The following is a 57,671-nucleotide window of genomic DNA, read 5'->3' on the forward strand; positions in this document are numbered from 1 at the left end:
CTTCATCAAGCGCTGCACAACCTTCTCTGAGATTGTAACGCATTGTTTGGCCAATGACGCCTGTAGTCTGCGGTAGCCATAGCATCGACGGTTGGCTTCGAAGATTTCGGTGATGTTTTGACGAATACTGAGGTACTTGTCGTTCATCCTCATGCGGGCTCGATGATAAAAATATGAGCTGCGCGCCAATCCCAACTGAGTAAGCAGATCAGGGAGTTGATAAAGGTATTTGAGGGCGTCAACCAACAGCGTTTTCTCCCGATTACTCAGAAGTTGCAGATCGACGCCCAGGTCTTTTTTTATGAGTTCGGTCGCTTTCTTCAAAAGGTCGTGCTCAAGCTGCAGTTTCTGAATATCGTGCTGCAGTGTTTCGAGCTGGCGCTCTAATTCTTCTCGCTCTGGCACAGGTGGTGAGTTGTTCTTGCGTTTCATGATTGCGGGAGCCTCCGGACCAAGTAACTGGTTTTTCCAGTTATACAGTGTCGGTCTGCATACGCCGAGCTTTTCGGCCAAAGCCTGCGCGCTTTCTTGCCGATTATAAAGTCCGACGACGCCCGCCTTCTTCAATGCGTCAGGGTATCGTGGACGTCCAGTTCTTCCTGTGACAGCTTTGCTAATTTCGGGAAACGCCTCACGAACCCACGCTGTCAACGTTGCACGACCGGGATAGCCCAAAGCGCGCATCGTTGCAGAAACACAACGACCATGCGTGCGGTAGTGCTCAACAGCCACTTCCTTCTGCGCCTGTGTGAACTTAGGCGCTCGGGGCGCAAATCCTAAACGCAGATCGAGATGGTGCTCATATTCCAGGTGCCAGCCCTTCAAAGCGTTCTTGCTTGGATAGCCCAACTGGCGAATAGTCGCTTTCGGGCGCTTGCCCAGCTTGATGTAAAGCGCAACTGCTTCCATCCGGTCTTCGTAGGAATACATGAACTACCTCCCTGATAGTCCAAGTTTTCGTCCGCACCCCCAAGCCGCCCAAAATGGACGGCGGTTAATCATCTTATATGTTGACAAAAACATGTATCACATTATGATACATCCATAAGGAGTTCAGTATGATCCGATCTTACAAAGACAGCACAACGGAGACCGTCGCGAGTGGCAAATGCCCAAAGGGTTTCCCGGCTGATTTAGTAAGAGTTGCGGTTCGTAAACTGACAATGATTGAGAGCGCCGTAACAATTGATGATCTTCGTTCGCCGCCCGGCAACCGGTTAGAGTCTTTGAAGAAGGATCGCATTGGACAGCACTCAATTCAGATAAATGACCAGTGGCGCATCTGTTTTGTTTGGACTGATGCTGGCGCTGAACAGGTCGAAATTGTAGATTACCACTGAAAGGAAAAGCCATGACAAGCATACTGCCTCCCGTGCATCCCGGCGAAATCCTTCGCGAGGAATACCTTATTCCACTCCATATGAGCGCAGGTGCACTTGCCAAGCAGTTGAATGTACCTCGTACTCGAATCGAGCGCTTAGCAAACGAACAGACAGCCGTTACACCCGATACCGCATTGCGCCTCGCAAAGTTTTTTCGCACTACGCCGGAATTCTGGATGAACATGCAAGCAAGCTTTGACCTCAAGATTGAAGCCGCTGCGATTGAGGGCGATTTGGCTGCAATTCACGAACTTGAAGCCGCATAATCAATGAGGGGCGACACCGTCTGCCCCTTATTTTTAGGGATACCGATTAGAGCCAGTCGTCATTTAAGTTCTCACCAACTTGGAGAGACAGATGAGACTGAGTTTTTTGATTACTACCTAACTGGTACTATGCGGCAGTCTGAGCAACGCGTCAGCATTCGAAGGTCGTCATTTTGATAAATCCGTCATCCTTCTGTGTGTTCGATGGTATCTGGCTTACAATCTGAGCCTGCGTAATCTGAAGGAAATGATGGCGGAACGTGGCATTGATCTCGATCATTCAACCCGTGCATCGCTGGGTCATCTGCTTCAGCCCCCAACTTGCTTGAACGTTTCAATCGGAGGAAGTGTCAGGTCACACGCAAATGGAACCTCGATGAGACTTACATCAAGGTCAAACGCCAGTGGCTGTACTGATACCGCGCCATCGATAGCAATGGTGATACGGTTGAGTTCTGTTTCAGCAAACAACGTGAACTGAGCGCTGCCAAATACTTTATCCGCAAGGCACTCGCCCGCCACGGCAGGCCAGTGTGCATTACCATTGATGGAAGCGAGACCAACAGGATTGCTATTCTACAATGCGATGCGGAGAGCCGGCTTAGCCAGGCTGACAAACCGATTGTCATTCGCTCCAGAAAACACATGAACAACAGGATTGAGCAGAATCATCGCCGTATCAAACGACGCACACGCTCCAAGCTTGGTTTCAAATCAGAAGCTACTGCCAGCATTACTCGCCGGGATTGAGCTCATTCACATGATGCGCAAACAGCAAAGCATCTTTGCAGCCGCTAATGCACTCTCAATCAAACAACAGTTCGAAGCGCTCGCAGCAAAACTGCGTCCAGAGTGAAGCCATGCTCCGTTCAAATCAAATTTATGCAACACAACTCATTTGATCAAACCCGAAAATCGAACTCACTGAATACCTGCTAATGTCTTAGGTTGCCTTAAAGCATTAACGATCACACGAAACGCGGGAAGATTTTGGCGTCAGCTCGGATAATATAAGTAATAGCCATCGAACTTTGGCGACCAGTTGTCCAATACGATTTGCAAAGTCCCATCAGAAAACTGTCTGCGAACGGTATCCTCTGACAAAAAGGCAACACCAAACCCGCTGGCGACAGCATCGATCATCGCATCGGAGTTGATAAACGCCAGTTGCCCATCAACGCGCACATGCAGGGGCTTTTCTTTCTTTGGAATTCCCATGCATACACTCCTCCCGCCGTTTTGTGTCTGATTGACACTCATATGATTCAGGAGATCATTTGGATGTTTCGGAATTCCATGCGTCTGGAGATATCCGGGCGAAGCCACTGCGATCAGTCTCCAGTCAGGCCCAATCCCGACCGCAATCATATCTTATCACTGGCTCCTTGTCATCGGGCTATGTGCCAATAACCAGTCAAGAACAAACCCGACGCTTTTGCGTCGGGTTGAGTAGCTTATCGCCATTATCCCTTTGAGGCTGCGGTCGATGGAACAGGCTGCACTTTTGAAGTGATTGCCATTACAATAATCGCTGACATCAACATGACCCCACCAACGATGAACATTGGCATTTCATAATTTCCTGTCATATCCTTCACCCATCCAGTGATGTATGGCGCGGAAAAGCCTGCGACATTGCCTATCGAATTTATGAGAGCAATCCCGGCCGCAGCGCCCGCACCAGATAGAAAGCGGGTTGGAAGAGACCAGAAAGTTGGTAGAGCCGCAAAAATCGAGATCGCTGTAATGGTCACAACTGCAATGGTTGCTTCAGGCGATGACATTAGTAGTGCAACAGGAATGCTCAATGCACCTACAAGCGCCGGTATACCGATATGCCAGGTTCGGACACCGCGACGCGTTGCATCCATGCTCCAGAGATACAGACCAATGGATGCACCAAGATATGGTATCGCAATAATCAGCCCCTTCTGCATCACGTCGAACTTCGTGGCAAACTTGGCCTCAAAGCCAGCAATAATCGTCGGCAGGAAGAAGCCAAGCGAATAAAGGCCGTACACAAGACCGAAATAGACAGCCGAAAGCAGCCAAACACGACCATTGCGAAGAGCGTCAAAAACTGCGCTTGCGCTATGGCTGTGGGACTTGGCTTTTTCTTCACGCGAAACTGCGTTCAAGAGCCATTTCTTTTCGTCACTGGTCAGCCACTTAGCATCATTTGGGCCGTCCGGAAGATAGAACCAAGTCACGACACCAACAATGATAGCAGGTATAGAAACACCCATAAACATAACGCGCCAGCCCTCAAGACCGAACAGGCCATGCGCATCAATAAGCCAGGATGCAAAAGGCGCACCGACAACGGTTGAAAACGGTTGTGCAACATAGAAGAGTGCTAAGATTTTTGCACGATGCGTTGCTGGAACCCAAGTGCTCAGGTAGAGAATTGCACCTGGGAAAAAGCCCGCTTCTGCTACACCAAGTAAGAAGCGCAACCAATACAACCCTTCAACAGAGCTGACCCATGTAAACAAAAGCGAGACAATACCCCAAGTAACCATGATACGCGCCAGCCAACGACGAGCACCAACACGTTGTAGCGCCAGATTGCTTGGAATTTCTAAGATAATATAACCGACGAAGAAAATACCGGCTGCAAAACCAAATTGAGCTGCCGTAAGCCCCAGGTCATCTGTCATGCCATTTGGACCAGCAAAGGAAATTGCTGTACGATCAAGAAAGTTAATTAACGACATAAGCGCAAGGAACGGTACCAGCCGCCAGCAAATTTTTCGAATTGCGCTTCTTTCAATATCTGTCGTAACGACAGACCTATCTAACTGTTCCTGCACTTTAGTTCCTCCCAAAAGTGAATAGATGTCATTTCTCATCTCGATCCGGAACATGCGTATCCACGCCTTTGTTTTGACAAAGCGCAGCAGCTTCGGCCAAAGGTGTCTTACCGTTTTTCCGAATAATGATTTCCAGATTTTCGCCGTACCAGCCGGGTTTTAGAGCCCAAAAGACCCGACCCGACCCGGCAGTTCATATTATTCAGCGAGTTTTGCCGCTTAAAATAACGATCAACGCACCGTTTCTGTTGCAGCAGAAACATTCTCGAACAGCTTCGGGGTCTCTGACAGAAAATCGCTACCAAACCCAGCATCGAGCAACGTCTGAAGGGCAGTTGTCACACCGTTTGCAGTGCTACGCTCCGCTGAAACATCCTCTGCCATTTGCATGTAATAACTGAGATCCTTGTGCGCATTTGAAACAAAGAACTTCATTTTCGAATTGTCACCATTAAGGACAAATGGGCTGACGCGATCAAAAGCGGCTCCATAACCGCCACCTTTCGCCAAAACTTCCGTAAAGATTTCAGGAGAAATACCACCCAGCTTTGCACAGGCTGCGGCTTCCCCCAGCAATGTCACCATACCGAGCGACACATAATTATGAAGGAGCTTCAGCTTGTGTCCCGATCCAACCTTGCCTGCATGGAAAATGTTCTCGGCAAATGTTTCCAGCAATGGGCGGATCGTGGCAAACAGCTCGTCATCGGCTCCAACCAGAAGGTTCAACCTGCCCTGAGCTGCTTCAAGCGGCGTCCTTGTCATAGGAGAGTCGATGAAACGGCCCCCTGCTGCTTCGGCCAGTTGCGCAATTCGTGTAGTCGATGATGGAATGGCGGTGGAACAATCGATGATGATCGTACCCGGCTTAATTGCCTTCAATATTCCGGTCTCACCAAGCAGAACGTCTTCCACCTGGGGAGTTCCACTCACACACAGAATGATGATGTCACTCTGCTCTGCCAGGTCCTGTTTACTTGCAAATTTCAGGGCACCGCCTTCGAGAAGATTATCAACAGGCTGGTTTCCCGGATGATCAAGGAACCCCAAGGACCAGCCTTTTTTCACCACGTTCAGAGCAATACCGTGTCCCATCAGGCCAACGCCGATAATACCGACTTTCTTGTTGGTCATCTCTCTTCTCCTTAGGCCAATGCGCGACAGATTGCGTCTGCCATTTCGGTACATTTTGCAGTTCCGCCGAGATCCGTTGGAACAGTTTGGCCGGCAGCAAGCACACGGCCAACGGCACTTTCGATACGGTCCGCAGATTCCATAAGTCGGTGGTCGCCCTTTTTGTCACCAAGCCAGCGCAGCATCATCACTGCAGAAAGAACGGTCGCGACAGGGCTTGCTATATTTTGACCGGCAATATCGGGTGCTGATCCGTGTGCACCTTGGAAGAGTGCGTATGTGTCACCGATCTCACCCGAAGGCGAAATGCCCATTCCACCGACTGTCGCAGCACCCAGATCAGAAATGATGTCGCCGAACATATTTTCTGCGACAATCACGTCGTAAAAATCCGGCTTTTTAACCATATGGACCGTAATCGCATCGGCATAAGCATAGTCGATTTCAACGTCCCGATAGCCTGAGTGGACGTCGTCACAAACCTTCCGGAAAAATGCATAGCTTCTGAGAATATTGGCTTTATCACAGACGGTAACACGTGATTTTCCGTCACGCGGCGCACCATTGCGTTTCTTCGCGAGTTCGAAAGCAAATTTCGCCACGCGCTCTGTCCCCTTGCGGGTAATCACGAGACTGTCTGATGCAAACTCATCGCGCAGAACAACTCCTGCACCACGGCTTGCATAAAGTCCTTCGGTGTTTTCGCGAATGATCACGTAGTCAATTCCACCACCATCAAAAGCACGAAGTGGTGACAGCACCCCGGGCAAAAGCTTGACCGGTCTAACATTTGCATAGAGGTCCAGTTTGAATCGTAGTCGCAGATGCAAATCATTTCCGACCTCGGTACCATCCGGATAGACGACACCTGGCAATCCGGCTGCTCCATGCAAGATAGCATCTGCCGAACGGCAGCCCTGATAGGTATCATCCGGCAACACTTCGCCTGTTTTCAGATAGTGGTTAGAACCACCATTGAACATTTGAAAATCAAGCATGCTTTCACCAACGGCAGCCTTGAGCACTTTGATAGTCGCGTCAGTGATTTCTGGACCAATACCGTCACCGGCGATTGTCGCAATTTTATAGTTCGTCATGGTTTTTATCCTGTTTCGACAATCTTACCAATTGGTCGCGATGTACTTTGCTTCCATGAATTCCAGCATGCCGTGATGTGCACCTTCGCGCCCAAGACCGCTCTGCTTCACGCCACCGAAAGGTGCTGCTGGATCGGAGACGAGCCCGCGATTGAGAGCCAGCATACCAGCCTCAATCTTTTCGGAGACCCGCAGACCACGCGCCAGATTACGCGTATAGACATAGGCAACCAAACCATACTCGGTATTGTTAGAGCGCTGGATTGCTTCTTCTTCCGTGTCGAAAATATAGATCGGTGCAACAGGTCCAAAGATTTCTTCTGATGCCAGGTCCGCAGTATCGGGAACATCTGCAAGAACAGTCGGCAGGTAGAAGTGCCCTTCTTTCTCCAGAGCCTTTCCACCGCAGGTAATGCGTGCACCTTTGGCAACAGCATCATCCACCAGTTCCGCCACCTTCTGAACGGCGGCGGCATTCACCAATGGACCGCAATCCGTCGTCTCCTCTACCCCTGCCCCAACCTTTAATGCGGCCATGCGTTCAGTCAGTCGGGCAGTAAAAGTCTCAGCAATCCCACGCTGGACATAGATACGATTTGCTGCTGTACAAGCTTCACCACCATTGCGCATTTTAGCGATCATTGCGCCTTCGATTGCCGCATCAAGATCAGCATCATCAAAAACGACAAACGGAGCATTTCCGCCCAATTCCATTGAGGAGTGGATGACCTGGTCGGCGGCTTTACGCAGTAGCACACGTCCGACTTCGGTTGATCCCGTAAACGACAGTTTCCTCACGCGTGGATCATCAAGCATCGTATTAACAACTTGGCTTGTTGTCGAGGATGTAATGACGTTTACAACGCCAGCGGGCACTCCTGCCTCAGCAAGGATGGCAGCTACAGCATAGGCGGTCAGGGGTGTTTCAGTCGCGGGTTTGAGAACGCAAGTGCAACCCGCAGCAAGAGCTGGAGCGATTTTGCGCGTTGCCATAGCAGCAGGAAAATTCCAGGGCGTAATGAGCAATGAAACGCCAATTGGCTGATAATTCACGAGAATACGATTAGCGCCCGAAGGAGCGGTTCCCAGATCCCCATGACCACGTACGGCCTCCTCTGCAAACCACCGGAAAAATTCGGCAGCATACGCAACTTCGCCACGCGCATCCTTCAGTGCCTTACCGTTTTCAAGCGAAATAAGCCGTGCGAGCCTCTCACTGTCGCGCATCATCAGTTGAAAACAATTGCGTAAAATTTCCGAACGCTGGCGCGCAGGCGTGGCGGCCCATCCGCCCGCAGCAACTGCTGCTGCATCCACAGCACTTAAGGCGTCTTCAGGAGAAGCATCAGCGACAGCACCGAGAACGGTATTATCGGACGGATTATAAACATCGATCCGATTATCACGACTGCCAGCTTTCCATTCGCCACCAATGAACAGATCAGTCGGCCATTTTTGTTGGATGTTCATACTAAATTTCCTCAGTGAGAGCGTTTTGTTAGCTTGCCATAGCTTCAACAAGAATGGATTTAATCGCGTCTGGAGAAAGAGTACGCGGGTTGTTCTCAATCAGGCGAGCAGCGTTCATCGACAACTCAGCAATCTGGTCGAGTTTGGCGTCGGTGACGCCGATTTCATTGATAGTCGCAGGCATGCCGACACGCGCAAAAAGTGCAAATAGCGCATCAATGCAAAGCCCTGCCGCATACTCATCCGTTTGACTTTCCGTAGCCACACCTATGGCTCGCGCTATTTTCGCATAATCAGCCGCAGCCACTGGCGTATTAAAACGCATTGTATAGGGAAGGAGAATGCCAACACCCAGACCATGTGCGGTATGTGTTTCAGCTCCAATCGGATATTGGATCGCATGGGCTGCTGCCGTTCCGGCACTACCAAATGCCAGTCCCGCAAAGGTCGAACCCAGCATCACCGCAGAACGTGCTTCAATGTCATCGCCGTTATCAACGGCAGTTTGCAGATGCGCAAAAATGAGCTTGATCGCTTCCAGGGCATAAAAATCAGATAGTGAATTTTTTCCGACAAAAACACGACTGCATGCCAAGTCACTGTTTGGTTCACGCCGAACAGCTGCAAAGGCTTCAATAGCATGCGCGAGAGCGTCAGCACCTGAAATAGCGGTCAAACCTTTCGGGCATGTCAGCGTAAGTTCAGGGTCACAGATTGACGTATGTGGAATGAGATATGGGCTGGAAATGCCAACTTTCATCACTCTCTGCGGATCTGCAAGCACGGCGACAGGTGTAGCTTCTGATCCTGTGCCCGCAGTCGTTGGCACTGCAATCACAGGACAAATAGGACCCGGCACTTTGAATTCACCATAATAATCCGATAGTGACCCCGGATGCGTGAGGATCAGGCTGACCAGCTTTGCAAGATCAAGGCAGCTTCCGCCACCCAAACCAATCACCATATCTGGCTTGAAATCCCGATAGCGTTGCGCACAATTTGTAACGCCCTCCAAAGGCAGTTCTGGTTCAGTCTCGGCAAAGACCTTTACATCGATGCCGTGGGCCTTCAGATCCTCTATCACCTCCTGAAGAAGTGGAAGCGCGCCAATTCGGGCATCTGTACACAATAGAGCCCGCTGACCAATATCTGCTGCCAACCGTCCAAGTGCGCGCCGCTGACCTGCACCAAAAACCAAACGCTGCGGCGCACGTGTGACGCCATACTCAAACTGCATGAAACTTATCTCCTTAATTGGCTGGCATCCGATCAGTCTGAGCAAGGTGCTGGATACGCTCCCACACTTCTGGTGCGATGTTCAGCCCTTCCTTCTCAGCAAAGATGCGGGATTTTACAGAGCGGTCACCAGGAACACGAACCGGGTTTTCTGGGTCAGTTGGAGGCGTGTCGCGCAGTGCATTCAAGTAATCTGAGATGACGCTTGTCATGCCCGATGCCGGCTCCATGACGATAAATAGATCACCCTTGTTGCAAGGATGGGTAGAATCGAGAGTCCCACGAACGGCAGTGCCAAGCGATGAGCCAGTCAGAGCCGCAACCAGCACCTCAAAGGCCAATCCGAGGCCATATCCTTTTGCACCGCCAAAGGGTGCTATGGACCCCGCCTTTGCCTTTTCAGCATCGGTAGTAGGCAACCCTTCCGCATCCAACGCCCAACCGGCTGGGATCGGAGCGGCACGATTGGCGTGGTCATGGATCTTGCCCATTGACACCAAACTGGTTGCCATATCGAAAACAAATGGTTCAGGTTCGGCGGGCACCCCGATTGTCAATGGATTGGTGCCAATCATGGCACGCCGTCCTCCCCAGGGATGCACCAAAGCTTCGCTGATTGTCATTCCGAGCATGATCTTGCCCTGACGAGCAAGGCTTTCAGCGTACCATGCAAGCATCCCCAAGTGATCACAGTTCCTGATAGCAACCACACACGAACCTGCTGACTTCAGACGCTGGCTTGCTGCGTCGAGCGCAGACATAGCCACAACAGGACCTAAACCATGCTGGCCGTCCACCTCGAGAAACGCTTCACCACGCCAGTTATGAATACCTTTGGCGAGAGGATCGGTCACACCATTCAACACGCGCTCAACAACGCGCGGCAGCCGGAGAAGGCCGTGGGATGGCACTCCCCTCATCTCGGCGTCCAGGAGCAAAGACGTCTGAATTTCTGCATGATTGCGCGGTATTCCAGCTTTTTGAAGAGCCGCAAGCGCAGCTTGCTCAACCTTGGCAACAGTTTGCATATGTTGTCCTAAAACTTTTTTTTCCGGGAATGGAGAGAGTTTCAGAGGCGAAGGAAAATCTCATAATGGGCTGCTCAACCCCGCAGACTGCAATCCGACATATAAAAGTCGGCGATCGTGTATTGGCGAGCATATGCGTTGCAGCACTTATTCTCGCTTGCTGATCGTATCCGTTTTATGAATGCGTGCGTTTCAGATTGCACCGGTAAGCAGAGGAAAGCTCAGCTGCAAAAGCACCCGAGCATTTTTTCCTGCCAATAATCAGACATGAGTCCTCCTTTCTGTTATCCCTCACACCCCTCCTCGGGTGCTCAACACTTGCTGAGGCGATAAATCATATCGGATATGATAGAGGTATTAACGCGCAGGTCAAGCCAGTTTTTATAACTATCCTGCAAATTTCCCAATCACCAATTTTCCATAACTCGATCTTTCTGAATTATCGCTATTAGTATAATATATTGTTTTATAAACATAATTTACCGAACAAACTGCTATTTATTCAACGTTCAAATATGGAAGATGAAGTTTCTACCGTACGAAAAAACCTCTCCAAGGAATTCATTTCTCGGTTATAATGAATCAAATAAATACGGTTTACACCAATAATCCGATACGATACTGTACTTCAAAATCTGACCTCACGATCGCGCGGAGGGATGAGAGCCATGTCAGGGAGGACACATAATGGCGAAGGAAGAGGTGCTCAGCACGGTTGACCCTGCCATTATGTCAGGCGATCGAGAACTTACAAAGCATCCGATTGGCGACACCATTTACAATGCGTTGTTTGCTGACCTGATTGCGCTGCGTATACCACCGGGAGAGCGACTTTCTGTCGATGCTTTAGCGCGACAGTTTGGCGTTTCCCAAACCCCAATCCGCGCGGCGCTGATCAGACTGGAATCAGAAGGTCTTGTTGCCCAGAAATTCAATTCTGGTTTTAGTGCTGCTGCGTTGCCGGAGGGCAAGCATTTTCGGGACGTTTATCAGACACGCGACCTCCTCGAACCCGAAATGGCCGCTTTAGCAGCGATAAAAGCGACACCAGACGACATTGTTTCGATTGAAAAACTCTGCAACGAAATGGCAGAGCTTGCTGAGACGAATAATCAGGAAAACTTCGGGCGCTTTGCCGAACGTGACAATGCGTTTCACACCTGTATCCTTCAAATCGCAGGCAACCAGGTTGTCGCCGAAGCAATGACGCGTCTTTATATTCACGCCAATCTGTTTCGGATTCGATATCACACAAAAATTACCACCGATGCAGTAGCCGAACATAAGGCCATCCTTGAGGCGCTTCGCATGAAAGATGCTTTTGCGGCACGCAACGCGATGAGAGCCCATATCTACAATTCGCGTCTGAGGGTGGAACCATTCTTTATTGAAGATTAGCGCATTCATGTCCGGCGTCATCTGGCGACGGGATTTTATCTGGAGGAAAATATGGCACTGGATCAACTGATGTGGATCGATTCCACCAAGGTCTTTATCAACGGAGAATGGGTGACCCCCGCCGGCGGAGAGACCATTGCGGTTGAAAACCCATCGACGGGTGAAGCTATTGGGAAAATTGCCCGCGGTACACCTGCGGAAGTGGATGCAGCCGTTTCTGCTGCAAATGCGGCGTTGAGCGGTGAATGGGGTCGCATGACCGCGACGCAACGCGGACGCATCCTCATGAAAATGTCCGAATTGGTGCTCAAGCGAGCTGAAGAACTCGCAATGATTGAGACACTGGATGTTGGCAAGCCGCTGAACCAATCCCGAAACGACTCGATTGCGCTCGCACGCTATCTCGAATTCTACGCAGGTGCCGCGGACAAGCTGATGGGTACGACCATTCCTTACCAGGAAGGCTTCACCGTCTATACCTTGCGCGAGCCACATGGGGTTTGTGGGATAATCATCCCGTGGAATTACCCAATGCAGATTTTGGGGCGCGGCGTCGGCGCAGCACTTGCGGCTGGCAACACCTGCGTTCTTAAACCCGCAGAAGATGCCTCTTTGTCATCATTGGCTTTTGCGGCAATCGCACACGAAGCTGGTTTGCCGGCCGGTGTTCTTAATGTTGTAACGGGTTATGGCGCAGATGTAGGCGCAACTCTTTCAAGCCATTCCGGTATCCAGCATATCTCCTTCACTGGTTCCGTCGGAACCGGCGTTGCCATTCAGACTGCAGCAGCGAAAAATGTCGTGCCAGTAACGTTGGAACTTGGCGGAAAGTCGCCACACATCGTTTTTGACGATGTTGACCTGGAAAAGGCCATGCCAGTGCTGGTGGGTGCCTGCATGCAAAATGCCGGCCAGACCTGTTCAGCAGCATCACGCGTTCTCGTCCAGCGTGGCATTTACGAAGATGTGAAGCGACGCATGATCGAAATTTACGAAGGTCTCGTGGTTGGACCTGCCGTTGAATCGCACAATCTTGGACCTGTCGTTTCCAAGAAGCAGAAGAAGATCGTATCCGATTTCATCGAGCGCGGAAAAGCAGAGCTCAACATCGCCGCACAGGGCAAACTACATGCCGACGCCCCGGCGGCTGGAAACTACGTCCTTCCAACACTCTTTTCGGAAGTAGAGCCGGATCATGCACTTGCGCAGCAGGAAATTTTTGGTCCAGTTCAGGTGCTCATTCCCTTCGATAGCGAAGAAGACGCTTTAAGGATCGCCAATGGCACCGAATACGGTCTGGTTGCGGGCGTTTGGACTCGTGACGGTGGTCGCCAATTGCGCATGGCGCGCAAGCTTCATTCCGGACAAGTCTTCATTAACAACTACGGTGCTGGGGGTGGTATTGAGCTACCTTTTGGCGGCGTTGGTAAATCCGGGCATGGGCGTGAAAAAGGATTTGAAGCGCTATACGGCTTCACGCACGTCAAAACTGTGACCATTTCGCACGGCTAAGCTGCCGGCTAAAGCCCTGGTGAACACCACACGGTAACATGTGTGAACCATAGACCTCAGGACAACCAGGGGCGGGGTATTACCCTACCCTTGGTGCATATGATTGAATTGCCTGATCAACAGTACAAATTACATGCCAGTCAAAAAAATACGGACGGCTTGAACCGTCCGTATTTTATATGCATTGGCGTCCTAAGAGCCTATTAGAACTTGCCAATAAAGTTCACGAACATTCCCCGATCATCCATGCTGAGATCTCTTAGATCATCCGAGAAGCGACCGAAATTATAGCCTGCACCCACTTTGAAGTTCTCGCCGACGTGACGGTAGATCGCAGCAAGAGCACCCAGGTCTGTTGTCTTCGCCTCGCTCATATGCATCACGCGGCCTTCAAGCAACAGATCCCATTTCTTGACGACATGCAGGTCTGCACGAATAATGCCCAAATGCGCTGATGAACGCTGCCACTCTTTGTCAAATTGATAGTCGTTTTCGGCTGGCCGGTATTTCACTTCACCGATACGGAAACCATATTTACCACCGACAGATAACCACGGCACCAGATCATAGGTGAAGTCTGCCGAGAGGATATGGCTCAGCTGTGCAGGTGCATAACGATAATTAGAAACACCGCTGCCAAGCTGACCATTGCCCGGCATATCATACAGATAGCTATACTTGAACAAAGCGTTCAGGCGGTCATTTTCCACCGGACGATAAGCATAACCAAACGACGCTTCGACGTAATCAGTATTCTGGAATGACGTTACATTCGATTTTGCATCGGAAAGAACTGCATCCACACTGACCAGGGCCCGCCAATCCGGATTGGTTTTCCATGAATAGGCGCCAGCCAGCAGATAGGTGTTCTGATCTCGGGTATGATCATCGGAACGCTCGACGCGGACTTCACCACGCAAGCGAGCAGTAATGCCACGCTCTTCATCCTTATAACCGATTGCCAGCGACGGCGCGTAACGGTCAAAGTCAGAATATTCAACACCGGCAGAATTGGTGGTGTTGTCACGCACGCGCCCACCTTCAAAGCCACCGTCAATGGTCCAGATATTATCCGGTGTATAAACAACACCATAAGTGTGTGTCAGCGCACGGCGAACACCGAACAGATCATAGTTGTTTTCCGAATAGGTCGAAAGCGTATCATTGATACGGCGTTTCATACCGCCAACAATGGCACCCTTATCACGCCCGATCAGATCATAACTGCGGTTGAGGTCGAAAGCACGATCAGGATCAAGACGATAACCAATATAATAATGATCATCCGCATTCGGATCATAGGTCAGCGCGGCCAGACCGCCCCATCCTGTCGTGCCGTATGAAACCTCAGCCTGCGTTCCGATTGTGTCAGTCAGCTTCAGCTCGGTACCAATACCAAGACGATCATTTCTTTTGATATCACCAGAACGACCCGCTGTGACCTGTCCAAAGACATAATAAAGATGATCATCATCCTGACGGTAGTCAATGCGTACACCTGTATCAACACGCGAACCGTCATAACCGGATTTGCCTGAGCGAATGGCATTTGGTGACATCAATTCGGTATAGGTCACACCGAACGATACTTTCCAATATTCATCAATCTCATGGCTGATGGCGCTTTTACCTTCACGCTTGATCTGACCATTGGCATCCCAAAAATCATCATAGATGAGTTTCAGACGGGTTTTGTCTGTTAAATCCAGATCAGCATGTGCGCCCCAAAGGCGTTTATCGACGCTTGTATTATCAAAGAGACTGGAGAAGCCGGCCTGCTTTTCTTCATAATACCCGCCCACTTTGCCCTTAACACCATCTTCATCAAGATCGGCGAGATCAACCTGACCTTTCAGGCGCCAAGCAAGAGCCGTGCTGCCTTTTCTGCCCGCTGCAAGTGTATTGCTGTTGGTCAGGCCTCCATCCGTGGAACGGGTAAAGCCGAAGCCCTGCCCGTCAGATGCCGCTACCTCACCATCAAGATAAGTCGTTTCAGAATGGCGCACGCGAATATCAACACCGCCTGCTTTCTGATTGGCCGTACCGGTTGTTTCCTGATAGCCGGTCACGCCTACACGCACTTTATCGTTCAGCCATTGCTGGCCACGACCACCAAGGCTGTAGCCATCCAGATCTGTGGCAATTGGCTCAAATTCATATTGAGCAAGTAAATAGACATTATTACCGCCCAATGCGCCCTCGCGCACCGGACCCGTAGTGCCAGTGGACGATGACAAAGGCCGATTGAGGATCACCACCCCTTGCATATAATCAAAGCGATAATCTTCACCTGCACTGAGCGTGCGGCGCTCAATCACACGGCCCGTGACGGAATCGCGAAACTCAACTGTAATGGTTTCAGAACCCTCAACAATGTTCTGGCGGCGCATAAAATAGGCTGAACCACCTGTTGCCAGATATTCATCATATTGCGGCAGCGTATCTGGCTGGGCTGCATATAAATCAACTCCAGTTTTGCGCTCGCCAAAACTTGTCGTCTCTTCCGAACGGTATACGCCCTGACCACCGTAAAGCGCACGATCAGACCGCATGAACTCGGTACCAGTAATGCGGGTTTTAAAATTCCCCCACAAAACATGGCTGTCGCCACGTTCCAGACGAACATAAAACTTACCATTGGTCGGCGCATCTTCCGTGAAAGTGGAATCGTCACCATAGACCGGATAATAATCATCCGGATCAAGCTTGCGCAGTAAATCGCGCGAGTTCTGCTTACCAAAATTGCGGAACATCTTGTCGAGTTCGTCATCGGTGGTGTCAGCCGCAGCTGTCAGCAAATATTCGCCCTTTATTTTACCTTTCAGATAAAAAGCCAGACGACCATTGGTCGTGGTGCTGTCATATTCGCCCGGACGCACAGCTTCAATACCGCTATCGCCAGTGCGCTTACGCAATGTGATATCAGCCAAACCGACATAGAACCAATCATTATTCGGAATATTGATATCACGATTGAAGGCCAGCCCGTCGCCTTTGACACCATCATTGATGCCTACATCAATATCGTGATCGCCCGGACGCAGAATGCGCTGCACAACAAATTTCTGCTGACCATCAACCGGAACAGTTTCACCGAAAGCTTTAACATTATAACCATCCGGCACATTGGTACCGTGAACAGTGACTGCACCACCATGGACGCGGATATTACGAATGGCTGTTCTGTCTTCAGCCATACCTGGTGCAACAGCTTCCGCACGTTCCCCCAAAATATCCTTCTTTTCGCTACGGCGCAAAGTCAGAGCCTCAGTTTCGTCAAAACGGCCTTTTTCATCATAAACGCGCAGCACATAAGCATAATCGCGCTGCTCTGTTTCTGAGGGCATAACCCATTGCGCTTTGGCATTGGTTTTAACCGGCACAACAGCAACCGGCTTATCAACGGCTCTGCCATCACCAATCGCAAAAATGCGGATTTCAGAACGCTCAATAAAATCAGGATAGTTCGTGGTTGCCAGAAACTCGACAGTTTCATTCGCACTGTAACTACGACGCACCGGCATAGTGGATACATTCAGGATTGATGACGCCTCCAGACCATCAAATTTGATCTGAATGTCAACGCTGCTCAAATCCACATCAGTTTTGCGCTCGCGATCAATCTGACGCGTGGGCTGGCGGACAGCCTTGGGTGCCGCCTTTGCAGAACTTGTTTCAACCGTATCGCCATCCACACTGATCATAAACGGTATATTACCTGCATCTGCAGCAATACCTTTTTCAGTATTTTCACTAATTGTCAGATGACGCAGTGAACTGTCATCTGACATTTTACCGCGTAAATCTGAGGTTTGGGCGGTTTCAGTCCTGGTTTGTGCCAAGACTGAAACGGTTGAGACATGGGCTGCCACCAATGCAGAACTGGCCAGAAGAGCAAGACGGGAGAAAGAACCGAGTTTGAACTGAGACATTTTCATAACCTTAGATTGCGTGGCGGGTTTCACGGAGCGGCTCATTTGCTCACCTCCACGCGTGTCTCGATTTCAAGCGGGTAGTTATTTCCTTTACGCTTCCACAAATCACCGATCTGCTTCCGAACGTGCTTCATGCGCTCCTTGGCCAATGACTGTTCATTGCCTGCCATTTTGTAGCTCAGACGGAGTACCGAGATTTCCTGTTTCAGGATTTCCATGAGCTGCGGCAGGTTATCAGCCCACTGCTTTTTCAACTCAGCGTGGTTTGCTTCAAACGCTGCATCCTGAAGGTCAAGACGAACAACACGGCTGATCGATGCACCAAAGTTTAGCTTGGTCATTTTACCGGCAGTCAGACGTACAACACGCGGGTTTTCAGTTGTCAGGCGGTAGCCTGTCGGCAGGGTCCGGGTATCAAGCTTCATGATGAAGTTGGACCCGATGCGCTGATCCGGCAGAGCTGCACAAGGCACATGGAAACGACCATATTCGTCAGTCGTAATCAGCCAGCCCTTGACGGTTGCAACACGTACACCGGCCAGACCCTTTTCACCCTCATCCTGATAACCATTACGGTTTTTGTCATCAAAGACAGTCCCGATGATTTCACCACAGTCAAAAACTGGCTCTGCCATGATCTCAACGATTGCATGCGCATCCGGTGCAACCGGATTACCGTCACGATCGGTGACAGTTGCAATATTGGCATGCTTGCCAGGACCTGCCGTGCTCAAGGTCAGCAATTCAAGACGGATCTCGATTGTGCTGTTTGCAGCAAGTTTCAGGTTCTTGAACTGAAGGCGACGACCGCTGATTTCCGGCTCTGATTTTTCACCATTCACGATCGCGGTTGCTTCAACATAGCGGAAGCCGGACGGCATCGTATCAATCACATGCACAGGACCTGCATTGCTTGATGAGGTGTTTTCTACCTTGATGATATAAGGCACACGGTCACCACGTCTGACCTGATGCAACAATGCCTGCTTGGTAATTTTTACCAATGACGGCTCAGTTGCAGGCAGCGTGATTTTTGCCTTGTCTTCCTCGGATTCATAAGGCTTGCCGTTGCGCTGATCACCCTTAGCAAAAGCTGTATTGGTCAGCGTTTCCGGAATACCGGCTGTCGCATCAATATCTGCCTGCGAAAGCACATATGTTGCTTTGAATGTCTGGCTTTCACCCGGATTCAGGGAAACGGGCGCCGGTGTAATAGCAGACAGCTGATTGGTACCGCGATTGCCTGCAAAAAGCGGACCCTCATCCTGCACCGTCACATTATTGAGCAGTGCATTGCCTTCATTGGTGACCTTGAAGGTAAATTCAAGAGTTTCACCCACTTCCGGATAACCATTGCCATTGGCATCGTTCCACTCACCCTGTTTGATAATTTTCAGTTCAGGCAGCGGTGGCATAACCGGCACAATAGTCGGCTCATCAGTGTCAATCGTCGGCCCTGAAGGATCTTCAATGTCCTTAGGAGATGTTGGATCACCATAGGTACCCTTCACTGTTGCCTGATTGATAACCTGTTCGGCATCAATATCGGCTTCAGTGATTGCATATGTGGCTGTGAAGCTCTGCTCTTCACCCGGCTCCATAGTGCCAATTGTGAAGCTGTTTGGTGTGATACCCTGTAAAGGATCGCTCAAAACCACATTATTCAGCACCATATTACCGGTATTATGGACAGTGAATGTATATTCAATTTCCTGCCCGACTTCTGCCGGTTCTGTCAGCTTGGATTTAGCTTCCTTGACGACAGCAATGCCGGGCTTTTGTTCCAGAGGAACAATGATTTCCTCAGAAACATCAGGTGTTACAGGTTTTGTGGTCTTATCTTTCGGATCGACGTAATCACCGGTGACAGTGGCCTGATTAACGACCTCACCTGTTTCAATGTCGACTTGTGTCACTTTATAGGTAGCAGTGAGCGTGACCGCATTTGCATCACCAGGCAACAGGGTCGCAATGGTGAAGGACATATCCGGCTCAAGACCTGCAAGCGGGTCTTCCACCACTACATTTGTTAAAGTCAGATTGCCCGTATTGGTGACGAGGAAGGAATAGGTGATAACCTCTCCCACTTTCGTCGGTGATGAGAAAGCATGGGTTTCTGATTTTACAATAGTCACAGCAGCCGATGTTTCAAGATCAACAACGGTTTCATCGTCATTGGTCAGATCCGTGCCGGAAACATCCGTTACATCATCAGGCGTACCGTTAACACTTGAACCATATACCTGTGCCGTATTGGCAAAAGTTCCGGCATCAATGTCAGATTGTTTCAATGCATAAGTTGCAATAAACGCATCTTCATTCACCTCACCCGGTTCCAAAGGACCAGTCCAACCGGATTGATTAATAACCTCATCAGCAATCGCATCAACAATGCGGATGTTTTCCAATGTCACATTGCCAGTATTGTTAATGGCGAAGTTGAACCGGATCACATCACCTGCCTTAACAGGCTGCTTTAATGAAGCGGCTTCAATGGTTTTAACCAGCTTGATGGAGGGGTTGCGATCCAGTGGTGTATCGGTCGCGCTGTCATCTGTTACCGGAGTTTTGTCACCAAAAACCGGGATACCCTGAACGTCAGCGGTATTTTCAACCTTACCGGCATTGATATCGGCAATTTTCAGCTGATAGCGCCCATAAACAACTGTCTGGGTTTCAGCTTGATTGTCTTTTGCTGCATTCACCGGCTGCAAGGTTAGTGTTTTCAGGCGTTCAACATCAGCTGCATCAATAATAACGCCATCAAGATGGTCAGTGAGTAGAAGACCGTTGAGTGCCACATTACCAGTGTTGCGGATGGTGAAACTATAGACAACTTCATCACCAATTTTTGCAGGCGTGCTCAAACCATCCAGGATAGCTGCTTTATCAAGGCTGATAGCAGGTTTATGCGCAAGCGGTGTTTCAACCTCATTGGAGTCAACCGGTGGCTTAGGTCCTGTCGGGTCTTCAAAATTCGCTGTTGCGATGTTGTCGACCTGAGCGTTGTTCAGATAGTCCTGCTGAATTGGTGCCGTAACAGTGAATGTGCCGCTTTCACCTGGCGCAAGCGAGGCAATCGATTTTGGCGTAACAACAGCACCATCAAGGGGATCATTCACGACGACATTGGTGAGCGTTACATTGCCTTCGTTGGTTGCAGTTACAGTCCATTCAAGCATATCACCAGCATAAGCAGGCTCTGGGACGGTCGAGCTTAAAGCCTTAACAAGCTTCAGTTTTGGATCACGATAGGTCGGCACCTCCACATCTGATGGCGGCGTGGTGATTTTCTCGTTTGTAGGTCCGTGAGTGCCTGACGCTAACGCATTATTGATGACTTTACCGGAATTAATATCTTCCAGCTTCAGCAGATAATAAGCTTCGACAGTCTTTGTTTCTTGTGGTGCCAGTGTGCCGATATTGAATGCACCGCTATCCACCACACCAGTCAACTCATCTGTAATCACAACATTTTTCAATGTAGTATTACCGGTGTTGGTCACTATGAATTCATAGGTGATCTTATCGCCAACGACCGACGGGTTTTTAACGTCAGACTGTTTCAGCTTTTTCTCAAAAATCAGACCTGGTTCGCTCAATGGCAGGTCAAAATCGTCTGTCGTTGAAACCTTTTGCGGTGTTCCGCCAAAGTCTCCCCATGTACCTTCAGCTTTGGCAGTATTTTCAAGCGTTCCGTTATCAATGTCGGCCTGCTTGATCACATAAGTTGCTTTGAAAGCGGTATCATTGCTTGTCCCAACAGGGAGTTCTGCAATCGTGGTATTGGTAGTCCACTTCAAGTCCGCCATCGGATCGGTGATGGCAACATCAAACAGCGGTGTTTTACCAGTATTGGTTACCTTGAACGTATATTCAATCACGTCTCCGGCGATAATTTCACCTGTTCCGCCAACACGTGCACCGGTTTTCTCAAGCTTGATCGCAGCTTCAGGTACAATACGCACTGTTGTTGGGACATCCTGTTCCGGACGATCCTCACCACCGGCTCTGTTATCCGATTTATCAGTAATATTCGTTTTGCCGGAATATTCGCCAACAGCAGTCACTTCTGCCTGATTGGTCAGAACAAGTGGGTTTGATTTCCATGGTTTCGCCGGATTAACCAACACAACAATCGTGGCAGCCAGTGTCGCATTTGGCTCGAGTTTTCCGTTGCTGATAAGGGAGTTGTTATCAGCACCATTATAGCCCGAATTCGTGCTTACCGATTGTACCTTATAGGAGCCAGGCAGCGGTTTGGCATCCGCGGACAGCTGGCCGAAATTCTGTGATGCACCATTCAAAGCATCAGTCAGAGCGATGTCTTGTAAAGGTTCCTGACTGAGATTTTTGATGGTGAATTTATACTCAATTGTATAGGTCCCATCACCCACGGAAACCGGTGCAGAGGCAACCTTACTTAAACCCACTGAAGGCAGTGGAATGAGGGTAAAGTTATTATTGATGCTGGTTGAATCTTCTTCGATGACAATCGAACCAAGGCCTGTATTGCCCTGAGACGAAGACTTGCTGCCATCGTGACTATTGATTCCAGGAACCGAAACACCGGTATCAAACTTGATGCTGCCCGGCACTTTGCTATAGCTCACCTGATATTCACCGGCAGGAACACCTGTGAAATCATACTTACCATCCGCATCCGTTGTAAAAGTCCGAGTAATTGTCTCGCCATCATGCTTGGCTTTACCCGTAAGGGTGACGGTTACACCTGCAATACCGGCATCGCCCGTATCCTGGGTGGCATCTTCATTAAAATCTTTGAAGACTTTACCGCTGACGGTGCCGCCACGAACAGTTTTTACGCTATCTGTCGAAATATTGTTGTTTGGGTTCTGGTCAAAAGACTTTGTTGTGACGCTGGCGGCATTACTCATCGATTCAGCGTTTTGATCGACAATCTTGGTGGTGAGCTCAATGACCGTTTTTGCAGTCGGCTCCATATCACCAAGTTCACAGCGGATTCCGCGTGTCCCAATAGATCCCGTACATGAACCACTGCCGCTGATGATGGCAGGCACTTCGGTCAACACCATGCCGCTTGGCAAAGTATCGGTCAAAATGACATCTTCAGCCACTTCAAGCCCAGTACCTGCCAAGCTCTCGACCGTAATAGTCCAGGTGAAACTTTCACGCAGATCAACAACGGGTTTGTTGGCTGTTTTAACAACGCTGACGTCAGATTTTACGCGAACTGTGGTGTTTTCATTATCCGTATTATTATCTGGATTACGATCATATCCCTTGATGGTTTCGTCTGAAACGATAGCAACTTTGTTTTGATAGGTTCCGCGTTTCAAAGACGTCATTTTGACTTTGAATTGCAGCTCTGAACCAGCTTTGAGTTCAGCAGCAGAGCATGTCAGTGTTCCACCAGGCTGACCGGCGGTTACACCTGTTGTTTCGCAACGAAGGGCTGCTGGCGCACCGACAACTCCAGCAAACGTGAAGCCGTCTGTCGGAAATGTATCAATAATTTTTACGTTATATGCATCTGAAGGGCCGTCATTTTTGGCTGTAATCAGATAAGTGGTATCGTTACCTTTTTCGACCGGATCATGTTGTACGCCTTCAACCGTATCGGTTTTGGTGACCAGCAGATCAAGCACAGGTGGAAGGATTTTAATCGGGAGATTTGTATCGTTATTTTCAGTATCTGTTTCCTCAGTGCTTGTAGTCACTGATGCTTCATTGACCACTGTCAGGTCAACCTGATCTGTGGTTGCCTTGACAACAACCGCCACTTGTTTCTGGGTATTGTGCTCCAGGCGACCGAGCTCACAACGAATGGTGTTGTTCGTTGATGTAATAAGATCGCCTTCTTTGAGTTGCGTTGTACAACGCCCGGCATCTGGTCTGATACTGACAAAACGCAGACCCAGCGGAAGCCGATCCTCAATGACAACATCATCGGCACCACTCAAGCCGTTATCATTGACCTTTGCAGCGATGACATAAACCAAATCCTGACCAGCGGGCGCACCCAATGCCTGTGAAGGGCTTGTTTTGACAACAGTGACATCAGTCACAGGATTAACGTTGTAATCGACAGTGGACTGATTGTTGCTTGGGTTTGCATCAGGTACTTCTGTTGAGAAAACTACGGCTGTATTTTTCTGTGCGCCTTCGCTACCTACAAAAGCGCTGATTTCGACGACCGGGCAATCCTGTCCCGGAACACAGACCGGCAGTTCCTCAATACGGCATTTCAGATTGACATCATATGCACCACTGCTAGGTGCATTGCAGACCAGTCCTGTCGAATTGCCCTGATTTACATTGAGTGTGACAGTTGCTTGGCCACCATTCGCACCGGCAACAATATTGCTGATACGATCATCCATGACAACCTCCGTTGCAACGGCGTCTCCATGGTTGATGATCTCAATTGCGAATCTGATTTCTTCGCCGGCTTTTAAGTCAGCACTACCAATGACCGACTTTCTAACTTCAAGATCAGCCAATGTTTTGTCGTCAGTTGAGCCGGCATTACCGCCGATAGAAGTGGTGTTGTTCGACAGATCAACATCGGTAACATCATCTGGCAGTGAAACTGTCATGCCATTGCTGAACGCACCGCTCTTGGTCATTTTAACCTTGAGCTTAATTGGCGCGGTCATGGCGCCTACATCCAGAGGGCTATCTTTGGTGTACTGGCTTGTTGTACAAACAACATTTGCAGCACCGGTAACAGTGCTTGGCGAACAAGACCAGCCAGCAGGTGTGATTGCCTCGCTCATCATCATGCCATCCGGCAGATGATCGGTAATGGTCAGTTCGCCGTAAAAGCCAGCATTACCAATATTGCTGGTGCTCAGTGAATATTCATATTCTTCACCAACAACGAGCAAGCCATAATCCGGGCCAGATTTGTGCGCTTTCAGATCAACAAAAGGATCAACGATGCTTGCGCCGCCGTCATTGGCTGTATTGTTGCCTGTGAGAGTCTGATCTTCATCAACCGATGCAATCGTCGCGGTATTATATACCGACGAACCAGGCGCGCTTGCCTGAACCGCCTCTGTATTGATTTTGATCGGATTTTTATAATTGCTGCCAGCAGATTTGGTATATTCACAAACCAAGAGATTGCCGTTTGCTGTACAGGACCAACCCGTGCCGACCAGTCCGCCAAAGCCAACAAATTTATAATTATCTGGCAACGTGTCAGTAATGGTCGCTTTTGACGGTTCATCACCCGCGAAACTTGGTGTCAAAGTAAACTCGACAGGCGTGCCTGTCAGAATGGCACCTTGTGGCGAGCGAACTTTGCTCAGACTCACATCTGTACCAGCAAGTACTTTCACTTCTGAAAGAGCATTATTATCTTCTTCAAAAGGATCAAGCGGTGACTGTCCAGCAACTTTGGCAGCAATCAAAATATTAGATTGGTTGCCAACAGTTACCTGTCCTGAAAAATTAAAACTAAGTTTTTCACCTGGTTCGATTTTTTGTGTAATTTCGCAGGTAACGGTATTATTTGTTAGTATACAGCCATTTGGCAAAGCCTGATCAAGCACCACACCTACCGGGACTGGAAAGGTCAGCGAGGATTTTTCTGCTGCATAAGGCCCTTTGTTTTCAACGGTTGCGGTAAAGTTGAGTTTTCCGCCGCCAATTACTTCTTTTGGAGAAGTCAGGCTCACACCCAGATCCGCACCCTTATTTACGGTAATTGTGCGGAATTGTTCCGCGCCGTTTTGGGCAATTTTACCCCCAAATTTTACGGTACCCTCTACCATGGGGCTCAAGCGAATTTTAGCTTCAACGCTTTCTTGTGGTGCGAGTGCGCGCACTTCACAAGTGATCGTGGTATCGGCAGTCAGCTCTTCGCCAATCGGTGGTGTCGGCGTACAAGCACTGAAAATCTCGTCATCTATTTCAAAATCTAAAAACTTTACTGACTTAGGCAGGACAAACGCAACGGTTGTTGGTGTGGTCGAAAAATTATCACTATTGTTAACAGTCGCAGTAAATTCAATCTTAGCACCAGCCGGTACAGAAGCAGGCCTATCCGCATTGATATTGAGAGTCCAACCTGTTGTACTCTGTGCATAAGCACCAGACAAAGAAGTGTGCATGGCAAAAAATGCCATGAGAAAAATTGCAACCAGCCGTTTCATTTCGTCCCTAACCATAGCTTGCGCGGCGCTGGGACATAGAAAAATGCTGTTCATCCGTGTCTCAGCAAAAGACACGGATGCGCAGAATCAATTACCCGCGGATTCACATCCACGGGCAATCAAACATATTCTTAAAGGCCCCCACCTTCAGTGTGGGGCGAACTAACTGATTCTATTTAGTTAACCAATAGTTAACTGAGAAATTTTCCAAAATTATCCAAAAACTAAGAGAATTTCTCTGAGAAGGTTCTATTTTTAGGTGGTTTTCTCTTGCTGGAAACTGGAAATAGGTATTGCTGATATAGGGCCCATCGCCAGACTGCATTTTCGTTTATGCACTAAGCGATTTGGGTTGGATTGCCAAGCAAGTATCAATGCATTTGCATTATATCATGACTACACCGCTGAAATGAACGCATGAGCAAAAGCTCAACGGGTTTCTGCGGCCTACATCAAACAACTTGGCAATACCCTGCAGCACAGCTCACAACCTCGCGGATCTTTTCAATGTCTTCTCTTTTCATGAATTTTCCGATCGCATGCGATCGCTCCTCATTTTGTCTCCCCGCATGATTGGCGTGACATTTCCCGGCCGCCGCGAAGAGCAGAGTGGGCAAGGGCGCGGGAAGCAAGGTGCAAATTTGCACCGGCCGCGGCGAAGCTTCCCTTGCCGCCAACAGGTCGCCAGCGTCATCCGGAACGGTAGTTGCTGGCTCAATGAGCCGGCCAGGGATTGAACTCATGCACGGTATCGCGGTCGTCGCTCGCGTCGATCTCGTCTGAGGGCAGGACGCCGTATTTGTCGTCGCTTTCGATGACGGTGACAGGGACCATAAGGTCGCGGCAAAGCTGGAAGGCGAGAGGCGGGGCGAGAACGAGATCGTGCGACATGTTGAGAGGCTCAATCGGGAGCGGGCCAATCCCGCTCGATGGCACCAGGAAGGCCGGGGGCAGTGCGCGATGGCCACGCCGGCGCAGCCAAGTGTCCGCAGCTTGCCTGGCAGACCCTTTATGGTTGATCGTGGAATATCCGGACCTGGGCCAGGACACCATCACAAAAGAGCGGAATTGGCCTGCTTCCTCTTGGTGCCGTCAGGGCATAGGTTTTGCTCGATCTTCCTCCCTTTTGGGAACCTCCTGCCAATTAACTCCCAATCCATTGAGGGCGGCTACTGACCATAATTTGTACTCAAATTTTGGATAGCTTGTGATTGACCAGAATTTGTATATAATCCTTGGACATAGGAGTGAATTATGCCTGATCCGACGTCAGATACACTTGAGCAAGTTTACGCGCGGATTGCCGCCGGAGCCCCTTCAGGCGTATGGTCTCGTGGCGACTTCCTTGATCTGGCCAGCCCGTACGCAATTGAGAAGGCGCTACAGCGACTGACTAATCGAGGTGATATACGCAGGCCGCATCGCGGCCTTTATGACAAACCCTCGATCAGCAAGCTCACAGGAAAGCTGGTTCCCCCACCCCGTGCCTCCTTCGTAGATGCGATTGCCCGCCGGGACAAACTTCGAGTCCTCGTTGATGGAATGACTGCAGCCAACGACCTTGGCCTAACGACAGCTGCTCCTGCACGATCGACCATACACGCGGACACATACCCTCGAATGATTGAGATTGATGCGACCGCAGGGGGTACCCAAGAAGGTACCCCAGTTATCTACAGGCTCGACTTCAAGAGAGCTTCGGCAAAAGCCGCGTTCTGGGCCGGCCGGCCAGCAATGCGCATCGTTCAAGCGTTGGCTTGGTTGCGCGACGATCGCAGCAGCCTTGAACCTGCGATAAATGGAATTATCCAGAAACTAAGAAATAGCCAAAGCCGGCAAGCGATCTCGGATGATCTCCGCTCGAACCTCGCTGCTATACCGGCATGGATGTATCCCGCTGCGCAAGAGATCGCTGACGCTTTGGCGCCGAACGGTAACCGTAACGGACAAGAAAAGACCACAGATGCAGACCACATTCATTGAAGTTCTTCGATCGAGCCCTGATGAACGGCGTGCGCTCTATGCGGCGGCAGCGGCCGGCCTCCAGACACGTGCAGAGAATGTCGAAAAAGATCTTTATGTCTGCTGGATACTGGATTTCTTATTCAATCAGCGAGAAGGCGACCCGGTCAACCTCTACTTAAGAGACCATTTTAAAACCATCGCCGCCATGCGGTCTTATGTGCAAGTGCCATGGTCTAACCTCAATTTGTCCGGTCGATCTTTCCGCGCTTTTCCCGCAAGTGTTTGCCGAAGCGCGTAAGAAGAATTTTCATGAATGGGCCGCTGAAATTGCCGCGCGGGGTCTGGTTCGGATCGAAATAGTAAGACCGTTCCAACACATCATAATTATATTCACTGACTGTAATCCAACCGGGTTTATAATCAGCAAGTCCTGCACGGCGAAGCTCAAGCGCCGGAATTTCGATTGCATCCTGATCGCCTTGGGGCGGTTTTGTCGAAATAGGCAGGATGATCAAATGTGTTATGCCCTGCGCTTCATCCTTTATGACCATGGAGAGACAAGCCGTACGGGACTTTTCGGCATTAACTTGTCCTTCCTTTGCGTGTCTGCTCCAAAGATATTCATAATTGACGATCTGACCGGCTTTAAACTTATCTCTCATGCCGATTCGTCCGGTGTGCTTGCCAGATAATCGTCAATTTCGCTCAAGAGCATTTCAGCCATATCGGGCGGCGTCTCGCTCGTCGTGTAAACCTTGCGGGGATCTTCTGCGTTTTTGGTCATGCGGTTATAAAATTCGGCCGGCACGACAACCACGGATGCCCTGCCGTGACGTGTCAAGGTTATAGGTTCTCGCATGGCTTCGTCATGGTATCGTCCGAAGTGGCGAACAAATTCAGCAGTTGAGACTTTTTTTTCGCTCATGGGTTTGAGCCTCGCAAATAAAAATAACAGAGTTTCTGTAAATTACAGAATTTCGACAAAAAGTCAAGTTTTTCTGTTCAGTAAGACTCGTCATGATCTTTTGAAATGATGAGTCCCGATGTTCTTTTCTGGTTTTTGCCCTGCCTCTTCCAGCATGGAAATAATAGCCCCATGTTTTAATCCGACAATTTCGCAACCTTTGTCGCGGGCTTCCTCGACAAGCGATCCAGCGTGGGAAATTCCTCAAGAAATGTTCCAAGCCAGATTTCGGGTTCTTCAAAATCGTCATCCTCGGCAATAAAGCATTGCAGGAAGAACGTGCGCAATCGCTTAGACTAATTCTTGGTTCCAGAAATGACGTCATCAACATTCTCAGCAAACATACTAATCTCAGCAAGTGTCCTCAATTGCAATTTGGGACCATCATATGCCTCGAAGAGATCATGATGCCCTTTGAAACTGGATGAAGAGGTACGGTGGCGATATTCACTTACCCACTCGATAAGGGTTCTGTTGCAAACTTTTCATGTCTGATGATCCGTGCAAGGGATTGTGTCTTTTGCAGATGGAAGCGAGGCATTGATCATGGTCGATTTCAAGGGGATGCATTTTCCTAAAAGTGTCATCCTGTATGCCATGTTCTTTTACGTTTGTTACCCAGTTTCCTATCGTGATCTTCAGGAAATAATGGCTGAACGCGGCATAGAGATTGACCATACAACATTGAACCGCTGGGTTGTTAAATACTCGCCGCAGATTGCGGCTCAGACACTCAGACGCAAACGCCCAACACTTGGCTCGTGGCGTGTGATGAGACCTATATAAAGGTTAAAGGGAAATGGACATACCTGTATCAAGCTGGCCAAACCTTGGATTTCATGCTCTCTGAGCGCAGAAACCTCGGCGCTGCACGACGTTTCTTTAGAAAAACCATCTTAAGCAATGGTATTCCGAACAAGGTTGTCGTTGATAACAGCGGAGCCAATTTGGCTGGCGCACAGGCTATAAACAGTATCCTCAAAATCACGGGTACGGGCAAGCTGATTGAAATCCTACAGGTCAAATACCTCAACAACATTCTTGAACAGGATCATCGTTTCATCAAGCGGATCACCAAACACATGTTAGGCTTCAAAGCGTTTCATTCAGCCTCAGCTACAATCGCTGGCATCGACGTCGCTCATATGATCCGCAAGAAGCAATTCGCCGACGACAATTGTTCGCCATTCGAAGTCTTTGCGAAGCTCGCTGCATAACTGTGTCCAGAGATAAGGCCGCTTATAAACACTCAAAAATTTGCAAAAGAACCAGAACACACCATAAAGGATGGCACTTTTAGGAAAATGAGCCCCTTTGAAATCAATCGCCATTCCTCTCTACCTCACGGCATCATCCATAGTGACCAGCGCTTAACGCAACAAATCGAAAAATTTTGCGACAAAGCCATTGCGCGCTCCATCCTTCTCCCTCCAGTCGTGAGCTCGCAAGGCTTTCGTCAATTTCTTCTGAACGAGCCGCTGACGCGTGCCCGCTCATAAGCGCTAAGATGCCCTATCATAACATCAACGCCAAGCTTGATGGACGATTATTCACGCTTATAACCATTCTTGCATCTAGTGCTTTTCTGATGCGCTTTAAGTGTACAAAGCCGCACACGATGTAAGATTATATCCATATCAAAGTTGCAGCTGCCAAATGGGTGTCGGGCATGTTTCAGCACACCCGCATGCCATTCGGCGCTATCCGTTCCGAAGCGCTTAATCTGATTTCTCAATTAGAGTATTTAGTTCTCGTGTGTGATTGATGATTTAAGTTATCCATAACCAGACGCCTGGCTTCATGATTAGATCGCAGTTTGTCGCAAAGATGCGTTTTGGTTCATCCCTGCAGCTTCATGAGTCGGAAGATGACCATACAAATAATTCGTCTATTCAATCCGGCAGTCGCTGTCTGCGCCAATCTGTTGCATCAACGAAGCGACCGCGGCCTCCAATTGCGGGTCTTTATGAATACCGTAGGTGTTTGGATCAAAAGGCACCACAATATCGGGTGTGATAACTTCGTTTTCGTATTTTCGCCCATCGACATGGCGGTAAGGCATGACGGGAAAATTATATTGCAGCCCTGGAAGCACTTTACTATTAACGGCAATCACTGATGTGCCAGTATTAAGCAGCACGTCACCTATAAGTTTACCTATCTTTTGATCTTGATAAGCCTGCGGGAAGATCGATCCATCCGAATAACTGAAACTGTCAACCAGCACAGCGCTCGGCCACAACCAGACATTATCTGGTCCCAAATCCCAGGCGCGGCCATCGACACCATAACTGAAGGCTGGCTTGCCATTTAAGAAAGTAATCAATTCGCGGGAAAGATTGCCACCATTATTTGAACGCACATCAATGAGCGCAGCTTTCGCAAGTCCCCGCTGTGACGTCAAATTTCCAATCAATGACAGGTAGTTATCATTATCCATGGAATATAGCGGTTGATAGACAACGCACTGTCGCGATAGTTCACTTACCATCGCACTGCGCTTATCACTCAGATTTTTACTGGCCAATATCAGCTCATCAAACCAACCTATTGGCTTCACTTCAATGAAACGCTCTTTATCTGTTGTGCCATCTGCAAGACCAACGACGACTTGTCTTCCCGCATTTATGTCCAGCAAACGTGCAATTCCACCTGCTTCCGGGATCGCCTGCCCGTTGATAGAGGTTATAATATCACCAGCACCAACATGAAGGTTCTGCTGATCCATTGGACCGCCAGGCAGGATCGCAGCAATCTTTCGCCCTGCTCCGGTATATGCATCATCCAGATAAATGCCCAATGCATCATTCTGGGTGCCCATGCCAATCAGTGCAGAATTAGGCTGGGTGATTCCAGTGAACAGATGGGAGGCGGATAATTCCCCAAACATAGACGCAATCAATCGCTCAAGATCGCGGTGACCGGCAATGGAAGGCAAATAGGCACGATATTTATCGCCTATTTTCTTCCAATCACGATTTTCGTGTGCAGCATCATAGTAACGATCATTCACATCTGCCCAGGCTTGTTCAAAGGTTGCAACAAGGGCCGCATCTTCATCACGCGTGAAGAGGATGTCGAGCGGAATTTCGAGCCGCAGCGCTGGATCGTTAATGGAGGAGCGAATGATCTGATTGGCTGTTTTCACATCAACGGCCTGTAGAGCAGCATTATACCGGATGAATTGCACTTGCTCCTGATCGGGAACTGGAATTTGAGCCACTTCTTCCAACTCACCGTTATCGAGACTAATCAATCTGACAGAAAGCTGTTGATCGTCCGTAAAAATGGCAAGCAGGTTTTTCCCGTCCGGCGACGTCGTCAACACTTCTGGGCCAGGTAAATTGCTCGTCAGCCGGCCCTCAAGCATATTGCTGCGCTGACGATCCGCTACGTAGCGCGTGATCTCCACTTCTGGCAGCTGATCTGCCTGGTCATCGGAGTTGTTTTGATCCTTGAGAGCACCGAAATAATCTTGTCGCGCCTGAGTTGACAAAAATACGCGGTACAAATCCAGATTAGAACCGTGATGATGGTTATTGGCGGTACGGTTCGTATAAAGGGTCGTATAGCCGATTAACTGTGTTCCATCAGCACTCCAGAAACCACCATAAAAATTGGGCACTTTTACCGATAGCGGCTGCATTGGCCCACTTCCATCAGCAGGTGCAATCGCGACGCGGTTCAGCACAGAACCGTCAATGCTGCGCCATTGCACCAATAAGTCTTTTGAAGTCGGTGACCAGCTAAAATCACCGCGTTTATCGAAATAATCTGAGTTATAATCTGCTGGACGGTAAAGCGTGGCAACATCGCCTGACGCCAAATCCAGAACCTTAACCTCCCGGCGATCAGACCAAAAAGCCAGCTTGCTACCATCTGGTGAAAACTTGGGGTCGAGCGCATTGCTATTATCAGAAACTACAAGAGGAACTTCCTGATGAGACAGACCGAGTTTGCCGCTCTGCTGATCCTCCGACAGATCAATGCCGTAGATGCCCCATTTGTTATTGCGCATTGCAGCATAGACCAAAATCCGGCCATCCGGAGAGAAAGCAATGTCCCGCTCCTCTCCGGGCGTATTCGTTAGCTGTCGATAGTTTCCTTTGAGGTCAATCAGAAAGACATCTGTGTTGGCAATCACTGCAAAATGTTTGCCATCCGGGGAGGACTGGAAATCCTGGCTGGTTGAAGCTTTATAATTGGGGAGACGGTGCATCCCCTGTTCCAGAGTGTTGATCTCAATTTCTTCCGGCTTTTCAGCACCTGATGCGAGTGTTTGCACCTGACCATTCAATAAAAACGCTATTGTACCGTCATCGGCGACAGACAAATCGCGGACTGGTGTGTCTTCGAAATGCGTCAGCTGGGTTTCAGCACCAGTTTTCCAATCAAGCTTCCAGACATTAAGCCAACCCGACGCTTCAGACAGGTAGTAAAGCGACTGACCATCGGCACTCCAATGCGGGTCAAACCTGTCCGTTCCGTCTACATCGAAGATACGATTGTATTTGTGGGTTGTAGGCTCATAAAACCAGAGTTGACGCGCATTCGCTGCCACACGGTGCTGGCGTTCCTGCGGGTCGTTTGAAGGATCATAACTATAAACGAGCTTTGTCCGATCCGGGCTCCAACGGGCCTGGCGGGCCAAATTCGGAAGAACAAGCCGTTCCCGGCCGCTTTGCGTATCGACGGCATAGAGCTGCGGCTTCCAGCTCTGCGCCGCCTGGACGCTGCGTTTTGCATCGCCTAACCTGACAGCTGTGAAAAGCACACTCTTGCCATCAGGTGAAAAGCTGGTCGGAACCTCTTTTGCCGACGAGTAAGTCATGCGTTGCAGTTTTCCCGAGAAGTCAGCAACATAGACATCATCATCGCCATTCACATCAGAGGCAAAGGCCAGTCGTTTGGAATCCGGAGCCCATACAACACTATGACTATATGCATCAGCAGGTGAAACCGGAAAGGCCAGTCCGCCATCATTGTCCGTCAAAAAAATCTGACCGCGATGTGTAAACGCGATCAGTTTTCCGTCTGGTGAAAGTGCCGGGTTTTGAATCCAGCGTGCTGGCTCGCCAGTAAAATCAGCTTTTCCCTGACCTGTAGCAAGGCCCATCAGTGAGAGCGATAGTGTTACAATTCCGAGCCAGCACTTCATCGCCAGATGCACTCCGTCAGAACTTCATTCTTAGATTAGCATTCACGCCATTTTGCGTGACACCCGATCCGAACTGTCCCTGATAAGAGACATTCAACAAAGCAGATTTGCTCAGTTCAAAATCGAAACCACCCGAAACCAACGCGGTATCTTTCCCAATGCTGGTTCCTCCAATGACAAAGCCATCAGATCCGGCAAAGCTTGCAAATGAGTTTGATCTGTCATCACCAAAAGCATGTCGCCATCCAAGATCTGCCCGTGCTTTGACGGGAATAACCTTCTCATTCAAAGTGGCTGTCGCACGGAAGCCAAGCGTCGAAAGCGTGGTGTTCATCGAGTTTTCGTCGACGTTCAGCCCTGCTCCCTGAGTGCTCGTTTCTGAAAATGCATCTGTTTTCAGTCGGACATAAGCAAGGTTTGCGTATGGCTCGAAGCTCGCCTTTTGAGTGACTGGAAGCTTATAGCCCAATTCCCCAAACACCTGGAAACTGCCAGCATCATAGCTTGATGACAGACGGTCATCGAAGCCAGCAAATGCAATTGCGCGCTTCATCTCAATGTTGTGCCATGTATAGGACAGGCCCGAGCGGAATGCGACAACGCCGTGTGCCACAGGTATTTCCGTACCAGCATAAGTGCCGATTGTGTAATCATCACTTGTGCCCGAAGACATCCGCTCATTGAGACGGAAGTTTGTCTGGCTGTAGCTGGCCAGCACGCCGAGACGCCAGTTGTCAAAAACCTGCGCATCTATGCCGGAGACGAAACCGCCAATGCTGGATTTCGAGCGTGCTGCATTGCCATCACCAGACAGGTTCGTCCAACCGCCAAAGCCGTGCCCCCAAATGGTTGGCAAACGCCCATTTTCTGAAGACTGGCTACCTTCAGCAGATGCCGACGCGAAAGCCTGCGACAGATTGTTATAAACCGCTGAACGCGTATAGGCACTGTTGTTGATAAATGTCGACTGGATCGACGCATAAGCTTCGCCAGAGAGTTGATCATAAGCCTGTCGGGCATCTTGCTGTGTCAAAAACAGGATATGATCGTAGAGCGTGCCGCCGCTTCCCTGACTTTCCAATGCTACAGCCGTTGAGAACTGATTTTGGCTGTTTGCAACATCGGCAAACGCAACATCTGAGCGGCTTGTATCGAGAAAGACATTGTTGGCATCATAATCAAGCGCGAAATCGATAAAGCGCGCATCCTGAACATATGAACCAGCGATCTCGCCATAACTGCCGTTTACGCCGCCCGTTGCACTGAGCAAAACAGAACGCGATGAGGCCTGTGCGCCAGAAGAAAATCCTTTGTGCACCAGTTCGAGCGAACTGCCATCCTTAAGATCAGCGGCTCCATCGACAACAATCTGATCAACACCAGCATCTGGCCCGTTTCCTGCAATGAGATCCGCCAGATAGGTTGATCCCGCTTGCTGCGTGAATGTTCCATTAACAGTGAGCGTGCCAATCGCATTTTCTGGGTTGAATGCACTGCCCGGCGCAACGTTACCACCGTCAAACAAGGTCAATTCGCCAACAGCGCCAAGTCCGGCAATCGTGCCTTCTTCAGACACATCTGTCGGTGAAGTGATGCTGCCATTCACCTCAAGAACGCCACCAACAATACTGGTTCCACCCTGATAGCTATTATTGCCATCGAGAACGAGAATACCTTCGCCACGCTTGGTCAGATCGCCACTGCCCGAGATTGAGTTTGACCAGATCGAAGAATAGCCTTGCGTATCGACATCGAAAACGCCGGTATAGCGAAATGCCATAGGGCCATCGACAGCAGCACCGAGATTCAACAACCCCTGACCGAACTTCGCTTTGTCTTCAAAACCTTCTTTGGTCGCTGTTGTGAGGATTGTTTCAATCGTCTGACGCGCGTTCAGATAAGGAAATGCTGATCGCACCACGGCTGCAGCGCCTGCAACATGCGGCGATGCCATCGAGGTACCATGCGAATATTTATATTCCTGATTGTCAATCGTCGGGTCACCTGCTGGCCAGGTTGAGTAGATGCCTTTTGGATCACCTAGTCTCGTCATCGCCCCACCGGGGGCCGCCAAACACCATTCTGCCGCCTCGCCACATTCATTGCTGTAAGGGGCCATTTTCCCGTCTGGCCCCACCGAAACAACAGCAATAAGGGACCCCTTGAGATCAGAGAAATCCATGTCGTCGAAATCGGGATCTGCCGGATCCAAAAATGTATACGTTGACGCATCATCGAAATCGAAATCAGGAGCGTCGGTGTCGATAAACCTGATGTTTCCGTCGCGGATGAAATCCGGTGTAATAAGTGGAAACATGCCATTTCCAGCAGGAATAGACGTGGCATAGCCCGGCTGATCGCGGCGGCTATTGCCCGCAGCAAAGACCATGACCACGTCATTGTCAGCCGCATATTTCAGCGCTTCATATGTTTGCTCCAAATAAACCGGATCGCTATAAACGGGTTGATAGTCGAGAACCTGATAATTTGGATTGAGCTCATCATCAACTTTTGGATATGGGCCGATATTAGGGCCATAACTGCCATTTAGAACCTGAGCACCATGGTCAGCAGCATAAACAATAGCTTCATTTTCTGGAAGGAATCCGGGGTTTCTGCCGCCGACTTCAATGGCGCTTAGCGGCATGATTGTTGCATCATAAGCAACACCTTGCATGCCAAATCCGTTTCGCCCGGCACCGATAGTCCCGGCGACATGAACGCCATGCCCGTTCAGCGAGCCATCAGGTTTACGCAGAGGAAAAACATCATCGGCCGCCGGATTGCTACCAAAATTGTACAAAAACGGTGAAACACGTCCGGCAAATTCGGGATGATTAACATCGAACCCGGAATCGACAACCGCAACGACCACACCCTTGCCCGCGAAGCCTTTCTGATAGGCCGGCAGGGCGTTGATCATATCAAGCCCCCAATTGGCGTAATATTCTGCATCAGCAAGATTTTCGGAGGCTTGCGGCACATTTTGTGCAAAAGCAAAATTTGGCGTCATAAGCGCCGTTGATAGCAGCAGAAATTTCAATCCACTCTTAAAAGAAAACATGCCCGCCCCATAAAACTCGACAAATCAAATACCCTCTGAAAAGAGGGCCCCAAAATATAATATTACTCAATAAGAATAAGTAATCCCTGAAATTGGTGATAACGGTATCAATGATTGATTGAATACATACCAGCCATGACGACCCTGGAAAACTCATCGCGTCTTTCCGTCATCCCAATGCGAGCGATCAGATCCTCAGTGGTCGGCCCTAACCACGTTGATGACTATCCGGAAGATTTCTTGAAGTTGTCCGCGGACAACCTGGTCATTTCAGACCAGATAGAAAGGATGAAACAAAGAGGAGCGGACCTTGATCTCGCCTTCCCCTTGCATCATCGTGGTATAGTTAATCATTTGTAAAATGTTTACGAATCGGGCTTACTATAAACTGCGCAGTTATTGAAAAACGCCAATCATTTGCGAAGTTGAAAGCCGAGAATGTTAACAAGTCATCACCCGCTTAGCGAACAAGAACATCTTCCAACGATGTTGTCCGCGGATTCACTTGAACTGTCACGCCAACTTCAATTGCATCAGCAAAAGATTTTCCCGCCTACAGCGCAAAAAACCATTCGCCAGTTCACCCCAGCAGAAGCTGCCAGCTTCATTGGGATAGGTGAGGGATATCTCCGGCAGGTTGCCGCCGACGGGTTTGGACCTGAGCCGCAGGCCAATGGTCGCCGCATGTATACGCCAGACGACATGGATCGCATCCGTGCCAGTCTCGATGAAAAAAATGGCGCGCCAAAATATGCGCCAGGTCGCCGTGCGGGTGAAAAACTACAAGTCATTGCTGTCATGAACTTCAAGGGTGGTTCTGCGAAAACGACGACATCCGCCCACCTCTCCCAATTCCTTGCCCTGCGTGGATATCGCGTGCTGGCGATTGATCTTGATCCTCAGGCATCGTTGTCCGCTCTCTTTGGCCACCAGCCCGAGCTGGACGTCGGAGAGGGTGATACGCTTTATGGCGCAATTCGCTATGAAGACCCGCGCCCGATCACGGAAATCGTTCGTGCGACCTACACACCGAACTTGCATGTCATTCCTGGCAATCTTGAGTTGATGGAGTTCGAACACGAAACACCAAGGGCGATCACAGCGGGTCGCGCTGAAACTATGTTCTTTGCCAGGATCGGCGAGGTAATCGCTGATGTCGAGAGCCTCTATGATATCGTCATCATTGATTGTCCACCACAGCTTGGCTTTCTGACCATGTCTGCGCTCTGCGCTGCAACCGGTGTTCTGATCACAGTACATCCGCAGATGCTTGACGTTATGTCGATGAGCCAGTTCCTTGCAATGACCAGTGAGTTGATGTCCGTGGTTGAACGGGCTGGGGGCAGAACCAGCTATGACTGGATGCGCTATCTGGTGACCCGCTACGAACCCAATGACGGACCACAAAGCCAGATGACAGGCTTCATGCGGGCTATATTCGGCAACCGCATGCTACAGAACCCGATGTTGAAATCCACCGCAATCTCCGATGCGGGGGTCACCAAGCAGACACTGTATGAAGTGGAGCGGTCTCAATTCATTCGCGGCACTTACGACCGTGCGATGGATTCTCTGAATGCTGTGAACAGCGAAGTTGAAGAGCTGCTGAGATCCACCTGGGGAAGGAAATAAGCCATGGCGAGAAAAAACCTTATAGAAGTCTCCCGGGAGAATGACGAGGCTACCAACCACGGATCAAATACAGACCTCACCCATTCCCGCCCTCTGGCAGGGTTTGTTCCCGCAGCGCGGACAACACCAGTTGGTGGAATTTCGAAGTCGCTGGGTAACATCACACACAAAGTCGAACGCGCCGATGCACTTGAGAAGCAGCTCGCCGAGGGACAGATCGTTGTCGAGCTCGATCCGTCGCTCATTGAGAACTCATTCGTATCTGACAGACTGAGCATTGACCCGGAGCAACTTTTTGAACTGGTTGCGCAGATCCGTGATAACGGCCAGCTCGTCCCAATTTTGGTGCGCCCGCATCCCGAGAAGGCTCAGCGCTTTCAGGTTGCCTTCGGTCACAGACGACTGGCGGCAGCGCGTGAACTCGGTATCAAAGTTCGGGCAGTTGTTCGATCACTGACTGACGAACAGCTCGTGGTTAATCAGGGGCAAGAGAATAACGCGCGCGCCAATTTATCGTACATCGAACGTGCAATCTTTGCAGCACGCCTGGAAGATCGTGGTTTCAGCCGCGAGGTGGCCATGGCAGCACTGGGCATTGATAAAGCAGCAATCTCAAAAATGCTTTCAGTGGTCCGGGCGACAGGTCATGAACTGATTGAAAAAATTGGCTCAGCTCCTGAAGTCGGCCGGCGGCGCTGGCTGGAACTCTCAGAAAAACTCGATAGCAGCCAGGTCGATACACTTTTGGCTGAGTTGTCCGCGGACAACCTGGCGCATTCAAGCAGTGAGGATAGATTCCAGTTTGTTACAGACTTCCTCAAGCACAACAAACCAGCATTTAAGTCCACCCCTCAGCCAGCCAACAAACAGCTGCCAAAATCCTGGAACTCTACCGATAACGCGGTTCAGTTTACAATGAGCAAAAAAGCCCGAAGGATTGCTATTGAGCTATCCAACACAAATGCTGCGGCTTTTGGTGAGTGGATATCGAACCATCTTGATCGTCTGTACGAAGAGTACCAGACATCGGAAGAAACAGAAACTGGAGATTAACCCGCAAAAGAAAAAGCCCCCACAAACGTCAGTCTGCGAAGGCCATTTCGTTTTTCTGTAGCAAGATACGAATCGCATTTCTCGGAATCAGTGTCAAGAGTCATTGGCGTCAATTTGGCGGGTAAATTTCTTTTGCCTTTCGAAAGGTAGAAGAAAATGCAAGTTCTGGAGACTTTAACGGCTGCGGTTCGCAGTCGAATGGTTTCGCGCGCGCCGTCTCAGCAGACCAGCGCGGGGATTAAGAAATGGGAATTGTATAAGAACCTGTGCGTTGCCAAGTCTGTGTATGGGCTTAATGATCGTTGTCTGACAGTGCTAAACTCACTGCTGTCATTTCTGGCTGATGAGGTTATAACCACAAGATCCAAACTCGTGGTTTTTCCTTCCAATAAGCAGATTGCCATCCGTGCGCATATGATGCCTGAATCCACGCTCAGACGGCATCTGACCTCGCTGATCGAGGCTGGCATCATTACGCGCAAAGACAGCCCCAATGGCAAGCGGTATGCGCATAAAAATGGCGCGGGGGAGATCGCACTTGCTTTCGGCTTTGACTTCACGCCCTTTTTTGCAAGAGCCTTGGAAATCAAGCAAGCCTCAGATCACATTCAGGATGACATGCGTGCGGTGAAGCGGTTACGCGATGAGGTCTCTGTCTTACGCAGGGCATTAGCCGAAACCTTTGGCGAGACGCGTGAAATGACGACCGAAGGTCTATTTACGCAATTTCGGAACGTTGTTGATAGCATTCCACGGCGGGCATCGCTTGCTGAATTGACCACAATAAAGATGGCTCTGGAAGCACTGACATCGGAATTGGCTATCACGCTGAAAAATAATGATAATGTAGAGAATGTAAGCGCCAATGATGCTCAATATGAGCGGCATCATAGAGAGTCACTTTCAGAATCCCTTTTAAAAGAAAAGATTGAATTTTCAGATTTGAAAGAGACTGCATCAAACACTTCGGATCAAAAGCCAGCTATTTCAAAAGCAGAAGCGATATCATTAGATTTGGTTCTCAGAGTCTGTCCGGATATCAGTGCTTATGCAACCTCTGGCATCAGGACCTGGCGGGATCTGGTGGATGCCAGCCGCGTTGTCTCGTCGTTCCTCGGGATTTCTCATGCCGCTTATATCGATGCAATCCGCACCTTTGGCCTTGAAACAGCATCCGCTGCGATTGCCGCTATTCTGCAGAAGGCAGGTGAGATTGCCTCTCCCGGAGGATATTTGCGGTCTCTGGTGCAGAAGGCGAAGGGAGGTGGGTTCTCAGTTGCTGAGATGATGATCAGCGGGCTTAAAGCCATGAAACCTGGATATCCATGAAGTCTGACTATTGGATAAAGTGGGTTGTAACAATGATAGTCTCTGCAAGGTGAGTATGTAGGCGCAAAACAGCTCGGAATGATGCGGAGTTCTCAACTGAGAACTTGCCTCGTCGCCCGCACCTTACTTCAGGCGTATGACAGGGCATCAATGATGCTGTTTCCGGTCTGTCGCACCAAGCTGGTGCGTTGAGGAAAAAACTTTGTGACGGCAATGCAATTGTCGATCTTGATAAAGAAACCGTTGAAGCGTTTTTTGTATCTGGACGACTTCAAGACGACATCTCAACCAGCCTTAACGCGTTATTTGAAGGTATTCGAGAAAATGGCCAAACTGTTCCTATAGTGATGCGTCCGCATTCAGACAAAACAGTCCGTTATCAGTTGGCATACGGGAACGGCGCATTGCAGTTCTCAATCAACGGGGATTAACGGTATTCATAAGACAGTCGTTCTTCAATTCAGTTTTATATTCACGTTTTTCGTTTGCGTGAGAGCATTGGGCCATATTCGAGAACATAGAGACCGAAGGCGAGCATCCATAGCAATGCTGAGCCTGCGAGGAATGTATGGAAGAAGTTCGGCATCATTTCTGCAAATGGGCGAGTAAGTCCCGCAAGAATAATGCAGAGATAGGCAATTTGTGTCGTTGGAGTTGCCGTTAATGGTCTGCCTGTATGTCCGCGTGTGGCTCGCGTCATGACGGCTAACATCATGCAACCGATAACACCCACCGTCATGATGTGAAGTGCGGAAAATGGATTGAGATGGCCAAGCGCTGAACAAGCGATCGCAATGTAACCAAGAGGTACAAAGGCATAGGCAATGTGCAAAACAAGCAAAAGCTTTTCGCGCGCCACACTCCAGCCCCGCCAACGATAGAGCCGGATTGTATGAAGAACTGCAGTGATGATAGCGAGAATAGCAGTGACTGAAGATTCAGGCATCGCCACCCAGGCAATGCAGGTCGCTGCTCCCACAATTATGCACAAGCCGTCATAGCGGTTAAACGAGGTTGGAAACTGCGTTAATCCGGCTTTGTTGAGCCAGTTGCGGGTGAAGCTTGGAATGATGCGACCACCAATCAGCATGATCAGAAGCACATAGGCACTGACCCCAATACGGTTTGCCATCGCCACATCACCACCACTGAGTGCAAGATAGTGAAAAGTGATATTAGCGAGCGTAACGACAGCTACAGCAATCAGAACTTTAAGGTTTTTCCATTGACGACCTGCAACGATTTCACGCGCGCAGATGAAAAGAAGTAAGGGCAGGAAGAGGCTCTCAATGGTAACCGCGACATAGATATTCGTTATGTCTGGATTGAGAAACACCAGCCGACCGACAAACCATGCTCCGAATAGCAGAGCGAGTGGCATGCCGGAAACGGGTAATCTGCCGGTCCAGTTGGGCACCGCAGTCAGCAAAAAGCCAGCAAGAACTGCGGAAGAAAAACCGAACACCATTTCATGAGCATGCCAGTTGAGCGCGCCATAGGCACCGCCGACCGAAAGGCCTATGGTGAGCGAGAATATCCAGAGCAGCATGGCCAGAACTGCCCAGATGGCTCCACCCAGAAAAAATGGGCGGAAGCCGTAGCTGAAAATTGCGGGTCCGGTCTTTTTAACCCCCCGCGCAATTGCGCCGCGTCGTTCGGAGGGCATCGCTGCGGGGGTGGCCAGCAGGCCTTCCTGTCTTGTCATAATATCCTCGTCACCTGACCAATATCTGCAATCTCCAACAGTCTGTTACTGTGCGCTGGCGATTGCTTTCTCGAGCCGTGCCTGCACTGGTTTTGGCTTCCTGGCTGCAACGATCTGTTCCAGGTTTGAAGGGTTGTCGCCGACAACCAGCAGAGCCACCATGCCCATGGCATAATGCGGTGTGCATTTAACGAAATAGGCGCCGGGTTCTGTGACGTTCAGTGTGTAATTTTCATTGATCTTACTTTTGAAAGCTTCAGCGCCTTCGGGGATCATTCCTTTGATCGACTCGACATTGTGGCCCTTGTCAGTGGGAATAAACGTGATCGTGTCGCCGGGATTGGCCTTAATGTAAGAAGGCTCGAAAACCATGGCGCCGTCTGCGCCTTTGTTGAGCATATGGACTTCGATATTTTCAGCCATAACGGGGGCCACCATCATCAGGCTAAGGGCCGCTGCGGCGAAGGAAATAGCACATTTACGCATTTTGTTAATCTCCAAAGCTGGCCTGGACAGTTCCATAAAGATGCCATTCACCAGTGCGAAGAAAATTTAGAATGCGTTTCGGTCGCGCTCTTTGATTGGGATCAAACAGATTTCAATAGTGGAGAGAAAAGATCAGAAATCGCTGGTCGCTATGTGTTTCAGCCGCTTGAGTTCGCGCATAAGCAGACAGCTTAGATTTTGTCGAAATCCAGAAAGTTGCCGGTCACATCATAGACTGCGTGATTGGGGCTGGATCGCTAAGCTCTGCAGTTGCTGTAGGATTGAGTAACAGCGGGTCATATTCTGCGGGAATGGTGCTTGCGGTGACATCGTTCCGAACACGTGGACATTAGCCACGCCTTCAATTGATGTTATGCTTTGTGCAGATGAGACCTTGTCCTGCCATCAGCGTGTTTTTTTGCTTGCTGCGAACAGGATCAGAAGCTCGACTTTATTGAAGAGCGAGGCAAATATTTCTCTTTGGCCGCAACGGTTACTGAGCCATCAATCTTGTGCGCGCAGTCGATAGCCGACGCCTGTTTCCGTCAGAATATAATGCGGCTGATCGGGAGATTTCTCGATTTTCTGGCGCAGCTGACGGACATAGATGCGCAAATATTGCACATCGGCCGCCGGTCCCCACACATGGCTCAAAATATATTGATGCGTCAGCACCTTGCCGGCGTGCTGAACAAGCAAACGCAGGATTTCATATTCCTTGGGCGAGAGCTTTATCTCCGCCTCATCAAGCTTCACGATGCGCCTGACGAGATCGACCGATAAACCATCGCTTTGGAAAACCGGCTTCTCGCCCTGCTGATGCAGTTTATGGCGCAGTGCCACCCGCGTTCGTGCCGCCAGCTCCTTCATGCCAAAAGGCTTGGCTACATAATCGTCCGCACCGGTTTCAAGTGCGCGCACAATGCCTGCCTCATCGGTACGGCTTGAAAGGATGAGGACTGGCAGCGTTAGTCCCCGTTTCCGCCACAGACCCAGAAGTTCGTGGCCGTCCGTATCGGGCAAGCCAAGGTCGAGCAGAACGAGATCGGGCTTTTCGCTCTCAAGCAACAGGTCTGCTTCACGCGCATTGGCCGCTTCAATGATCGTATAGCCTTCGGTCGTAAGCCCCACCCGCAGCAATTTGCGAATGGGTGGCTCGTCATCGACGACCAGAATTTTCGGCTTTGGATCGTTCATGAGTTCCTGTCTATCTCTTGAAGCGGCAGCGGTATGGTTATCGTAAAACGGGCGCCGGAACCCTCAGCCCGGTTTCCGGCCCGAATAGTTCCGCCCATTGCTTCTGTGAAGCCGCGGGCAATGGAAAGGCCCAAGCCCGTTCCTGCCTGTACGTGATCACCCTTGCGAACGCGATAGAATGTATCGAAAATCCGTTCAAGATCGATATCGGGAATACCGGGACCATGATCGCTGATTTCAAGCACCACATGACCACGCACGACATGCGCTTCAAGCGCGATTTCTGATCCCTGCGGCGCATATTTTGCGGCATTATCAAGAAGATTGAACAATACTTGCTCAAACAAGACCGCATCAAGCCGCAGCATGGGAAGATCGGCTGCGACCGCCACCTGAAGCCTGTGATGCGCGAGAATCTTGACCGCGCGATGCAGCGCTGCTCCCACAATATCGCCGAGATAATGTAGCGACAGATTGGGTTCCATGGCACCTGATTCAATGCGTGTCATATCAAGCAGATTGGCGATGAAGCGGTTCAGCCGTTCGGATTGCTCGACAATGGTCGATAGCAATTCGGTGCGGTCGCTCTCGGGCAGCGAAACGGAATAGTCGCGCAATGTGGTGGCGGCCCCCATGATGCCCGCAAGTGGTGTTTTAAGATCGTGCGATATGGAGGTGAGAAGCGCCGAGCGGAGCTTGTCTGCCTCTGCTGCAAGCCTGGCGCGTTCAACATCGCCCACAAGCTGCACACGCTCGATGGCAATGGCCGCCTGATCACTGAGCGCTTCAAAAAGTCTCTGCTGTTGAGGTGTCAGGATTGGCCCCTGCCGATCATTATCGAGCCCGATCACGCCGACGGACGTGCGCGCCGTCTTGAGCGGCAGATAAAGCCGCCTGGCACCGGGCAGCGTATCCGCTCCCCGACCGGCTGGCAGTTCATGTTCCCAAGCCCAGTGCGCTGCAGCAATATCGGCATCGACAAGACTGTCATCGGGCGGGTAACCCGCGCGAACTGCAATGCTTTCACCTTCGGGAAGCAGGATGACAACGCGCACTTTCAGCATGGAGGCGATCTGAAAGGCGGTTGCCCAGAGCACATCATCGAGTGAACCTGTTCCCGCCAGCTTCTTGCTGAAAAGATAAAGATCCTCGGTCATGTTTGCGCGCTGCCGTGCCGCTGCTGCCTGACGCTGCACGCGGCTTGCCAGATTACTGGCGACAAAGCTGACAAGCAGAAAGAACGAAAGCGCCACCACGCTTTCTGGGTCTGCGATAGACAGCGTGTAGAGCGGCGAGAGGAAGAAGAAGTTATAGGCAAAAGCGCTTAACACCGACACGAACAGCGCTGGCCAAAGACCGAGCGTGACCGCAACGCCAAGAACGCCCACAACGAAAACCAGAGCGATGCTTCGCACATCCAAAAACTGGTCGAGCAGAAGCCCGACACCAAGCGCGCATGCCGTGACCAGTGAGGCGGCGAGATAAGGCTTGATGTTGAAGGCGCTCGGTTGACTTGCGGTTTTGACACCACGCGTCGTCCCCGCCTTGTCGCGGTCGGCAGTCGAGGTGATATGAACATCGATCGCGCCTGAATGGCGGATAAGATCATGCCCGACAGAGCCTTCGATTGCCTCGCGCCAGCGCGACTTTGCCGATTTTCCGGCCACGATATGCGTGTAATTATGGGTTGAGGCGTAACGCACCAGATCTTCGGCAATATTCTGGCCGGGAATAATCACGGTTTCGCCGCCAAGCCTTTCGGCAAGGCGCATGGTTGCCGAAATCCGGTCCTTTGCTTCATCGGACAGATTGACTGAGCGCGGTGTTTCAATGTGAATGGCAGCCCAGGGCGCCCGCATCCGATCGGCAAGCCGTCGCGCATAGCGCACCAATGAAGCACTGCTTGTGCGCTGGTCGATGGCAACCAGAACACGATCACCCGCAGCCCATGGCCCTTCAATGGCATGTGCCCGCATATGGGTCAGCAATTGCTCGTCAACCCGCTGCGCGGTGCGGCGAAGTGCAAGTTCGCGCAGGGCAGTCAGATTGCCGGGAGAAAAATAGTTGCGGATCGCACGCCTGGCGGTTTTCGGCAGATAGATCTTGCCCTGGTCAAGCCGCTTAATGAGATCGTCCGGCGTGAGATCAATCAGCTCGATATCATCGGCCCGGTCGATAATACTGTCGGGCACGGTTTCGCGCACGCGGATGCGGGTAATCTGCGCCACCACATCATTGAGACTTTCGACATGCTGAATATTGAGCGTGGTATAAACATCGATCCCGCGCGCCAGAATTTCTTCGACATCCTGATAGCGCTTGGGATGACGGCTGCCCGGTGCATTGGTGTGGGCCAGCTCATCCACCAGAAGGAGTTGCGGCTGCCTTTTGAGGATGGCATCGATATCCATCTCATCGAGCTGGTGACCATGATATGACACCGGCTTGCGGTCGATGATTTCAAGCCCATCGACAAGCGCTTCCGTTTCCTGTCGCCCATGCGTCTCGACAATGCCGATCACCACATCAATGCCGTCGGCTTTGCGCGCACGTCCCGACATCAGCATTTCAAAGGTCTTGCCGACGCCGGGTGCTGCTCCCAGAAATATCTTGAGACGGCCGCGCGTTTCGCGCTCTGCCTGTTCAAGCAGCGCATCGGGGGAAGGCCTCATATCGCCATGGCGAAGATCGTCCGATACCAAGCGTTGTTCCTCAAAATGAGAAGGCAGCGGGCAAGCCCGCCGGTAGAGCGGTTTCATCTTTAGCAGAATCGTTGAAACCGCTCTATTTCTTTGTTTTCACGCATTATCCAACACAAAACCGCGATGCACTTATGCTGGAAATGCTTTGATCTACTCTAGTTAATCCCGGTTCTGTCCAGAACAAGATTGAGCTTGAGCACATTGACGACCGGCTCACCAAGGAAACCAAGCTCGCGCTGCTCGATCTGCTGTTCGACGATGCCGCGAAGGCTCGCCTCATCAAGCCCGCGCGCTTTGGCAACGCGAGGCACCTGAAAAAGAGCAGCTTGCGGTGAGATATGCGGATCAAGCCCGCTTGCCGATGGTGTGACGAGATCCATCGGCACTTCGGCATTGGGTGTACCCTGCCGCAATGCATCGGCATCGGCTTTGATGCGTGCAATCAGTGCCGGATTGGTTGGCCCAAGATTGGAGCCACCCGAGCTTGCAGCATCATAACCTTCTTTGCCAGCCGCAGAAGGGCGGCCATGGAAATAGCGCTCGCCTGCAAATTTCTGGCCGATAAGTTCAGAACCGATCACCTTGCCGTCCTTTTCGATAAGGCTGCCATTGGCCTGTTGCGGAAAGATGGCTTGTGCAAGGCCGGTCATGCCAAGCGGATAAATCAGCCCTGTGATGACAGTAAGAGCAACGATCATGACGAGTGCTGGACGCAGTTGTTTCAACATTTTCTTGGTCCTTAAACCAGGCCGAGGGAGACGATGGCCATATCAATGGCCTTGATGCCGATGAACGGAACAATGACGCCGCCGAGGCCGTAGATCAGAAGATTGCGCGACAGCAGCGCGCCTGCGCCGACAGGCTTATAAGCAACGCCCTTCAGCGAAAGCGGGATCAGCGCGACAATGATGAGTGCGTTGAAGATGATCGCCGAGAGGATCGCGCTTTGTGGGGTCGCAAGCCCCATGATGTTGAGCGCGCCAAGCTGCGGATAAAAGGCGAGAAACATCGCGGGAATGATTGCAAAGTACTTCGCAATGTCATTGGCAATCGAGAAAGTTGTGAGTGCGCCGCGCGTCATCAGCAATTGCTTGCCGATCTCGACAATTTCAATAAGCTTGGTTGGATCGCTGTCGAGATCGACCATATTCCCGGCCTCGCGTGCGGCAACCGTACCCGTATTCATGGCAACGCCGACATCGGCCTGCGCCAGGGCTGGCGCGTCATTGGTGCCGTCGCCGCACATCGCCACAAGTTTGCCCCTGGCCTGTTCCTGCCGGATAAGCTCAAGTTTGTTTTCTGGCGTTGCCTGCGCCAGAAAATCATCGACGCCTGCTTCTGCAGCAATCGCCGCCGCCGTCATCGGATTATCGCCAGTAATCATCACTGTGCGGATACCCATGCGGCGCAATTCAGTGAAACGCTCGCGGATGCCACCCTTGACGATATCCTTGAGGTGAATGACGCCAAGCAGGCGTCCATCCTTGCTGACTGCCAAAGGCGTTCCGCCGGTTTTGGCGATTGTGTCGGCAATGGCTTGCAGTTCATGGACGGTCTTCTCATCCGATGTTGCATGTTTGAGCACGGCATCAACCGCGCCCTTGCGAATTGACGACCCGTCAACATCGACACCGCTCATCCGGCTTTGCGCCGTGAACGGCACGAAGATCGCATTCAGGCTCTGCATATCGCGGCCGCGCATGTCGTATTTTTCCTTGGCAAGAACGACGATGGAGCGGCCTTCTGGCGTTTCGTCGGCAAGCGAGGCCAATTGTGCGGCATCGGCAAGGGCCAGTTCATTCACGCCGCTAACCGGCATGAAGGCTGTGGCCTGACGATTGCCGAGCGTAATTGTGCCGGTCTTGTCGAGCAAAAGCGTGTCAACATCACCGGCAGCTTCCACCGCACGGCCAGACATCGCAAGCACATTGAAACGCACCAGACGGTCCATACCGGCGATGCCGATTGCCGACAAAAGTGCGCCGATTGTGGTCGGGATCAGGGTCACGAAGAGAGCAACCAGCACGATGACGGGAATATAACCGCCCGCATAGGAGGCAAAGCTCGGAATTGTCACCACTGCCAGAACAAAGATCAGCGTCATGCCTGCAAGCAGAATGTTGAGCGCGATTTCATTTGGCGTCTTCTGGCGTTCAGCCCCTTCGACAAGGTTGATCATCTTGTCGATGAAAGTCGAGCCCTGAGCCGCTGTGATGCGGACCTTGATCCAGTCAGAGAGAACCTGCGTACCGCCGGTGACAGCAGAGCGGTCGCCGCCCGATTCACGAATGACCGGAGCGGATTCACCTGTGATGGCTGCTTCGTTGACGGAAGCCACACCTTCGACGACTTCACCATCCGATGGAATGATGTCGCCTGCTTCAACGAGCACCACATCGCCGACCTTGAGACTTGTGCCAGCTACGGTCGTAAAGTCTTTCTGGCCTGGATCACGGAGCAGTTTGGCCTGGGTTTCCGTGCGGGTGCGGCGCAGGGATTCCGCCTGTGCCTTGCCGCGACCTTCGGCAACAGCTTCGGCAAAATTGGCAAAGAGTACCGTGAACCAAAGCCACAGCACGATCTGGAACGAAAAGCCGATATCGGTTCCGCTGGTCGCAACATCCTTCAACAGAAGAACAGTTGTAAGCATGGAGACCACAGCCACCACGAACATCACCGGATTGCGTGCAAGGCTTTTGGGATTAAGCTTGCGAAAAGCGTCACCAATGGCGGGAATGAGGATGCGCGCATCAAGGATGCTGGCCTTAACGACTTTGGCGGATTGGGACTTGCTCATAGGGAACTCCAGAAAAGCGGGCCCAGAAATTCTGCAGCAAGTACGATCATCAGCACTGCTGCGAGGATGAGGAGAATGAGGCTTGATGGGCTATGCATTAGAATGTCTGCCCGTTAATCAGCGCGAAATGTTCAGCCACAGGTCCGAGCGCCAGTGCGGGGAAGAAGATCAGACCACCCACAACGAGAATGACACCGATTAGCAGACCGACGAAAAGCGGTCCGTGGGTCGGGAATGTCCCGGCGGATTCGGGTGCTGCCTTCTTGGCAACCAGTGAGCCTGCAATTGCCAGTGCCGGAACGATGACCAGAAAGCGGCCCATCAGCATCGCAAGACCGATGGTGATATTGTACCAGGGCGTGTTGCCCGAGAGACCGCCAAAGGCCGAACCGTTATTGGCGGTGCCCGACGTATAGGCATAAAGGATTTCCGAAAAGCCATGCGGCCCCGGATTGGCAATCGAGCTTAGACCTGCCGGAATGACTGTGGCGATTGCCGTAAAGCCAAGGATCGAAAGCGGCAGGCAGAGAACGGCGAGCATGGCCATCTTCACTTCTTTGGCCTCGATTTTCTTGCCCAGATATTCCGGTGTGCGTCCGACCATCAGACCGGCCACGAAGATTGCCACGACGACAAACAGGATGATGCCGTAGAACCCCGCGCCCACACCGCCGATAATGATTTCGCCCAGCATCATGTTGATCATGGGAATCATGCCGCCAAGCGCCATCATGCTGTCATGCATGGCAATGACTGCGCCACAGGAGGCGGCTGTCGTCACCACTGCAAATAGCGCCGACATGGTAATGCCGAAGCGGGTTTCCTTGCCTTCCATATTGCCGCCATCAATGCCAAGCGCATGGATCAGCGGATTGCCCGCAGCTTCTGCCCAATAGCAAATGGCAACACCGGCCACAAAGAGCACGCCCATTGCAGCAAAAATCGCCCAGCCCTGCTTTTCATTGCCGACCATGCGGCCAAACACATTTGTAAGGCCTGCACCGATGGCAAAGATCGCTGCCATCTGGATCATGTTCGAAATGGCATCGGGATTTTCAAATGGATGCGCGGAATTGGCATTGAAGAAGCCGCCGCCATTGGTGCCGAGCATCTTGATGGCAAGCTGAGAAGCGACCGGACCAAGCGCTATGACCTGACGCGCGCCTTCAAGCGTGGTGGCTTCGACATAAGAGCCGAGCGTCTGCGGTACACCGAGCGCCACAAAAGCGAGTGTCATGACCACACAAATGGGCAGCAGGATATAGAGCGTGCAGCGTGTGAGGTCACACCAGAAATTGCCCAGCGTCTTCATCGATTTGCGCGAGAAGGCGCGGATAAGCGCAATGGCAATGGCCACCCCCGTTGCAGCCGAAACGAAGTTTTGGACCGTAAGACCTGCCATCTGGGTGAGATAGGACATGGTGCTTTCGCCACCATAGTTCTGCCAGTTGGTGTTGGTCACAAAACTTGTGGCCGTGTTGAAGGCGAGATCGGCAGGCACATTGCTCATGCCCATCGGGTTGAAAGGCAGGGAACCTTGCGCGCGCTGCAGAAAATAAAGCAGCAGAAAGCCTGCAAGATTGAACAGCAGCATGGCAGCTGCGTAGCTCGTCCAGTGTTGCTCCTCACGCTCGCTTGTTCCTGCCAGACGATAAAGGCCCCGTTCGATGGGAACGAGGACAGGCGACAGAAACGTGCGCTCGCCATTGAAAACGCGCGTCATGTAGCTGCCAAGCGGCTTTATGAGCGCGATGATGATCCCGCAAAAGATGAGGATCTGTATCCATCCATTGATTGTCATGGTTTTTCCCAAGCCTGATTAGAGCGCGTTTCGATCTGATTGAAACAGACCCGCGCTCTAAATCTTTGGTTTAACGCGCATCGTATCCGAAATTGGCTTCCGACTTTTCGGGATGCGCTCTAGGCTCAAATCGGCTGCTTATTCAGAACCGTTCGGGACGAATGAGCGCGTAAAGAAGGTAGGCGGCAACGAAAGCCGCAACCAGGGCGCCTGCGATATATTCAATCAGCATGGCGGGTTCCTCAAAGCCTCTCGCAAAGGCGCAAATAGCCAAACAGCATTGCGAAGAAAGCGATGCCGATACCAAGAACGGCGATATCCATTGTCATTTCTACTGTGCCCGGCCTGATTACCTGTGGGCTCCCTGTTTCACAGCGGGCACTATGCTGCCGGAGCTCATAGGATTTCGAGAGAGGGTAAAGGGCGTAGAAATAAAAAAGTCATATATGTTTGGAAGACAATTTCACCATTTCAGTCGGTCAGTTTTTCCAACTTGATGTTGAATAATTGCTGCGATGAATAGTGCGGCTTATCTTTTGACGCAGTTATGCAGCGAGTGCTTCGAACTGTTGTTTGATTGAGAGTGCATTAGCGGCTGCAAAGGTGCCTTGCTGTTTGCGCATCATGTGAATGAGCTCAATACCGGTGAGCGTGATACCGGTTGCGGTTTCTGACTTGAACCTTAGCATGGAGCGTGTGCGTCGTTTGATGCGGCGATGATCCTGCTCAATCGTGTTGTTCATGTATTTGCTGGAGCAATGACAATTGGTTTGCCAGCCTGGCTAAGCCGGCTCTCCGCATCGCATTGTAGAATAGCAATCCTGTTGGTCTCGCTTCCATCGATGGTAATGCGCACTGGCCTGCCGTGGCGGGCGAGTGCCTTGCGGATAAAGCATTTGGCAGCGCTCAGTTCACGTTGTTTGCTGAAACAGAACTGAACCGTATCACCATTGCTATCGATGGCGCGGTATCAGTACAGCCAGTGGCGTTTGACCTTGATGTACGTCTTATCGAGGTTCCATTTGCGTGTGACCTGACACTTTCTCCGCTTGAAACATTCAAGCAATTTGGGGGCTGAAGCAGATGACCCAGCGATGCACGGTTGAATGATCGAGATCAATGCCACGTTCCGCCATCATTTCCTTCAGATTACGCGGGCTCAGATTGTAAGCCAGATACCATCGAACACACAGAAGGATGACGGACTTATCAAATTGGCGTCCTTTGAACATCAAAAATACTCAGCTGATTAAAAGCCATATCCTGTCAGTCCATCCATTGATGAAAAGTTTGCAACAAAACCGTTTATCACAGGCGCATCTTTGCGGGGCAAACGGTCTGAAACTTTTGAGATATGGTTTAATTTATTGCATCGTACCGACACAACATACGTGAGATATTGCAATGTAGATCTTATGGTCTACATTAACACTAATAAAAATGTAGATAGATTGAAGGATTGCGACAATGGCGATCAATATTACAAATGAAGAGGCGGACAAGCTAATACGCAAATTTGCCAAGCTCACAGGCCGCAATCTGACTGATGCGATTATATTAGCCGTGAATGAGGCAATTGATAGTCGGGTTAACACGGAAACACCGATGGAAACAGCCGAACGTTTACGTAAGAAACACGGCATTCGGCTTACAGCTCAGGCGAGAGAACCCCTTCCCCCGTCCGTATTCAATGAAATGTGGGAAGACAAATAATGTATGTTGATGCTTGCGCCCTTATCGCACTGGCTACCAGTGAACCCGAAGCCGAACGCGTTTCACATGCTCTGACCAATGCAAAGAAGCGCATCACCTCCGCTGTGGCGATTTTGGAAACAGTAATCGCATTGGCAAGGCCTGATAAATTCGATTGTACGCCCACACAGGCAGAAGCGTTTCTTATGGACTTGCTGGAGTCGCGAAATATCAAACTCGTTGATTTGCCGATTGCGAAAACGGCATCCAGTCTATCAATAAGTGCTTTTGAAAAATTCGGCAAAGGGGCAAGACGGCTTAATCTGGGTGATTGTTTGCATTACGCTTGTGCAAAATATTATCGCGTTCCTATTCTCGCGACCCATGATGAATTCCGTCAAACGGATATTGAAACCATACCTTAATAGGCGTTTCAGAAATGAAGATGATAACGTAGCGGTTCCCTATCCGCCGTTATCTGCTCGCCAACCCTGGTTCTGTTATAAACCACTACGATTTGATCAGTTAGGGAAATGCTCAAGGCCGTCATGTTGTAATTGTAGTTTTTGGGTATACCCATTGTGGAGTGCTGAAACCCGGTACTGTATGGTCCGTTATGACAGTTTATAACAGATTGGTACACGCAAATGGCCCTAACAGTACCGCAGAAGTTTCAGCCATCTGCTAGCGTCTACCAGTGAGCAGGAAGCATCGCGGGCGAGGGGATGCTGGACACGTTTGCACGCGAGCGGGTTGTGACCATTTGTAACTACAACACGGAGAATGAATCCGGTGCGCGGCTTGACCGGCCAGAATTGTTTCGTCTGCTGGATGATTGTCAGTCTGGTGACGTGTTGCTGGTGAAAGACGTTGACCGGCTGTCGCGATTGAAAGAAGACGATGGGCAGCGGTTGAAAACGCTGTTGCGTGAACGTCAGATCAAGGTTGTTGCTGTAAATGTACCAACAACATGGCAAAGCCTTTCACCAAACCATTCAGAATTTGACGCCCGTATGTTCGGCGTGATCGATGACATGTTGCTCGATATGCTGGCGGCAATTGCACGGCGAGATTATGAGCAGCGCCGCGACCGGCAGAAGCAAGGTATAGCTGTAGCAAAGGCCGCTGGAAAATATCAGGGGCGCAAGGCTGACATAAAGCGATACGTGGCGATTAACCGGATGCTTGCCAGCGGGAACTGGGCGCTGTAAACTGGAGACAACCCGCGTAATCATTGAACGCTGCAGGGTTGTCGGAGGTTTGATGATCGTCTGCGCTCGATGCGCAACCGATCATCTATATTTGCACCGCCGATATGCATGTGGCCATTGTCAGGTTGCTACACTCACATCAAAATCGAAATTAATACGCTCATAGGGGAATGAAATACCCTGTTCCCTTTTGTCGATCACACCAGCATTGATCAGCGTTGTCACGTCACGATGAACGGCCTGCACGTCACGCCCTACACGACGCGCAACTTCTCTGATCGACAAAGCACCCTGACCGGCCAGAGCCTTGACGATTGCGAGGCGGGAAGGGGCAAGCACCCGATGCATGTCATCATAGCTCAGAAAATTAAGAGACGGATCGACGGCCACCGCTTCACCTGTACGAGCCTGTTGTGCCGCCCGCAAAACCCTTGATTTGGTATCGGCATGTGATGCAATCCGAACGTTTAATGTGTTCATCGCATTATCCTTTCCATATCGGCCAGAAACGCGTCATAGAGCCCTTCGAGTGAGACAAATTCGATCGGTTCTTCCAGACCCGTCAATGTGCCGGTGATCGCCCTTGCCGCGCTCATTGTCATAGCGCAGAACGCATTCACCGCCCACAACCTGAGCCAGCTGGTATCGGAACGGATGCGCACTGCCTAAGACCGGTTCGGGCAAGGGCCAGAGTATAACCTCATCAAAGGCCGTTTCACTGGTCGCCGTTCGGGCCTTTTCTAACAGCGTGGCTGTCACGTTGTTATCGATAACAACATTGATGACTGTTGTCAGTAGAAACAACACTTACTTCCATACTAAAATGGCACAAAGAAACGTTAGCGTCGGATTCCGCCCCTTCCCGCAAGCGATGCCATAGACAGGCAAGGTTACCCGCACCAGAGCGCATATGTGCGGCGAAGTGCGCCACGCACGCACTTCGCGACGTCGGATTTGACAAACTGTCAGCCTGCCCCGAACTTTCTGGCCATATCGCTCAGTCTTGCCAGTGCTTCGTCGAACCGCCCTTCGGCTTCAGCGTGTCGTTGGAATGCCACGCGCGAAACAAGTATTTCTGCCGGTGTCGGTTTCTGTAAAAACAACGCCATGACCTCATCCGTAAATTCTGACAATGGCTGGTAGCCATCACGTGTCTCCTGACCGGGCGTGAGTGTTGTCTGCACTGCGGGCGGAACCAACTCGATGACTTCAACCTGCCCCTTCAAAGCCTCACGCAATGAAATGGTATATGAATGGATTGCTGCTTTGGTCGCATTATAAGTCGGAGCGCTAAACAGCGGAACAAATGCCAGACCTGAACTGACATTCACTATTGTTGAATCTGGCTGCGCCACAAGATGATTGATGAACGCATTGGTCATACGGATGGTACCAAGCAAGTTTGTCGTGATCATTGCCTCAGCATCAGTAAGATCACGCTGATGATCCAGAGTTTCAGACCGCATGATGCCTGCATTGTTAATAAGAACATTTATGCTTGGATACTTTCTGATAACATCGATAGCAAAATCAGAAATGTCTGGGCTACTTTCAACATCGACTGTTATCGCAAGCATATTATCGCGTCCGATGCACGCTCGTTCAAGTGCATCCAGGCGCCGTCCGGCAATGATAACAGTGTTGCCCAAATCGTGAAAGCGGTGCGCAAATGCTTCCCCGATACCTGACCCGCCGCCGGTAATCAGGATCGTATTGCCAGTTATTTTCATGCAATTTACTCCGCTAGAGCGCATGCCAAAAGTGTGAAACAGCTATAGGCATCGCGTTAAAACAGCTTGTTAGAGCGATGATTTGGTCCCACAGATCGAACCAGCCTCCAGGGCCACTGGTGCTTAAATGAGCTTATTGCTATCTGATGGAAAGAAGGCACTTAAAAGAATTATACTTACCAAAAAGAGAGTATTGAATTGTCCGGTTTGAAACACACGATGCCCTCAAGTCCCCTAGAGAAAAGTCAGACAAGAGCGCCGGATCCAAAAGTCGAGGCACTGGTCAATGATCTCATTGGCCGGGTCGCGGATAAATGGACGATGATTATTCTCGAAATGCTCAATGGGCATGAAGAATTGCGCTTTACGCAGCTTGCGCGCCATATCCCGAATATTAGTCAAAAAATGCTGACGCAAACACTGCGCCAGATGGAGCGCGATGGACTGGTGTCGCGCACAGTGCATGCGGTTGTACCACCCCGCGTGGACTACCGACTGACCCTTCTGGGTATGAGTTTAGGAGCAGCCTTCTGCGGCGTTTGGATTTGGGCAGAGGCCAATCTTCAGACAGTTGAGACTGCGAGGCGGAAATTTGACGAGCAGCGCCCCTGAGTGATAAAGCTCACTTCTATTAATCATATTTTCTAAAATAATGAGCTATAGAAATGGACACTATCGCTCGTGACCTGGAACAGGACACAACCGGACTGGCCCAATTTCCACTATGACGCTGCACAGTCTGGAGCAACAATTCCTGCTGTCATCCGGCGAAGTGATCGGCGCGGTGCGCCATATCAATCCGGCCGAGCGCGATCTGTTGCGTATCGAACTTTTGAGTGATGAAGCGATCAAAACAAGCGCCATTGAGGGCGAGACTTTAGACCGGCTCTGTGTGCAGTCGTCACTGCGGCGGCAATTAGGCCTGACGACCGACCGGCGATCTGTGCAACCGCGTGAACACGGCATCGCCGAATTGATGATCGATGTGAATGGCAGTAAGTAACGCTCTGTTGCAAAACTTCAATCTGAACGGAGCCCGGCCTATCTCTGGACGTAGTTATGCAGCGAGTGCTTCGAACTGTTGTTTGATTGAGCGTGCATTTACCGCTGAAAAGATGCCTTGTTGTTTACGCATCATGTGAATGAGTTCTATACCGGCGAGCGTTATGCCCGCTGCAGTTTGTGACTTGAAACCAAGCATGGAGCGTATGCGTCGTTTGATGCGATGGTGATCTTGCTCAATCATGTTGTTCATATATTTGCTGGAACGAATGGCAATCGGTTGGCCAGTCTGTCTGAGCTGGTTCTCTGCATCGCATTGCAATATAGCTATTCTGTTGCTCTCCCTTCCATCAACGGTAATGCGCACTGGCCTGCCATGGCGGGCCGGTGCCTTACGCAGAAAGCGTTTAGCAGCGGTTAGATCACGATGTTTGCTGAAATAGAACTCAACCATAGCGCCATTGCTATCAATCGCATGATATAAGTACAGCCACTCACCTTTGACCTTGATATACGTCTCATCAAGGTTCCAATTGCGCGTGACCTGACGCTTCTTCCGATTAAAACGTTCAAGCAGTTTTGGGCTAAAGCTGACGACCCAACGATGGATGGTTGAGTGATCGAGATCGATGCCACGTTCCGCCATCATTTCCTTTAGATTGCGAAGGCTCAAATTGTAAGCCAGATACCAACGAACACAAAGCAGAATGACGGACTTATCAAAATGGTGGCCTTTAAACATCTGAAATACCCGGCTGATTAAATGCC

General features: G+C 50.5%; 40 protein-coding genes and 5 pseudogenes. 17 read left to right on the forward strand and 28 right to left on the reverse strand.

The features are described from left to right. Positions 1-930, reverse strand: a 930-nt coding sequence (locus ACOZHT_RS23230) for an IS3 family transposase (protein WP_421566800.1), incomplete at its 3' end; no start/stop codon positions are given. A gap of 128 nt (positions 931-1,058) precedes the next feature. On the opposite strand from ACOZHT_RS23230, the gene ACOZHT_RS23235 reads away from it, so the two are divergent. From ACOZHT_RS23235 to ACOZHT_RS23245, 3 genes and pseudogenes are all read left to right on the forward strand, one after another. Next, entirely contained in the window at positions 1,059-1,340 is a 282-nt protein-coding gene (locus tag ACOZHT_RS23235; protein ID WP_421566801.1) for a type II toxin-antitoxin system RelE/ParE family toxin, read from the forward strand. 11 nt (positions 1,341-1,351) lie between these two features. Then, on the forward strand, positions 1,352-1,648 hold the full coding sequence (locus ACOZHT_RS23240; RefSeq protein ID WP_339510437.1) for a HigA family addiction module antitoxin: 297 nt from the start codon (positions 1,352-1,354) through the stop codon (positions 1,646-1,648). Positions 1,649-1,787: 139 nt separating this feature from the next. Continuing rightward, positions 1,788-2,504, forward strand: a pseudogene (locus ACOZHT_RS23245) (IS6 family transposase). Between the two features lie 140 nt (positions 2,505-2,644). Here ACOZHT_RS23245 and ACOZHT_RS23250 read toward each other — a convergent pair. From ACOZHT_RS23250 to ACOZHT_RS23280, 7 genes are all read right to left on the reverse strand, one after another. Continuing rightward, positions 2,645-3,016, reverse strand: coding sequence for a LysR substrate-binding domain-containing protein (locus ACOZHT_RS23250; RefSeq protein ID WP_421566802.1), 372 nt, complete (start codon positions 3,014-3,016; stop codon positions 2,645-2,647). Positions 3,017-3,111: 95 nt separating this feature from the next. Further along, on the reverse strand, positions 3,112-4,461 hold the full coding sequence (locus ACOZHT_RS23255; protein WP_421566803.1) for an MFS transporter: 1,350 nt from the start codon (positions 4,459-4,461) through the stop codon (positions 3,112-3,114). A gap of 231 nt (positions 4,462-4,692) precedes the next feature. After that, a complete protein-coding gene (locus tag ACOZHT_RS23260; protein WP_421566804.1) occupies positions 4,693-5,595 on the reverse strand; it encodes an NAD(P)-dependent oxidoreductase in 903 nt (300 codons plus the stop codon). A gap of 11 nt (positions 5,596-5,606) precedes the next feature. Continuing rightward, positions 5,607-6,692: an isocitrate/isopropylmalate dehydrogenase family protein gene (locus tag ACOZHT_RS23265; protein WP_421566805.1), complete on the reverse strand. Its 1,086-nt coding sequence runs from the start codon at positions 6,690-6,692 to the stop codon at positions 5,607-5,609. 24 nt (positions 6,693-6,716) lie between these two features. Then, positions 6,717-8,162 (reverse strand): NAD-dependent succinate-semialdehyde dehydrogenase, encoded by a 1,446-nt coding sequence (locus ACOZHT_RS23270; protein WP_421566806.1) that lies wholly within the window; start codon positions 8,160-8,162, stop codon positions 6,717-6,719. Between the two features lie 28 nt (positions 8,163-8,190). Continuing rightward, positions 8,191-9,399 carry an iron-containing alcohol dehydrogenase gene (locus ACOZHT_RS23275; protein WP_421566807.1) on the reverse strand — a complete coding sequence of 403 codons (1,209 nt, stop codon included), beginning with the start codon at positions 9,397-9,399 and terminating at the stop codon, positions 8,191-8,193. Between the two features lie 13 nt (positions 9,400-9,412). Next, complete coding sequence (locus tag ACOZHT_RS23280) at positions 9,413-10,426, reverse strand: Ldh family oxidoreductase (protein WP_421566808.1); 1,014 nt, start codon at positions 10,424-10,426, stop codon at positions 9,413-9,415. A 687-nt stretch (positions 10,427-11,113) separates the two neighbouring features. Between ACOZHT_RS23280 and ACOZHT_RS23285 the strand changes: the two genes are divergently transcribed. Together ACOZHT_RS23285 and ACOZHT_RS23290 are read left to right on the forward strand one after the other, a co-directional pair. Then, positions 11,114-11,824: a GntR family transcriptional regulator gene (locus ACOZHT_RS23285; RefSeq protein ID WP_421566809.1), complete on the forward strand. Its 711-nt coding sequence runs from the start codon at positions 11,114-11,116 to the stop codon at positions 11,822-11,824. Positions 11,825-11,875: 51 nt separating this feature from the next. Then, entirely contained in the window at positions 11,876-13,336 is a 1,461-nt protein-coding gene (locus ACOZHT_RS23290; protein WP_421566810.1) for an aldehyde dehydrogenase family protein, read from the forward strand. 203 nt (positions 13,337-13,539) lie between these two features. Here ACOZHT_RS23290 and ACOZHT_RS23295 read toward each other — a convergent pair whose 3' ends face one another. The 3 genes from ACOZHT_RS23295 to ACOZHT_RS23305 form a co-directional block, all read right to left on the reverse strand. Next, positions 13,540-17,313 (reverse strand): TonB-dependent receptor, encoded by a 3,774-nt coding sequence (locus ACOZHT_RS23295; protein ID WP_421566811.1) that lies wholly within the window; start codon positions 17,311-17,313, stop codon positions 13,540-13,542. Beyond that, positions 17,310-25,415 (reverse strand): DUF7507 domain-containing protein, encoded by an 8,106-nt coding sequence (locus tag ACOZHT_RS23300; protein WP_421566812.1) that lies wholly within the window; start codon positions 25,413-25,415, stop codon positions 17,310-17,312. Before ACOZHT_RS23300 ends, ACOZHT_RS23295 begins: the two co-directional genes overlap by 4 nt. 714 nt (positions 25,416-26,129) lie before the next feature. Further along, positions 26,130-26,306 carry a hypothetical protein gene (locus ACOZHT_RS23305; protein ID WP_421566813.1) on the reverse strand — a complete coding sequence of 59 codons (177 nt, stop codon included), beginning with the start codon at positions 26,304-26,306 and terminating at the stop codon, positions 26,130-26,132. Positions 26,307-26,669: 363 nt separating this feature from the next. Between ACOZHT_RS23305 and ACOZHT_RS23310 the strand changes: the two genes are divergently transcribed. Both ACOZHT_RS23310 and ACOZHT_RS23315 read left to right on the forward strand, forming a co-directional pair. After that, positions 26,670-27,398, forward strand: coding sequence for a DUF6088 family protein (locus tag ACOZHT_RS23310; RefSeq protein ID WP_421566814.1), 729 nt, complete (start codon positions 26,670-26,672; stop codon positions 27,396-27,398). Next, positions 27,379-27,561 (forward strand): annotated as a pseudogene (locus tag ACOZHT_RS23315) (nucleotidyl transferase AbiEii/AbiGii toxin family protein); the annotation flags it as partial. The gene ACOZHT_RS23310 and the pseudogene ACOZHT_RS23315, both read left to right, overlap by 20 nt. A gap of 58 nt (positions 27,562-27,619) precedes the next feature. Here the strand turns inward: ACOZHT_RS23315 and ACOZHT_RS23320 are convergent. Further along, positions 27,620-28,042 (reverse strand): hypothetical protein, encoded by a 423-nt coding sequence (locus ACOZHT_RS23320; RefSeq protein WP_421566815.1) that lies wholly within the window; start codon positions 28,040-28,042, stop codon positions 27,620-27,622. Next, positions 28,039-28,305 (reverse strand): type II toxin-antitoxin system prevent-host-death family antitoxin, encoded by a 267-nt coding sequence (locus ACOZHT_RS23325; RefSeq protein WP_339510385.1) that lies wholly within the window; start codon positions 28,303-28,305, stop codon positions 28,039-28,041. Before ACOZHT_RS23325 ends, ACOZHT_RS23320 begins: the two co-directional genes overlap by 4 nt. A 585-nt stretch (positions 28,306-28,890) precedes the next feature. Here ACOZHT_RS23325 and ACOZHT_RS23330 point away from each other — a divergent pair. After that, positions 28,891-29,561 (forward strand): IS6 family transposase gene (locus ACOZHT_RS23330; RefSeq protein ID WP_421566816.1). Its coding sequence is split into 2 segments (ribosomal slippage): positions 28,891-29,113 and positions 29,113-29,561, totalling 672 coding nucleotides; the frame shifts between segments, so codons are not numbered across the junction. Between the two features lie 671 nt (positions 29,562-30,232). Here the strand turns inward: ACOZHT_RS23330 and ACOZHT_RS23335 are convergent. Both ACOZHT_RS23335 and ACOZHT_RS23340 read right to left on the reverse strand, forming a co-directional pair. Then, positions 30,233-33,502: a S41 family peptidase gene (locus ACOZHT_RS23335; RefSeq protein ID WP_421566817.1), complete on the reverse strand. Its 3,270-nt coding sequence runs from the start codon at positions 33,500-33,502 to the stop codon at positions 30,233-30,235. Between the two features lie 16 nt (positions 33,503-33,518). Further along, complete coding sequence (locus tag ACOZHT_RS23340; protein WP_421566818.1) at positions 33,519-36,566, reverse strand: autotransporter domain-containing protein; 3,048 nt, start codon at positions 36,564-36,566, stop codon at positions 33,519-33,521. A gap of 438 nt (positions 36,567-37,004) precedes the next feature. Between ACOZHT_RS23340 and repA the strand changes: the two genes are divergently transcribed. The 4 genes from repA (at position 37,005) to ACOZHT_RS23360 (ending at position 41,011) form a co-directional block, all read left to right on the forward strand. Continuing rightward, positions 37,005-38,198 (forward strand): plasmid partitioning protein RepA, encoded by a 1,194-nt coding sequence (repA, locus tag ACOZHT_RS23345; protein WP_339510377.1) that lies wholly within the window; start codon positions 37,005-37,007, stop codon positions 38,196-38,198. Between the two features lie 3 nt (positions 38,199-38,201). Further along, entirely contained in the window at positions 38,202-39,251 is a 1,050-nt protein-coding gene (repB, locus tag ACOZHT_RS23350) for a plasmid partitioning protein RepB (RefSeq protein ID WP_421566819.1), read from the forward strand. Between the two features lie 198 nt (positions 39,252-39,449). After that, a complete protein-coding gene (repC, locus tag ACOZHT_RS23355; RefSeq protein WP_421566836.1) occupies positions 39,450-40,580 on the forward strand; it encodes a plasmid replication protein RepC in 1,131 nt (376 codons plus the stop codon). 188 nt (positions 40,581-40,768) lie between these two features. Then, positions 40,769-41,011 carry a hypothetical protein gene (locus ACOZHT_RS23360; RefSeq protein WP_421566820.1) on the forward strand — a complete coding sequence of 81 codons (243 nt, stop codon included), beginning with the start codon at positions 40,769-40,771 and terminating at the stop codon, positions 41,009-41,011. 41 nt (positions 41,012-41,052) lie between these two features. Here the strand turns inward: ACOZHT_RS23360 and ACOZHT_RS23365 are convergent, their stop codons facing one another. The 9 genes and pseudogenes from ACOZHT_RS23365 to ACOZHT_RS23405 form a co-directional block, all read right to left on the reverse strand. After that, positions 41,053-42,285 carry an NnrS family protein gene (locus ACOZHT_RS23365; protein WP_421566821.1) on the reverse strand — a complete coding sequence of 411 codons (1,233 nt, stop codon included), beginning with the start codon at positions 42,283-42,285 and terminating at the stop codon, positions 41,053-41,055. Positions 42,286-42,330: 45 nt separating this feature from the next. Continuing rightward, a complete protein-coding gene (locus ACOZHT_RS23370) occupies positions 42,331-42,771 on the reverse strand; it encodes a pseudoazurin (protein ID WP_421566822.1) in 441 nt (146 codons plus the stop codon). A 504-nt stretch (positions 42,772-43,275) separates the two neighbouring features. Next, positions 43,276-43,968, reverse strand: coding sequence for a response regulator transcription factor (locus ACOZHT_RS23375; RefSeq protein ID WP_421566823.1), 693 nt, complete (start codon positions 43,966-43,968; stop codon positions 43,276-43,278). Then, positions 43,965-46,640, reverse strand: a complete 2,676-nt coding sequence (locus tag ACOZHT_RS23380; protein WP_421566838.1) for a DUF4118 domain-containing protein — start codon at positions 46,638-46,640, stop codon at positions 43,965-43,967. The genes ACOZHT_RS23375 and ACOZHT_RS23380 overlap by 4 nt, the downstream gene beginning before the upstream one ends. Positions 46,641-46,825: 185 nt before the next feature. Next, the gene (gene kdpC, locus ACOZHT_RS23385; RefSeq protein ID WP_421566824.1) at positions 46,826-47,398 is read right to left on the reverse strand and encodes a potassium-transporting ATPase subunit KdpC; all 573 of its coding nucleotides are present in this window, start codon (positions 47,396-47,398) and stop codon (positions 46,826-46,828) included. A gap of 11 nt (positions 47,399-47,409) precedes the next feature. Continuing rightward, positions 47,410-49,467: a potassium-transporting ATPase subunit KdpB gene (gene kdpB, locus ACOZHT_RS23390; protein ID WP_421566825.1), complete on the reverse strand. Its 2,058-nt coding sequence runs from the start codon at positions 49,465-49,467 to the stop codon at positions 47,410-47,412. A 97-nt stretch (positions 49,468-49,564) separates the two neighbouring features. Beyond that, on the reverse strand, positions 49,565-51,268 hold the full coding sequence (gene kdpA, locus ACOZHT_RS23395) for a potassium-transporting ATPase subunit KdpA (RefSeq protein ID WP_421566826.1): 1,704 nt from the start codon (positions 51,266-51,268) through the stop codon (positions 49,565-49,567). 142 nt (positions 51,269-51,410) lie between these two features. Continuing rightward, the gene (kdpF, locus tag ACOZHT_RS23400; protein ID WP_036567035.1) at positions 51,411-51,500 is read right to left on the reverse strand and encodes a K(+)-transporting ATPase subunit F; all 90 of its coding nucleotides are present in this window, start codon (positions 51,498-51,500) and stop codon (positions 51,411-51,413) included. Positions 51,501-51,813: 313 nt separating this feature from the next. Then, positions 51,814-52,500, reverse strand: a pseudogene (locus ACOZHT_RS23405) (IS6 family transposase). A 235-nt stretch (positions 52,501-52,735) separates the two neighbouring features. On the opposite strand from ACOZHT_RS23405, the gene ACOZHT_RS23410 reads away from it, so the two are divergent. The 3 genes from ACOZHT_RS23410 (at position 52,736) to ACOZHT_RS23420 (ending at position 54,171) form a co-directional block, all read left to right on the forward strand. Further along, positions 52,736-52,981 (forward strand): type II toxin-antitoxin system VapB family antitoxin, encoded by a 246-nt coding sequence (locus ACOZHT_RS23410; protein WP_421566827.1) that lies wholly within the window; start codon positions 52,736-52,738, stop codon positions 52,979-52,981. Continuing rightward, a complete protein-coding gene (locus tag ACOZHT_RS23415) occupies positions 52,981-53,385 on the forward strand; it encodes a type II toxin-antitoxin system VapC family toxin (RefSeq protein WP_421566828.1) in 405 nt (134 codons plus the stop codon). The genes ACOZHT_RS23410 and ACOZHT_RS23415 overlap by 1 nt, the downstream gene beginning before the upstream one ends. A 300-nt stretch (positions 53,386-53,685) precedes the next feature. Then, positions 53,686-54,171 (forward strand): recombinase family protein, encoded by a 486-nt coding sequence (locus ACOZHT_RS23420; protein ID WP_339510352.1) that lies wholly within the window; start codon positions 53,686-53,688, stop codon positions 54,169-54,171. A gap of 120 nt (positions 54,172-54,291) precedes the next feature. Here ACOZHT_RS23420 and ACOZHT_RS23425 read toward each other — a convergent pair whose 3' ends face one another. The 3 genes and pseudogenes from ACOZHT_RS23425 to ACOZHT_RS23435 form a co-directional block, all read right to left on the reverse strand. Further along, positions 54,292-54,651 carry a helix-turn-helix domain-containing protein gene (locus ACOZHT_RS23425; RefSeq protein WP_421566829.1) on the reverse strand — a complete coding sequence of 120 codons (360 nt, stop codon included), beginning with the start codon at positions 54,649-54,651 and terminating at the stop codon, positions 54,292-54,294. Beyond that, a pseudogene (locus ACOZHT_RS23430) lies at positions 54,648-54,930 on the reverse strand (toxin-antitoxin system TumE family protein). Before ACOZHT_RS23430 ends, ACOZHT_RS23425 begins: the two are co-directional and overlap by 4 nt. 206 nt (positions 54,931-55,136) lie before the next feature. Continuing rightward, positions 55,137-55,901 (reverse strand): SDR family oxidoreductase, encoded by a 765-nt coding sequence (locus ACOZHT_RS23435; protein WP_421566830.1) that lies wholly within the window; start codon positions 55,899-55,901, stop codon positions 55,137-55,139. 219 nt (positions 55,902-56,120) lie between these two features. Here ACOZHT_RS23435 and ACOZHT_RS23440 point away from each other — a divergent pair, with 219 nt between their 5' ends. Further along, a complete protein-coding gene (locus ACOZHT_RS23440) occupies positions 56,121-56,513 on the forward strand; it encodes a winged helix-turn-helix transcriptional regulator (RefSeq protein WP_421566832.1) in 393 nt (130 codons plus the stop codon). Between the two features lie 69 nt (positions 56,514-56,582). Further along, positions 56,583-56,889: pseudogene (locus ACOZHT_RS23445) on the forward strand (DUF4172 domain-containing protein); the annotation flags it as partial. 69 nt (positions 56,890-56,958) lie between these two features. Here the strand turns inward: ACOZHT_RS23445 and ACOZHT_RS23450 are convergent. Beyond that, on the reverse strand, positions 56,959-57,645 hold the full coding sequence (locus ACOZHT_RS23450; RefSeq protein WP_421566834.1) for an IS6 family transposase: 687 nt from the start codon (positions 57,643-57,645) through the stop codon (positions 56,959-56,961). Positions 57,646-57,671: the final 26 nt, after the last annotated feature.

Origin of the sequence: Ochrobactrum sp. EDr1-4, from assembly GCF_049199085.1 — a bacterium.
Classification (GTDB): Bacteria; Pseudomonadota; Alphaproteobacteria; order Rhizobiales; family Rhizobiaceae; genus Brucella.

Excerpts from the sequence above, each read along its gene's own strand:
- ACOZHT_RS23275 (WP_421566807.1), bottom strand. The coding sequence starts at position 9,399 with ATGCAGTTTGAGTATGGCGTCACACGTGCGCCGCAGCGTTTGGTTTTT.
- repB (WP_421566819.1), top strand. The coding sequence starts at position 38,202 with ATGGCGAGAAAAAACCTTATAGAAGTCTCCCGGGAGAATGACGAGGCT.
- ACOZHT_RS23250 (WP_421566802.1), bottom strand. The coding sequence starts at position 3,016 with ATGATTGCGGTCGGGATTGGGCCTGACTGGAGACTGATCGCAGTGGCT.
- ACOZHT_RS23335 (WP_421566817.1), bottom strand. The coding sequence starts at position 33,502 with ATGAAGTGCTGGCTCGGAATTGTAACACTATCGCTCTCACTGATGGGC.
- ACOZHT_RS23410 (WP_421566827.1), top strand. The coding sequence starts at position 52,736 with ATGGCGATCAATATTACAAATGAAGAGGCGGACAAGCTAATACGCAAA.
- repA (WP_339510377.1), top strand. The coding sequence starts at position 37,005 with ATGTTAACAAGTCATCACCCGCTTAGCGAACAAGAACATCTTCCAACG.
- ACOZHT_RS23380 (WP_421566838.1), bottom strand. The coding sequence starts at position 46,640 with ATGAGGCCTTCCCCCGATGCGCTGCTTGAACAGGCAGAGCGCGAAACG.
- kdpA (WP_421566826.1), bottom strand. The coding sequence starts at position 51,268 with ATGACAATCAATGGATGGATACAGATCCTCATCTTTTGCGGGATCATC.
- ACOZHT_RS23305 (WP_421566813.1), bottom strand. The coding sequence starts at position 26,306 with ATGTCGCACGATCTCGTTCTCGCCCCGCCTCTCGCCTTCCAGCTTTGC.
- ACOZHT_RS23295 (WP_421566811.1), bottom strand. The coding sequence starts at position 17,313 with ATGAGCCGCTCCGTGAAACCCGCCACGCAATCTAAGGTTATGAAAATG.
- ACOZHT_RS23260 (WP_421566804.1), bottom strand. The coding sequence starts at position 5,595 with ATGACCAACAAGAAAGTCGGTATTATCGGCGTTGGCCTGATGGGACAC.
- ACOZHT_RS23420 (WP_339510352.1), top strand. The coding sequence starts at position 53,686 with ATGCTGGACACGTTTGCACGCGAGCGGGTTGTGACCATTTGTAACTAC.
- ACOZHT_RS23320 (WP_421566815.1), bottom strand. The coding sequence starts at position 28,042 with ATGAGAGATAAGTTTAAAGCCGGTCAGATCGTCAATTATGAATATCTT.
- ACOZHT_RS23325 (WP_339510385.1), bottom strand. The coding sequence starts at position 28,305 with ATGAGCGAAAAAAAAGTCTCAACTGCTGAATTTGTTCGCCACTTCGGA.
- ACOZHT_RS23265 (WP_421566805.1), bottom strand. The coding sequence starts at position 6,692 with ATGACGAACTATAAAATTGCGACAATCGCCGGTGACGGTATTGGTCCA.
- ACOZHT_RS23425 (WP_421566829.1), bottom strand. The coding sequence starts at position 54,651 with ATGAACACATTAAACGTTCGGATTGCATCACATGCCGATACCAAATCA.
- ACOZHT_RS23290 (WP_421566810.1), top strand. The coding sequence starts at position 11,876 with ATGGCACTGGATCAACTGATGTGGATCGATTCCACCAAGGTCTTTATC.
- ACOZHT_RS23440 (WP_421566832.1), top strand. The coding sequence starts at position 56,121 with ATGCCCTCAAGTCCCCTAGAGAAAAGTCAGACAAGAGCGCCGGATCCA.
- ACOZHT_RS23310 (WP_421566814.1), top strand. The coding sequence starts at position 26,670 with ATGCCTGATCCGACGTCAGATACACTTGAGCAAGTTTACGCGCGGATT.
- ACOZHT_RS23280 (WP_421566808.1), bottom strand. The coding sequence starts at position 10,426 with ATGCAAACTGTTGCCAAGGTTGAGCAAGCTGCGCTTGCGGCTCTTCAA.
- ACOZHT_RS23285 (WP_421566809.1), top strand. The coding sequence starts at position 11,114 with ATGGCGAAGGAAGAGGTGCTCAGCACGGTTGACCCTGCCATTATGTCA.
- ACOZHT_RS23300 (WP_421566812.1), bottom strand. The coding sequence starts at position 25,415 with ATGAAACGGCTGGTTGCAATTTTTCTCATGGCATTTTTTGCCATGCAC.
- ACOZHT_RS23415 (WP_421566828.1), top strand. The coding sequence starts at position 52,981 with ATGTATGTTGATGCTTGCGCCCTTATCGCACTGGCTACCAGTGAACCC.
- ACOZHT_RS23270 (WP_421566806.1), bottom strand. The coding sequence starts at position 8,162 with ATGAACATCCAACAAAAATGGCCGACTGATCTGTTCATTGGTGGCGAA.
- ACOZHT_RS23450 (WP_421566834.1), bottom strand. The coding sequence starts at position 57,645 with ATGTTTAAAGGCCACCATTTTGATAAGTCCGTCATTCTGCTTTGTGTT.
- ACOZHT_RS23235 (WP_421566801.1), top strand. The coding sequence starts at position 1,059 with ATGATCCGATCTTACAAAGACAGCACAACGGAGACCGTCGCGAGTGGC.
- ACOZHT_RS23375 (WP_421566823.1), bottom strand. The coding sequence starts at position 43,968 with ATGAACGATCCAAAGCCGAAAATTCTGGTCGTCGATGACGAGCCACCC.
- ACOZHT_RS23365 (WP_421566821.1), bottom strand. The coding sequence starts at position 42,285 with ATGACAAGACAGGAAGGCCTGCTGGCCACCCCCGCAGCGATGCCCTCC.
- ACOZHT_RS23435 (WP_421566830.1), bottom strand. The coding sequence starts at position 55,901 with ATGAAAATAACTGGCAATACGATCCTGATTACCGGCGGCGGGTCAGGT.
- kdpF (WP_036567035.1), bottom strand. The coding sequence starts at position 51,500 with ATGCTGATTGAATATATCGCAGGCGCCCTGGTTGCGGCTTTCGTTGCC.
- kdpB (WP_421566825.1), bottom strand. The coding sequence starts at position 49,467 with ATGAGCAAGTCCCAATCCGCCAAAGTCGTTAAGGCCAGCATCCTTGAT.
- repC (WP_421566836.1), top strand. The coding sequence starts at position 39,450 with ATGGTTTCGCGCGCGCCGTCTCAGCAGACCAGCGCGGGGATTAAGAAA.
- ACOZHT_RS23340 (WP_421566818.1), bottom strand. The coding sequence starts at position 36,566 with ATGTTTTCTTTTAAGAGTGGATTGAAATTTCTGCTGCTATCAACGGCG.
- ACOZHT_RS23370 (WP_421566822.1), bottom strand. The coding sequence starts at position 42,771 with ATGCGTAAATGTGCTATTTCCTTCGCCGCAGCGGCCCTTAGCCTGATG.
- kdpC (WP_421566824.1), bottom strand. The coding sequence starts at position 47,398 with ATGTTGAAACAACTGCGTCCAGCACTCGTCATGATCGTTGCTCTTACT.
- ACOZHT_RS23240 (WP_339510437.1), top strand. The coding sequence starts at position 1,352 with ATGACAAGCATACTGCCTCCCGTGCATCCCGGCGAAATCCTTCGCGAG.